The organism is Lysinibacillus sp. PWR01 (assembly GCF_043359455.1).
Classification (GTDB): domain Bacteria; phylum Bacillota; class Bacilli; order Bacillales_A; family Planococcaceae; genus Lysinibacillus; species Lysinibacillus fusiformis_F.
In genome coordinates, this window is record NZ_JBHERJ010000096.1 from 168,319 (window position 1) to 212,371 (window position 44,053).

General features: G+C 37.6%; 46 protein-coding genes, 1 pseudogene and 2 CRISPR repeat arrays (1 of these 49 cut by a window edge). Of the genes and pseudogenes, 14 read left to right on the forward strand and 33 right to left on the reverse strand.

The window, feature by feature from the left end; translation table 11 throughout:
- Positions 1 to 2,486, reverse strand: the 5' portion of a protein-coding gene (locus tag ACEVFT_RS23075) for an MMPL family transporter (protein WP_393951438.1). 595 nt of this gene lie to the left of the window's left edge; 2,486 of the gene's 3,081 nt are visible here — the first part of the coding sequence; it begins with the start codon at positions 2,484 to 2,486; its stop codon lies off the left edge, out of view.
- Between the two features lie 127 nt (positions 2,487 to 2,613).
- Between ACEVFT_RS23075 and ACEVFT_RS23080 the strand changes: the two genes are divergently transcribed.
- From ACEVFT_RS23080 to ACEVFT_RS23095, 4 genes are all read left to right on the forward strand, one after another.
- A complete protein-coding gene (locus tag ACEVFT_RS23080) occupies positions 2,614 to 3,207 on the forward strand; it encodes a TetR/AcrR family transcriptional regulator C-terminal domain-containing protein (RefSeq protein ID WP_342534525.1) in 594 nt (197 codons plus the stop codon).
- Positions 3,208 to 3,225: 18 nt separating this feature from the next.
- A complete protein-coding gene (locus ACEVFT_RS23085; protein ID WP_342534524.1) occupies positions 3,226 to 3,933 on the forward strand; it encodes a DNA alkylation repair protein in 708 nt (235 codons plus the stop codon).
- A 141-nt stretch (positions 3,934 to 4,074) separates the two neighbouring features.
- The gene (locus tag ACEVFT_RS23090) at positions 4,075 to 4,566 is read left to right on the forward strand and encodes a DUF2975 domain-containing protein (RefSeq protein ID WP_393951439.1); all 492 of its coding nucleotides are present in this window, start codon (positions 4,075 to 4,077) and stop codon (positions 4,564 to 4,566) included.
- A gap of 142 nt (positions 4,567 to 4,708) precedes the next feature.
- The gene (locus tag ACEVFT_RS23095; protein WP_393951440.1) at positions 4,709 to 5,317 is read left to right on the forward strand and encodes a copper amine oxidase N-terminal domain-containing protein; all 609 of its coding nucleotides are present in this window, start codon (positions 4,709 to 4,711) and stop codon (positions 5,315 to 5,317) included.
- A gap of 50 nt (positions 5,318 to 5,367) precedes the next feature.
- Here ACEVFT_RS23095 and ACEVFT_RS23100 read toward each other — a convergent pair whose 3' ends face one another.
- Both ACEVFT_RS23100 and ACEVFT_RS23105 read right to left on the reverse strand, forming a co-directional pair.
- Positions 5,368 to 5,646, reverse strand: coding sequence for a hypothetical protein (locus ACEVFT_RS23100; protein ID WP_393951441.1), 279 nt, complete (start codon positions 5,644 to 5,646; stop codon positions 5,368 to 5,370).
- Between the two features lie 106 nt (positions 5,647 to 5,752).
- Positions 5,753 to 6,529 (reverse strand): N-acetylmuramoyl-L-alanine amidase, encoded by a 777-nt coding sequence (locus ACEVFT_RS23105; protein ID WP_342443424.1) that lies wholly within the window; start codon positions 6,527 to 6,529, stop codon positions 5,753 to 5,755.
- Between the two features lie 372 nt (positions 6,530 to 6,901).
- Between ACEVFT_RS23105 and ACEVFT_RS23110 the strand changes: the two are divergent.
- A pseudogene (locus tag ACEVFT_RS23110) lies at positions 6,902 to 7,786 on the forward strand (aminoglycoside phosphotransferase family protein).
- Here ACEVFT_RS23110 and ACEVFT_RS23115 read toward each other — a convergent pair.
- The 4 genes from ACEVFT_RS23115 to ACEVFT_RS23130 form a co-directional block, all read right to left on the reverse strand.
- Positions 7,772 to 8,569 carry a DnaD domain protein gene (locus ACEVFT_RS23115; RefSeq protein WP_393951442.1) on the reverse strand — a complete coding sequence of 266 codons (798 nt, stop codon included), beginning with the start codon at positions 8,567 to 8,569 and terminating at the stop codon, positions 7,772 to 7,774. The pseudogene ACEVFT_RS23110 and the gene ACEVFT_RS23115 overlap by 15 nt on opposite strands.
- A gap of 185 nt (positions 8,570 to 8,754) precedes the next feature.
- Positions 8,755 to 9,174 carry a hypothetical protein gene (locus tag ACEVFT_RS23120; protein WP_342443422.1) on the reverse strand — a complete coding sequence of 140 codons (420 nt, stop codon included), beginning with the start codon at positions 9,172 to 9,174 and terminating at the stop codon, positions 8,755 to 8,757.
- A gap of 106 nt (positions 9,175 to 9,280) precedes the next feature.
- The gene (locus ACEVFT_RS23125; protein WP_342443421.1) at positions 9,281 to 9,589 is read right to left on the reverse strand and encodes a hypothetical protein; all 309 of its coding nucleotides are present in this window, start codon (positions 9,587 to 9,589) and stop codon (positions 9,281 to 9,283) included.
- A gap of 1,405 nt (positions 9,590 to 10,994) precedes the next feature.
- Positions 10,995 to 11,279, reverse strand: coding sequence for a DUF5316 domain-containing protein (locus tag ACEVFT_RS23130; RefSeq protein ID WP_393951443.1), 285 nt, complete (start codon positions 11,277 to 11,279; stop codon positions 10,995 to 10,997).
- A 120-nt stretch (positions 11,280 to 11,399) separates the two neighbouring features.
- Between ACEVFT_RS23130 and ACEVFT_RS23135 the strand changes: the two genes are divergently transcribed.
- From ACEVFT_RS23135 to csaA, 3 genes are all read left to right on the forward strand, one after another.
- Positions 11,400 to 11,885, forward strand: coding sequence for an NUDIX hydrolase (locus ACEVFT_RS23135; protein WP_393951444.1), 486 nt, complete (start codon positions 11,400 to 11,402; stop codon positions 11,883 to 11,885).
- Positions 11,886 to 12,142: 257 nt separating this feature from the next.
- On the forward strand, positions 12,143 to 12,319 hold the full coding sequence (locus ACEVFT_RS23140; RefSeq protein ID WP_004228639.1) for a hypothetical protein: 177 nt from the start codon (positions 12,143 to 12,145) through the stop codon (positions 12,317 to 12,319).
- Positions 12,320 to 12,408: 89 nt separating this feature from the next.
- A complete protein-coding gene (gene csaA / locus ACEVFT_RS23145; protein ID WP_342443418.1) occupies positions 12,409 to 12,741 on the forward strand; it encodes a chaperone CsaA in 333 nt (110 codons plus the stop codon).
- Positions 12,742 to 12,753: 12 nt separating this feature from the next.
- Here the strand turns inward: csaA and ACEVFT_RS23150 are convergent, their stop codons facing one another.
- Positions 12,754 to 13,635, reverse strand: a complete 882-nt coding sequence (locus ACEVFT_RS23150; RefSeq protein ID WP_342443417.1) for an AraC family transcriptional regulator — start codon at positions 13,633 to 13,635, stop codon at positions 12,754 to 12,756.
- Positions 13,636 to 13,932: 297 nt separating this feature from the next.
- Here ACEVFT_RS23150 and ACEVFT_RS23155 point away from each other — a divergent pair, with 297 nt between their 5' ends.
- Together ACEVFT_RS23155 and ACEVFT_RS23160 are read left to right on the forward strand one after the other, a co-directional pair.
- Positions 13,933 to 14,277 carry a hypothetical protein gene (locus tag ACEVFT_RS23155; RefSeq protein ID WP_393951445.1) on the forward strand — a complete coding sequence of 115 codons (345 nt, stop codon included), beginning with the start codon at positions 13,933 to 13,935 and terminating at the stop codon, positions 14,275 to 14,277.
- The gene (locus tag ACEVFT_RS23160; protein ID WP_393951446.1) at positions 14,278 to 14,499 is read left to right on the forward strand and encodes a hypothetical protein; all 222 of its coding nucleotides are present in this window, start codon (positions 14,278 to 14,280) and stop codon (positions 14,497 to 14,499) included. It begins immediately after the preceding gene.
- 36 nt (positions 14,500 to 14,535) lie between these two features.
- On the opposite strand, the gene ACEVFT_RS23165 is transcribed toward ACEVFT_RS23160, so the two are convergent.
- From ACEVFT_RS23165 to ACEVFT_RS23175, 3 genes are all read right to left on the reverse strand, one after another.
- Positions 14,536 to 15,093, reverse strand: coding sequence for an isochorismatase family protein (locus ACEVFT_RS23165; RefSeq protein WP_342534515.1), 558 nt, complete (start codon positions 15,091 to 15,093; stop codon positions 14,536 to 14,538).
- A 64-nt stretch (positions 15,094 to 15,157) separates the two neighbouring features.
- Positions 15,158 to 15,796: an O-methyltransferase gene (locus ACEVFT_RS23170; RefSeq protein WP_393951447.1), complete on the reverse strand. Its 639-nt coding sequence runs from the start codon at positions 15,794 to 15,796 to the stop codon at positions 15,158 to 15,160.
- Positions 15,780 to 16,118, reverse strand: a complete 339-nt coding sequence (locus tag ACEVFT_RS23175; protein WP_243456140.1) for a hypothetical protein — start codon at positions 16,116 to 16,118, stop codon at positions 15,780 to 15,782. The genes ACEVFT_RS23170 and ACEVFT_RS23175 overlap by 17 nt, the downstream gene beginning before the upstream one ends.
- Before the next feature lie 151 nt (positions 16,119 to 16,269).
- Here ACEVFT_RS23175 and ACEVFT_RS23180 point away from each other — a divergent pair, with 151 nt between their 5' ends.
- Positions 16,270 to 16,470, forward strand: coding sequence for a hypothetical protein (locus ACEVFT_RS23180; RefSeq protein WP_016993987.1), 201 nt, complete (start codon positions 16,270 to 16,272; stop codon positions 16,468 to 16,470).
- Positions 16,471 to 16,627: 157 nt separating this feature from the next.
- Here ACEVFT_RS23180 and ACEVFT_RS23185 read toward each other — a convergent pair whose 3' ends face one another.
- The 4 genes from ACEVFT_RS23185 to ACEVFT_RS23200 all read right to left on the reverse strand — a co-directional run bounded on the left by ACEVFT_RS23185 (position 16,628) and on the right by ACEVFT_RS23200 (position 18,229).
- Entirely contained in the window at positions 16,628 to 16,783 is a 156-nt protein-coding gene (locus ACEVFT_RS23185; protein WP_205443096.1) for a hypothetical protein, read from the reverse strand.
- Positions 16,784 to 16,949: 166 nt separating this feature from the next.
- Positions 16,950 to 17,129, reverse strand: a complete 180-nt coding sequence (locus ACEVFT_RS23190; RefSeq protein WP_393951448.1) for a hypothetical protein — start codon at positions 17,127 to 17,129, stop codon at positions 16,950 to 16,952.
- 12 nt (positions 17,130 to 17,141) lie between these two features.
- Entirely contained in the window at positions 17,142 to 17,762 is a 621-nt protein-coding gene (locus tag ACEVFT_RS23195) for an NAD(P)-dependent oxidoreductase (protein WP_393951449.1), read from the reverse strand.
- Positions 17,763 to 17,842: 80 nt separating this feature from the next.
- Complete coding sequence (locus ACEVFT_RS23200; protein WP_393951450.1) at positions 17,843 to 18,229, reverse strand: hypothetical protein; 387 nt, start codon at positions 18,227 to 18,229, stop codon at positions 17,843 to 17,845.
- A gap of 239 nt (positions 18,230 to 18,468) precedes the next feature.
- Here ACEVFT_RS23200 and ACEVFT_RS23205 point away from each other — a divergent pair, with 239 nt between their 5' ends.
- Positions 18,469 to 18,963, forward strand: a complete 495-nt coding sequence (locus ACEVFT_RS23205; protein WP_393951451.1) for a hypothetical protein — start codon at positions 18,469 to 18,471, stop codon at positions 18,961 to 18,963.
- 116 nt (positions 18,964 to 19,079) lie between these two features.
- Here the strand turns inward: ACEVFT_RS23205 and ACEVFT_RS23210 are convergent, their stop codons facing one another.
- Positions 19,080 to 19,379 (reverse strand): GPW/gp25 family protein, encoded by a 300-nt coding sequence (locus ACEVFT_RS23210; protein ID WP_205443089.1) that lies wholly within the window; start codon positions 19,377 to 19,379, stop codon positions 19,080 to 19,082.
- Positions 19,380 to 19,538: 159 nt separating this feature from the next.
- Entirely contained in the window at positions 19,539 to 19,739 is a 201-nt protein-coding gene (locus tag ACEVFT_RS23215) for a hypothetical protein (protein WP_205443088.1), read from the reverse strand.
- Positions 19,740 to 19,814: 75 nt separating this feature from the next.
- On the opposite strand from ACEVFT_RS23215, the gene ACEVFT_RS23220 reads away from it, so the two are divergent.
- Positions 19,815 to 20,105, forward strand: coding sequence for a transposase (locus tag ACEVFT_RS23220; RefSeq protein WP_393951452.1), 291 nt, complete (start codon positions 19,815 to 19,817; stop codon positions 20,103 to 20,105).
- Here ACEVFT_RS23220 and ACEVFT_RS23225 read toward each other — a convergent pair.
- From ACEVFT_RS23225 to ACEVFT_RS23235, 3 genes are read right to left on the reverse strand one after another with little or no spacing between them, the layout of a single operon-like run.
- Entirely contained in the window at positions 20,102 to 20,785 is a 684-nt protein-coding gene (locus ACEVFT_RS23225) for a DUF1963 domain-containing protein (protein ID WP_393951453.1), read from the reverse strand. The genes ACEVFT_RS23220 and ACEVFT_RS23225 overlap by 4 nt on opposite strands.
- A complete protein-coding gene (locus ACEVFT_RS23230) occupies positions 20,775 to 21,350 on the reverse strand; it encodes a DNA-3-methyladenine glycosylase I (RefSeq protein ID WP_393951454.1) in 576 nt (191 codons plus the stop codon). Before ACEVFT_RS23230 ends, ACEVFT_RS23225 begins: the two co-directional genes overlap by 11 nt.
- Positions 21,351 to 21,377: 27 nt before the next feature.
- The gene (locus tag ACEVFT_RS23235) at positions 21,378 to 21,974 is read right to left on the reverse strand and encodes a class I SAM-dependent methyltransferase (RefSeq protein ID WP_393951455.1); all 597 of its coding nucleotides are present in this window, start codon (positions 21,972 to 21,974) and stop codon (positions 21,378 to 21,380) included.
- Positions 21,975 to 22,084: 110 nt separating this feature from the next.
- On the opposite strand from ACEVFT_RS23235, the gene aac(6') reads away from it, so the two are divergent.
- Positions 22,085 to 22,525, forward strand: a complete 441-nt coding sequence (gene aac(6') / locus ACEVFT_RS23240; protein WP_393951456.1) for an aminoglycoside 6'-N-acetyltransferase — start codon at positions 22,085 to 22,087, stop codon at positions 22,523 to 22,525.
- Positions 22,526 to 22,582: 57 nt separating this feature from the next.
- On the opposite strand, the gene ACEVFT_RS23245 is transcribed toward aac(6'), so the two are convergent.
- The 13 genes from ACEVFT_RS23245 to ACEVFT_RS23305 all read right to left on the reverse strand — a co-directional run bounded on the left by ACEVFT_RS23245 (position 22,583) and on the right by ACEVFT_RS23305 (position 43,865).
- A complete protein-coding gene (locus ACEVFT_RS23245; protein ID WP_205443079.1) occupies positions 22,583 to 22,774 on the reverse strand; it encodes a hypothetical protein in 192 nt (63 codons plus the stop codon).
- Positions 22,775 to 23,229: 455 nt separating this feature from the next.
- Positions 23,230 to 24,789 carry a right-handed parallel beta-helix repeat-containing protein gene (locus ACEVFT_RS23250; RefSeq protein ID WP_393951457.1) on the reverse strand — a complete coding sequence of 520 codons (1,560 nt, stop codon included), beginning with the start codon at positions 24,787 to 24,789 and terminating at the stop codon, positions 23,230 to 23,232.
- A 260-nt stretch (positions 24,790 to 25,049) separates the two neighbouring features.
- Positions 25,050 to 27,736: direct repeats of the CRISPR family, unit length 29 nt; unit sequence ATTTATATTCCACTTAGTTAATGTAAAAC.
- Between the two features lie 285 nt (positions 27,737 to 28,021).
- Complete coding sequence (gene cas2, locus ACEVFT_RS23255) at positions 28,022 to 28,285, reverse strand: CRISPR-associated endonuclease Cas2 (protein ID WP_009371077.1); 264 nt, start codon at positions 28,283 to 28,285, stop codon at positions 28,022 to 28,024.
- Between the two features lies 1 nt (position 28,286).
- Positions 28,287 to 29,273, reverse strand: a complete 987-nt coding sequence (gene cas1b, locus ACEVFT_RS23260) for a type I-B CRISPR-associated endonuclease Cas1b (protein ID WP_393951458.1) — start codon at positions 29,271 to 29,273, stop codon at positions 28,287 to 28,289.
- A complete protein-coding gene (gene cas4 / locus ACEVFT_RS23265; RefSeq protein WP_393951459.1) occupies positions 29,270 to 29,782 on the reverse strand; it encodes a CRISPR-associated protein Cas4 in 513 nt (170 codons plus the stop codon). The genes cas1b and cas4 overlap by 4 nt, the downstream gene beginning before the upstream one ends.
- 33 nt (positions 29,783 to 29,815) lie before the next feature.
- Complete coding sequence (gene cas3, locus ACEVFT_RS23270) at positions 29,816 to 32,044, reverse strand: CRISPR-associated helicase Cas3' (protein WP_393951460.1); 2,229 nt, start codon at positions 32,042 to 32,044, stop codon at positions 29,816 to 29,818.
- Positions 32,045 to 32,089: 45 nt separating this feature from the next.
- Positions 32,090 to 32,824 carry a type I-B CRISPR-associated protein Cas5b gene (gene cas5b / locus ACEVFT_RS23275; RefSeq protein ID WP_205443064.1) on the reverse strand — a complete coding sequence of 245 codons (735 nt, stop codon included), beginning with the start codon at positions 32,822 to 32,824 and terminating at the stop codon, positions 32,090 to 32,092.
- A gap of 12 nt (positions 32,825 to 32,836) precedes the next feature.
- Positions 32,837 to 33,715, reverse strand: coding sequence for a type I-B CRISPR-associated protein Cas7/Cst2/DevR (gene cas7i, locus ACEVFT_RS23280; protein ID WP_393951461.1), 879 nt, complete (start codon positions 33,713 to 33,715; stop codon positions 32,837 to 32,839).
- Positions 33,708 to 35,411 (reverse strand): Cas8a1 family CRISPR/Cas system-associated protein, encoded by a 1,704-nt coding sequence (locus tag ACEVFT_RS23285; protein ID WP_393951462.1) that lies wholly within the window; start codon positions 35,409 to 35,411, stop codon positions 33,708 to 33,710. The genes cas7i and ACEVFT_RS23285 overlap by 8 nt, the downstream gene beginning before the upstream one ends.
- 12 nt (positions 35,412 to 35,423) lie before the next feature.
- On the reverse strand, positions 35,424 to 36,161 hold the full coding sequence (gene cas6, locus ACEVFT_RS23290) for a CRISPR-associated endoribonuclease Cas6 (protein WP_393951463.1): 738 nt from the start codon (positions 36,159 to 36,161) through the stop codon (positions 35,424 to 35,426).
- Between the two features lie 892 nt (positions 36,162 to 37,053).
- Positions 37,054 to 40,395: a CRISPR direct-repeat array (repeat unit 29 nt; unit sequence GTTTTTTATTAACTAAGTGGATTTTAAAT).
- Positions 40,396 to 40,617: 222 nt separating this feature from the next.
- Positions 40,618 to 41,577, reverse strand: coding sequence for a hypothetical protein (locus tag ACEVFT_RS23295; RefSeq protein WP_393951464.1), 960 nt, complete (start codon positions 41,575 to 41,577; stop codon positions 40,618 to 40,620).
- A gap of 71 nt (positions 41,578 to 41,648) precedes the next feature.
- A complete protein-coding gene (locus tag ACEVFT_RS23300) occupies positions 41,649 to 43,331 on the reverse strand; it encodes a methyl-accepting chemotaxis protein (RefSeq protein WP_393951465.1) in 1,683 nt (560 codons plus the stop codon).
- Positions 43,332 to 43,493: 162 nt separating this feature from the next.
- The gene (locus ACEVFT_RS23305; RefSeq protein ID WP_393951466.1) at positions 43,494 to 43,865 is read right to left on the reverse strand and encodes a hypothetical protein; all 372 of its coding nucleotides are present in this window, start codon (positions 43,863 to 43,865) and stop codon (positions 43,494 to 43,496) included.
- Between the last annotated feature and the right edge of the window lie 188 nt (positions 43,866 to 44,053).

Genomic DNA, 44,053 nt, shown 5'->3' on the forward strand with positions numbered 1-44,053 from the left:
AACACCGAACTTTCCACATAGCTGTCTACTCGATGCTTGATGTCACGCATCATCGTCATGGCTTCTTCCTTATAGGGATTGACCTCCAAAATAATCATGAAGGTTGCGGCATGACGATCATCTGTCATATAGGCATTTAAGCTTTCCTGGAATTCACCCTGTAACACCTCTGTTGGCACAAAAAATGTTCCCGATTCTTTGTTTGACAATTCATGTAAATAGCCATTTGCATCATCTAATCCTGCGTAGATGTCTTCTAGCCCTTCTGCTCCTTCGCCTAATCCATTGCGCAGTTCCACCATGCTATCCTGTAGGCTGTTTAAATGTTGTTGTAATTGCTGTTGCCCTGCTTTTACCTCAGCTAATCCATTGGTTAAATTGTGAGAACCAGCCGTTATTTGATTGGCTCCTTGTGCGGCTGTCCCTATTCCTTGGGATAAATCATTGACACCACTTTTTAGGGCACGAGCGCCTGCTTTTAATGTCACAATTGCTGATTGGGCATTAGCTAAGGAAGTATTGGCTTGCCCGAAAGCCTTTGTTAATTGATTATATTGGGCTGACAGCGATGCTACATCTAATGCATTTAGCGAACTTATTCCCTGCTGGGCAGTCCTTATAGTTGTTTGGATATGGTCATCATCTGCTGCTTCAGGGTTTGCTTGGACATATGCATTCATGGCCGCTAAAATACCTTCAAATGCTTGTTTAGAGGACGTGATTAGCTGCTCGATTTGAGAAAAAACTGGACGATATTGTTGAAAGCCTGTATCAATTTGTTGATAGGAGGTTTGTAATTGATTGAGTCCTTGTTGAAGCTCCCCAAGTCCCGCTTCTAAGGCTACTGCTCCGTCAATTAAATCGGTTGAGCCGTTTGCAGCATTGTCTAAGCCATTCGTTAATCCCTGTAAAGCATTCGTTAAATCACTAGCCCCATTCTCTAATTGTATGGTGCCATTAATTAAATTTTGGACACCACTGACATCTTGTTCTTCCGATAATTGATTGGTGGCATCCTGTAGTCCTTTTTGAATAGAACCGACACCCTCTTGTGCTTCTCCCAAGCCCCCCTTTAGTGTATTTGCTTGTTCATTCACATAAAGATCAGCGATACGCTCCCCTTCAGGACGTGTCGGAGAATAGACTTTTGCTACACCAGGTGTATTGGCAATAATGCCTGTTAATTCATCTAATGCACGTAAATAATCAGTGCTTGCGAGCGATTCCTTTTGTTGGATAACAAGTGTTGCAGGCGCACTCATACCAGGCTCATAATGTTTTTCAATCAAGCTAATTGCCTGCTTCGATTCATATTTGTCGTCAATTTCTACTAAATCGTTGTAATTGAGTTCCCCTGTATAATGATAAATAAATGGCAAGGTGAGGATACAGGCAAAGATAATGCCCACGAATGGTCTTGCAAAGGCATTTTTCGCAAAAAAACCCCACAGCTTATTTTCAGTATGCCCTGCTATCGCCTTACTTGGCCAAAACAGCTTAAAGCCAAGCAACCCCATAAAGAATGGATTTAATGTCATCAAAACGGCCAATAAGACACAAATACCAATCGCGATTCCACTGACACTTTGATACAAGGAGAATTTTGAAAAATACAGCACCGTAAAGCCTATTAACACAGATGAGCTGCTTAGTAATACGGTTTTCCCAGCTGTTTTATAGGTGTTTTGTATCGCCTTTAAGACATGATTCGTGTTAGCTAATTCCTCTTTAAAGCGAGTAAACAAAAGAATATTGTAGTCAGTACCAATCCCAAATAATATGACGACTAAAAATACTTGCGTAAAGTTAGAAAACGGAAAATTCCAATAATTAGCAAGTAAGGCGATGATGGATAACGATACAGTATAGGCTACCCCTACTGTTAAAAGTGAGATAAATGGAATAATCGGTGAACGGAAAATGATCACCAATATCGCAATGATAAAGACAACGGCAATGATTTCGGTCTTTTTCACACCTTCTTGAGTTGTGGAAGAGAAATCATCCATCACAATATCGGCTCCTGTTACATATGTATCCATTGATAAATCTTTTACTTCCGCCCTTAATAACGCTGCCGCTTCACTGGCTGTACCGATCTTTCTATCAATTGACAATTGTGCCATGACGGTTGTATGGTCTTTACTAACTAATTGATTTGCCGCCTGCTCACTATCTGTATGGAAGAGCGCATTTGTGATATGAAGCTTTTTTGTGTTTAAATGATGAAGTACCCCTTCGATTGCCGAATAATCAGCAGCTGTTAAACCCTTATCTTGATGAAATACATAGACAAACGAATAGGTATCCTTTCCTTCGTTTTGAATATCATTTAACAGCTCTGTGCCAATGACGCTCTCTAAATCACTAGGCAACGTGATTTGTCCTTTATCTAGTACAAGTTTTTCAAGATTAGGCATTACCATCAGCATCACGATAACTGTTATCACCCAAAAAACAGGACTCAATATCCATGACTTTTTCATGCTTTTCTTCCTTTCCAATTAGAACTGACTATACTGTATATCAAGAAAGGAAGAGCAAGATATAGACAGATGATGTGATCTGTAAAAATTCAGACAAAAATGCAAAATTGTAAAAAAGGTGATCCATATGAAAAAAAGTGAAAAAACAAAAAGGCAATTAGCCAGTGTCTTAAAAGACTTAATGGTCCTTAAGCCATTAGAAAAGATATCGATACAGGAAGTCATGGAGAAAGCACAATTGAATCGACAGACGTTTTACTATCACTTTGAGGATATTTATGATTTATTGAAGTGGACATTAGAGCGAGAGGCAATTGAGTTGCTGGATAATTATAAGGATGAAAGCCTTTGGCAAGAAGGCTATCGAGATATAGTATTATACTTAGAGAAAAATCGAGCGTTTGCGCTTAATGCTATTAATTCCATGGGTCATGAGCATTTTAATCGCTTTTTCCATCAAGAAATATATAGCATTATTGAAGACTTCGTGAAGCAAATTGCGGAAATGTGCCAAGAGATGGAGAAAAAATATATGAGTTTTGTGACCCATTTTTTCACCGTATCCATTACGGCTGTAACCATTAGCTGGCTACAGGGCGAGCTTGATTTTTCCGTTGAAGAGCTTATTCAAATGGTGGATCGGTTTTTAAGTGACCACTTAGAAGGAACGAAAACGCTGTATGGCGTAAATAATACTAACTGTCTCAAGGCAATCGATTAAAGAAAAGGAAGTGCTACTATGAATGCTGAAATGGTGCTGCAGGAGCTAGAGGCTCTGGGCAAGGAACGAACGAAAAAAATGTATATGTCAAATGGCGCTCATGAGCCGTTGTTTGGTGTGGCAACAGGTGCGATGAAGCCCATTGCGAAGAAAATTAAAATCGATCAGGCTCTAGCAGAAGCGCTTTATGCCACTGGCAACTATGATGCCATGTACTTTGCTGGTGTCATTGCAGATCCAAAAGCCATGACTGCGGAAGATTTTAATCGTTGGATCGAGGCAGCTTATTTTTACATGCTGTCGGATTATGTCGTAGCGGTCACTTTAGCGGAAGCACCGATTGCACAGGAGGTGGCAGATGCATGGATTGCCAGTGGTGAGGAACTGAAAATGTCTGCGGGCTGGAGCTGCTATTGCTGGCTATTAGGGAATCGCAAGGATAGCGAATTCTCCGAGAGCAAGCTGGCTAACATGCTGGAGGTCGTAAAAAATACCATCCACGACGTACCCGAACGTACAAAATCGGCCATGAATAATTTTCTATACACAGTGGCTATTTCCTATGTGCCGCTCCACGAACAAGCTGTAGCAACAGCACAGGCAATTGGTCCAGTGGAAATGAAACGAGACAACAAAAAAAGCACGCTGCTTCATGCTTATGAAACAATTCAAAAGGAAGTAGAACGAGGTAGAGTGGGCTTTAAACGAAAATATGTAAGATGTTAATCAGCACACTTAAAAGGCATCAATCCCACAAGGATGGATGTCTCTTTAAGATAAAAAATCAATGATTTTTAATACATTTTTATTGATAAACGATAAATTTTGTTTTAAAATCAATGTACCATAACCAGTGAGGTGCTTTGAATGAAACATAAAAAAGGGTCAACTCTTTTCCTAAAGAGTGTGATTATTCTACTTGGTATACCTGTATTAGCGTTAGGGCTGTTTTGGTTACCTGGGGTGGCCAGCAGAGATGCAGCGGCACATCCTGAATCGTCCTATTTGTCCTATCTTTTTTTAATCTATGTATATACACTATGCATTCCCTATTACGCTGCGTTGTATCAAGCTTATCGTCTCTTAACGAATATCGACCAGCATCAAGCGTTCTCCGAATCATCTATACGCGCTTTGAGAACGATCAAAAATTGTGCTTTCACCATTGTTCTCTTCCTTGTGCTAGGCATTGCAGCGATTATGTTGATGTTTACTGGCAAGGAAGATATTACAGGAATTATTACGCTGTCACTGATCAGCATCTTTGCCTCCAGTACGATTGCAACCTTTGCAGCCGTTCTGCATCGGCTGTTGCAAAAGGCCATGGATCTTCAGTGTGAAAATGAATTAACGATATAACCAAAAGGCACTAACCAGTATTGATTGTTAGTGCCTTCTTAGTGTTGAAAGTATCCGCTAAAACTAATTTCCTATAAAAACATATCAAAATTCACTTTTTAACAGTATAATAATTACATATTTTATAAATAGGAGGATTTATATGAAGAAATTGGTTTTGTTGATGGCGATGCTTACGTTATTTTTCACCACAGCCTCTATTGCAAGTGCACATCCAGGGCGTTTAGATGGCAATGGTGGTCACAACTGTTCTGACAAATCAAAGGCTAAAGGGCTTTGTTCAGGCTATCATTATCATAATGGCAATGGTGGCAATAATGCAGGGTCTTCCTCAGGCGGTCAAAGTCATGCTACGCCGACACCTAAAGCAACGGTAGCACCCGTATTAACGAAGGTTGCTGTCTATTTAAATGACGTGAAGCAAAATTATACGCCTGGCGCTTATATGAAAAATGGCACAACCTTAGTGCCGATGAAGGCGATTTTTGAATCTCTTGGGGCAACGGTTAGCTATGATAGTGCGACGAAAAAAGTGATGGCAACAAAGGACAGTAAAAAAATTGTGATCGGTGTGGGGAATAAGACGGCTTATGTTGATGCAAATGGTGCTTCATCAACGATTACACTCAGCCATCCAGCTGAAATTTATCAAGGAACAACAATGGTGCCTTTACGCTTTGTCAGTCAAGCACTCGGCGCAAATGTAACATTTGATGAGGCAGCACTCGTTGTCTATATCTCGACAAATTAATGGACAGGCTATAAGCAGTATGCTCCTATAAGGTGCTGCTTTTTTTATTGTTACTTAAAGTTAAAATCATACTTCTTGTTGACTTTGCTAGCAATTGTTGCTAAAAATAAAGCCACTGTCATATTCTCGACTTCATTTGTATACCATGCTAACTTAGCACCATAGTTCTTTTTATTATAATTCACTTCCAATGGCCAGAAATTCTTTGTTTTATACGTATAATCAAATTTTACATAGAGTTGCTTACCATCTGGACATTCCATCACCACCTGGTATAATGGATTTTTTCTTTCTTGTTCAAATTTTACTTTTCTTATTTTTGTTAACATCAAAACCCCTCCTCTCTTCTACTACATTCGACAAAAGTTTGAAAAAACCTTTATTCAAAGAAAAAGGATAAAGCTCATGATGATAGTTGAGCCTTATCCTGTACAATTAGTTGGCTATAAATTTGTCGTAATAGCGCTTCAGCATGGTCGCCATTTGCTCCCGCGTCAAGGCGCCTGCTGGATTCATGTTCTTACTTCCATCGCCTCGGATAATGCCTTCGTTAATAGCCCATTCCCAAGCCTCTTTATGGGCCGCGCCTACTTCTCTGCTTGTTTGTAAACTAGCTTTTTCAGCTAGTAAGCTTTTTAACGTCGCGATCTCTTGTTTCAGCTCATTGTATTGCGACACTGTTAATCCCTCCTCAAGCCCATTTTTAATATCTTGCTGGAACTGTGCTTCTGTAATCCCCATACTTTTTAAATAGTCAAAAGGATCTTTGTGCGTAGTGCCTCCTAGATTTTCCGCAATCCATCGATGTGACTTAATGCCATTACCGTTGCCATCTAAAACAGTAGGAACCCCTGCCTCTATGGCAAGCTTACGTAACAGCCAAATATAAGCGGCATAATCCTTCTTAAATTGTTCCTTGTCAGCAGTCCGTGCCAATTCCACCTGGGCATAGCTATACGGATTTCCCTTTGGACCACAGCCATATTGCACGCGATTCACAGGGGCTACTTGTACGATTCTTCCACCACCGCCTACCCAGTGAGAGACGAAGGCATTGGCTTTATTTCGATTCATATAGGCAATTTCGTTTTCCAATGCTTTTGGGCCTGTATTGTTGCCATTACCTGATTCATGGGCCACAACGTATTTTACTGCCGTTAGCGCCTGATTCGGTAACCCTGACATCAACTGTTTTTCAATAACATAACTCATGCTGCACCGTCCTTTCCTATTATTTTTTTAGCGACTGACGCTATGTGATGCTTTTCTGCTATTTGCGGTAGTTAGGGAAAATCAACCGTTGGTAAGAGAGTGTTTCTTACGGCATTACTACACTAGCTGTTATTGTTTCACCTCTCTTTCCTCGAAGCTATGAAGTGTGAATGTCACAATGACATCCACTTACTATTAGTAAATGCTCACACAAAAGTGATTTCTAGTTAGTTGTGCTCTTTTACTATTTTTTCAATATGATTTTATAACCTCTTTTCTTGATTCCAAGCATTGACAAAGTATTGTTTTCTGTAGTATTTTTGATCTTCTAAAATATTGAAAGTGAGGAAAGAAAATGTGCAGGCAATAGAGATGATTCGTCAATTACCAAGCTTACATGGCTTGACGGAACTAGTTAAAATTAATAAAGGCTATTCACCTGATAGTAAGTATCTCGTAACAGTTGGTGAAATGCGCTATATGGTGCGTATAGCAGACATAGTGCATCATGAAAAACGCGCAAAAGAGTTTCCCTTGCTCCAAAACTTAGCAAAACAGGATGTAAGAACGCATAAAGCCGTGGACTATACCTTGTTTCAGGAAGCCAACGTTTCCGCAATGGTCGTTAGCTTTTTAGAAGGCACGCCAGCAGATGAGGTCATTCAGGAACTCTCTGACGCAGAGCAATTTTAGGAATTGAGAAAAATACATCAAGTGAGCCCCCCACAAATAATCCATTGGGAGACAGCACAGCTCAAAAAATTCTCTGCTTATCTTAGGGCATATCAGCTAGACTCCTATCAACTTCCGCAAGAAGCTAAACTATTGCGCTTTATTGAAACGCACTTGCCACTGTTAAAGCAACGTCCCATTACCCTGCTTCATGATGATTTCCACCTTGGTCACATTATTTGTAAGGGCCTTACTTACAATGGGGTTATTGATTTTAATGGCTATGATGTAGGTGATCCTTATCATGACTTTTATCATCTTGCCTTGTTTAGTAGGAGACATAGTATCCCCTTCTGTATCGGACAAATCGATGGCTATTTTTCATCTGCACCAGACGATATGTTTTGGCGGCTGTATGCCCTCTATGCCGCGATGACTGTCTTTTCAACCATTGTTTGGACACGCCAATATGATCCACAATCCTTTGACGATGCGTTGGCAAGAATTCACATCATTTTACAGGATCATGATAACTTTTCTTCGATGAAACCTTTATGGTATACGGAGAATTTATTCGCTCCGTAAGAGGGCTAATATTTTTTGCCGTTCCGCTTCAAAATCCATCGTTGGCTGCGATGTTGGTTCCTCCTCATAACGCTGATGAAACCACTTCGGAATGATCTCCTGCCGTCTGCCCTTATAAGGTGGTGACACTTGTTGCTTGCGTGCTTGAAAACGCTGTTGCTCTATCGCAATATCTGCAAGGCTCTTTATGTTCTGATCACACCAATTTTGTAAAATCTTTTCTACATACCGCCAGCGTAGAACATTGTGCTCCACCGCTAACTTCATCGCATGTATGACCATTTCCTCCGAAAACATAGTGAGCCAATGACGTATTTTGCTAGAAATATAGGCGGTTAGTGTGCCAAAGCCCTGTTGCTCGAAAAAATGGTAGGCAGTGGTAGTAGACTGCTTATCATCTCTATCTTTTAGTAATTGCTTATTTAGTAATTCATTATTTAGTAGTGTGGGCTTTTCCGTTGATGGTGTAGCCGTTGACGGCATGGCCGCACGTTTGGGAGCTTCATACACGAAAAATTCCACCTTACCGAACTTGCCATCCTTTGCTCTCTTCTGCACTTTTTGAAGATAGCCCGCCTCTATGAGTTCAGCTATAATGCTGGCTGTCGCCTCCCGTCCACATTTACTACGTGTGGCTAAATCGGCAAGACGAAAGTGCCAATCATCTGGTAAGGACAGCATATAGGCAAGCAGTCCCTTAGCTTTCCAGCTCAATTGACCATCATTTAAAAATGCCTTATCCAGCACAACGAAATTCTGCTTTTTGACTACTCGATAAATCATCATGATCCCTCTTTCCATCTGATATCCTTTCTAACTATATAAAGAAAATTTTGAAAAAAAGGGACATAAAAAAAGGACATGCCATGACAGCATGCCCTTACAAGCAGGTGAAAAGTGAATAATGTTCGAGATTTAGATAGTGATGGGTAGTGGAAGCAGAAGCTAACGTTTGCTGCTGCCCCATTTTATTCATAAAGCTCTTTATAGACGATGACTTTTAATGCGGCAATCTCTTCATCGGATAATTTGCCTTCCACCATTTGCAGGGCTTCTTCCTGTGTCATCGAGCCGTCCTGCAATTTCACACGCATGTCGTTCAAATCCGTAATGCCCACTTTTTGAATTAATACTGTCGTTGCCTCTTCTTTCGTCGTAAACGGTAATGTACTACTATCGACCGTTTTTGCCTCTTCCATATAGGCTTTTAATTGTGGATCATTTTCAATGGTATTTTTGATTTCTTCCTTTTGTCCGCTATTTTCTAATTCGGTAGACAAGGTATCTACAATTTTTTCAGAGGCAAATTTTGTGCCGAAATGCAGCACACCATAGCCCACTACTCCAAGGAAAATAACGATCACCACTAGAAATTTAATGAATCTCAACTACGCTCACTCCTTTATACACGTTCATCATACTATATGGAGCGGGTGTTGAGAAACAATTCTCCCTAGAAATTATGTAAAAAAACCCCATCTATGGCGATGAGGCTTATTTGACGTATTTCAAATACTTCCGCACAAATTCCACAATGTACAGCACTTCCTCTTCCGTCATCGAAAGCAGCTTACAAACACGTTGTAGTCTAGCAGGTAATGCTAATTGCTGGCGCACCTGATGAATATACATATATTTGCATTTTCTTGGATTTACTTTATCTCGTATTTGCTTGTATCGCAGGTAAGCATAGCGAGCAAAGGCATTGAGCATCTCCCGCTCCTGCTCATCACGCTCCTTCTTTTTGGCCGCCTCATCAATGATGTCCGTTTCAAATGTCCGTGTACCATCTGTTAATTGCATAGTACCACCTCTCTATTGCAAATGTACTCCTCCCTATTAAATGCAACAAAAAAAGCCACACCTAGGGTAGATGTGACACTTTTTATGAATTTTATATGTAATGAATGGTGGATAGCCTGTAGAATGTGGTGGATGTGATTCTAAATGTGGTAGATAGAACGTGATTTCTAATGGATAGAATCGCTTGGAATGGATTGTTGATTCTAATTGGTGGATACCATATAAAATGTAGCGGTTAGAACGCTTATTTTGATGGATACACTGCTTATTTTGATGGATACACTCCTGATTTTGATGGATACAATTGCTTAGAATGGATTGCTCCTCTTAATTGGTGGATACAATCCTAAATGTAGCGGTTAGAACGCTTATTCTAGCGGATACACCGCTTACTTTGATGGATAGAATTGCTTGGAATGGATTGCTCCTCTTAATTGGTGGATACAATCCTAAATGTAGCGGTTAGGATGCTGATTCTGGCGGATACACTGCTTACTTTGATGGATACAATTGCTTAGAATCGATTGCTCCTCTTAATTGGCGGATACCATTCTAAATGTAGCGGTTAGCATGCTTATTCTAGCGGATACACCGCTTACTTTGATGGATAGAATTGCTTGGAATGGATTGCTCCTCTTAATTGGTGGATACCATTCTAAATGTAGCGGTTAGCATGCTGATTCTGGCGGATAGAATTACTCAGAATGGATTGCTCCTCTTAACTGGTGGATACCATTCTAAATGTAGCGGTTAGGATGCTTATTCTGACGGATACAATACTTATTTTGACGGATAGAATTACTCAGAATGGATTGCGCCTCTTAATTGCTGGATACCATCCTAAATGTAGCGGTTAGGATGCTTATTTTGACGGATACACTCCTGATTTAGATGGATACAATTGCTTAGAATGGATTGCTCCTCTTAATTGGTGGATACCATTCTAAATGTAGCGGTTAGCATGCTGATTCTGGCAGATACACTCCTGATTTTGATGGATACAATTGCTTAGAATGGATTGCTCCTCTTAATTGGTGGATACAATCCTAAATGTAGCGGTTAGGATGCTTATTTTGACGGATACACTCCTGATTTTGATGGATACAATTGCTTAGAATGGATTGCTCCTCTTAATTGGTGGATACCATTCTAAATGTAGCGGTTAGCATGCTGATTCTGGCGGATACACTGCTTACTTTGATGGATACAATTGCTCAGAATAGATTGCTCCTCTTAATTGGTGGATACAATCCTAAATTTAGCGGTTAGAACGCTGATTCTGGCGGATACACTGCTGATTTTGACGGATAGAATTACTCAGAATGGATTGCTCCTCTTAGTTGCTGGATATAATTCTAGATCTGACGGATACAACGCTGATTTTGATAAATGGTTGCTATTAGCTTCATAGATAATAAGCAAAGATGGCGACAATAATATTTGGTATTGCTAATAGTAAAGCGTTATTCATCAGGTGATTGCGTTCGTTTCTGTCTTCTTTTGTTTCTGTTGCTAAATTGGCACGCATTCTATCTCCGCTTGCTATGGCTCCTGACATTAACATGGCAGAAACGATGAAAATTCCGCCTAGTAAACCTGGAAGCAAATGCGCTTCCTCCTTCCCCCATATGAGGATGGAGCATATAACACCTAGAATGGACAAGATGGTTCCAATGCCTATATATTTCATTTTCAGCCCCCCTTATTTTATTATACGGCTAACGTCTCCTATTTGTTTCGCGAATTCCAAAAATTACATATACAGGATTATTACAGTTCAGTAAAATAGTGAGCAAAGGAGGCTGAGTAGATGGTGCATCATTATGTAAATTGGGGTGGACATCCTATTAAGTTGACGTGGCTATCACAACAAACAATGCAAGATATTAGTAAAGTGACAAGTGTCCATGGTATATGCTTTCATCAAGATCGTGTTTTACTGGTTTATGTGAAAGATCGCGGATTTAATTATCCAGGTGGCCACATGGAAAACGATGAAACCCCTGAAGAAACACTTCATCGCGAGGCTTTGGAAGAAGGCTATGTGAAAGGTACTATTCAATATATCGGTGCGATTGAAGTCAGTCACGAAGAAAATCCCCTATTTATAGAAGGGGGCAAATATCCAATAGTTGGTTATCAGCTATTTTATAAAATGGCGATACAGGAGTGTCTACCGTTTTTGCGAGAGCATGAAACAATTACTCGGATTTGGGTGGAGCCTGAGGAAGTACCTTATATCATCCATGATCATGAACTAGCACATGTAATTTTACAGGAGGCATTAACTATGTAAAGCTATACACATTGAAGATTGGTTAATCGTTTTAACAAAAAATACGTTGAATGATTTAATACATAAACGCTACCGCAAACTTCAACAAGAAAAGATATTAACGAAGTTTTTTTGCAGAAGGTTTTCAATCTGCAAGATGCTTTAAAACGGACATCGATGTTTATGAAGCTATTTGCCTAGTATAGTATGCTCGCCAAACGTTCATAGTAAGTATGGTGTGGAGCTCACGCCGAATCATACGACGGAGGGATCAATTTATGAATGGAATTCGTGAAGGTTTAATCCCCACTATACTCGGGTCAGCTGTTACGGCGGCAGGCTATGCAATGAAGCAAAAACATGGCTCTAACAAAATGGTGGCCAATACGATTTTTGGCTTTGGCTTAGCGCACATTGTGTTAGGTGCGATTGACCTGGTAGAGCATCGTCGTTAACGAGTGAAGGGCACGCTATGTGCTCTTCTTTTTTTGTATTTTTTTCTATTAAATGCTAACATTGTCATAAAAGCTGAAGGAGTACAAAAATGGCGACAATAGAAGATTTTACAGCACTTGATATACGAATTGGTACGGTATTAGAGGCAGAGGCACTACCAAAGGCTCGGGTTCCTGCGATTAAAATGAAAATTGATTTCGGTGAAGAGCTGGGCATTAAGCAGTCTTCTGCACAAATTACGAAGCGTTATACACCCGAAGTCATTATTGGAAAGCAAGTTGTAGCGATTGTTAATTTCCCACCGCGTCGGGTTGCTGGTTTTAAGTCAGAGGTGCTTGTCATTGGTGGCGTGCCTGTGGAGGGGGATGTGATCCTGTTAACGCCCGATCAGCAGCTGCCAAACGGAACGAAAATACAGTAAAAGCCTCTCGCATTACGCAAGAGGCTCTTTTTTCTGAAGAGGAATCCAGATTTCACTAGTAAAGGTTGGTGAGGAGAAATCGGTGCTTGCATGGTGCACGATTTCTGGTCCAGCAACCTGTTCATAGCCAGAAGATGGGAACCATTCGGCATAGATGCGACCCCATGTTTCCTGCAGTGTTTGCGGAAATGGCCCGACCGCTTCAAAGACCGCCCACGTACAAGCGGGTACATCCAACTGTGTGAAATGGTGAGACGTTTCTGTTGTGGCCACGCCGATATAATGATCAAGCTCGCCCTTCTCCTCCATTCTGCCCTCGGAAAAGTTGGCGGAGGCTTGGATGATGCCTTTTGGTTCTACATTAGATAGCTTTTTTAGTTGCGCAATATCCTCCATTGTTAATGAACGTGCCATTTCGGTTATCGCTTGATTTTCTCCTTGAAAAACGATGGGTACTCTTTTCATAAGACCCACGATGTGAAACGCTTCTTTTTGTTCGAGTCGGTAATTCATTTCACAACCTCCTTGTATAGTAAGTTGGAAGGTCATCCGTGGGAAAGCTTTTAAGTGTTGACCACTTTGCCTCGCCTCCGATGGGGTGATGCCATGCATTTGCTGGAAGGCTCTTGTAAATGCATCTGCAGAGCGATAGCCATAGCGAATCGCGATATCGAGAATTCTCATAGATGAATCCGACAGTTCCAGTGCAGCAAGTGTCAAGCGCCTACGACGAATATACTCTGATAGCGAGATGCCTGCTAGAAAAGAAAACATTCGTTTAAAATGATATTCCGAGCAATAAGCTAATCTCGCAGCCTCTTGCACATCAATTTCCTCCGTTAGATTTGCCTCGATATACGCAATCGCCTCATTCAACCTTGTTAAAGAATCCACTTCTATCACCTTCCTTATCACTACTTTAGCAGGAATAGCCCCCTTACATCCGACAATTGGTGCACCATTTAGTCGCCTTTCAAAAAATAATCTATCGAACAGGCAAATAACTAACTTTCGAAGCTACTTTCTCATACATATAATAGTGTAAAGCTAATTTTAGCCTTACACCTCCTGACTTGATACTTAGGGTCACTGCTCGCACAGTGGCCCTATGAAGATAAAAGATCGTTGTATCGCATCCTAATTTTCGTTACAATATTTGTAAAAATTATCGATAGAACTGGAGGCAGCAACATGGATCGCCATTTCCAGTGGTACAAGTATATAAAATACATACTCATACCTATATTCATTTCAAAATTCTTTCATTTTGGTATACCGAATATGCAACCTCTATTCATTCTTGAATACGCTCTCCTATTCGGGGTAAGCTTTTTACTCATTATTCTACAGGATTTTTTCACGATTAGTAAAAAAACAAATGTCCTACTGCGTCTCATTATGCTGATTATTTTACTGCTTTTATTCATTACCGCTATTGTCTATCAAGCGATGATATCTATTATTTTTTCAATCCTACTACTCGGCGCGTCAGGTTTTGCCCTTTATTTACATAAAAAAGATGAAGGAGAACAATAAATGGTACATGAAAATAATAGTAAGCGATTACTTTTAATCATCGGTTGGGTCAATGTTTTGCTTGCCCTTCTCCTATTCCAAGCTTTTTGTGGGCTCATGGCTATCTGTATGGGGATCGTACTTAAAAAGGATTATCAAGCACCAACCCATGGGCTGTTTTTGATAGTAGTCGGTATCGTGAGTACGGTTATAGGATGGATGCTCAATCACTTTTATATGTAAAAATGACCAAGAACCTAGATTCTTGGTCATTTTTTATTAGCGATAGCTATTATGTGTAGGTTCAAATAATGCTTCGTCGGCGTTTCGCACCAGTGAGAAATGATCCACGTTGTAATGGCCGTGCAGGATGTCATTATGATGGGCAACCGTATCTTCTGGTGATAAGTATTGGGAACCATTTGTTGAATGACCATCTCCCACCAGTGTGACATCAAAGCCATGAATAGTTGCCGCTCTTACTGCTGTATCCACGCAATGCTCCGTTTTGCAGCCCATCATCACCAAATGCTCTACCGCATTGGCCTGTAAATAATCGAGTAAGCCTGTCTTATAAAAAGCATTTGTAGCCAGTTTATCAAAATAGACAGCTGTCGGTGGTACATGAATCGCTTGATGTACCTGAAAGCCTTCCCCTTCTCCACCAGCTACATCCTGATCACGCACAAAAATAAGATGTGCGTTTGCCTCGGTAGCTTTCTGAATTACGGTATTGATTGTCTCAAGCAATTCATCCTTGCGATAGACGGCTTGTTCATCCTGATTTCCCTCGATTAATTCTTGCTGTGCATCAATGACTACTAGTGCTTGCTTCAAAAGCATCTCTCCCTTATCGTTTGCTAACAATATTTTACCATTAATAGTTAATTTGTGATATGCATTATTTTTTAACTTTTGAAATCGTCATGCCATCTCCAATCGGTAGAAGGACGGATTCAAGCTGTGGATGATTCGCCACTGTGACATTGAACTTTTTCATAATGGCTGTATAGCGCTTTGATGCTGCCTCAGGGTCTGCTACACTGCCCCCTGCAAGGACATTATCTGCCACAATGAATGCACCAGGGTTGGCCAGCTTAATGCAATAGGCTAAATAATTTTCATAGTTATCCTTATCGGCATCAATGAAGAAGAAATCAAAACGCTGTCCTTCTGCTACAAGATTTTCAAGGTTCTCAAGTGCAGGGCCTGTCCTATACGAAACTTGCTCGGCATAGCCTGCCTTGGCAAGATTTTGAGCAGCTAGCTGTGCATAGTTCTCCTGTAATTCTAGGGAGGTCAATGTGCCCTCTCCTTCGATCCCTCTTGCTAAGCAGATGCCACTATAGCCACCCAGTGCACCAATTTCTAAAATAGCCTTCGCTCCTGTAATCGACACAAGCATTGTTAACAGCTTGCCTGAGGATGGGGACACCGAAATGGCAGGCATGCCGTTTTCCACAATAGAGGATATGACATCCTCTAACATGGCATCGTGCTGATAAAATACCTCATCGATATAATTATTCATTTGTTTCATGTGCATGTTCTTCCTCTTGTAGACTGTCCGCTATGTCGTTTGTTTCATTTTCTTGAATATCAAACAACTGGCTAAATTCTTGGATAACCAGGTCGATGGCTTTTAATTCCCCTACTAAAATTTGCTGAATGGATTGAAACTCTGGCTGCTCTAATTGCTGTTTAATGGTTGCACGCTTCACATGCAGCATTTCTAGAAACGATATCGCTTTACCTCGTCGGAACGTTTTCGCTCCTCGCTGTGGTGCGCCTTCCATGCCTCTGTGACGACCTCCACGGTGATGTCCCTCTCTCATATGCTCTCTAAATCCTGATCCTCTCATCATTCAAACACTCCTTTTTGTATACGTTTGTATACGTTGATTTAAATATATTGTATACAAACGTATACACATTGTCAATTAAACATAATACTTTGTTGCTCCATCATATGTTAGACAAGAGGAAAGACATATTGAAATGGAGGTAAGTTGAGTGAAAAGGGTTATAAAATATGTTTTGGGCATCGGTACTTTATTGATACTATCAGGCATATTTTTAATTGGTGCACAATCTCACTATAATCAGAAGGAAATTAAAATAGCTAGTAAGCTATGTCTTGAAAATGGCGGACAGCCCACCATCATACGAGATTATTTGGCATTGAATTACTCCTTTTCATGTCAAAAAAACTGAGGTTGTACATAATGTATACTTTCAGGCAAATGGCTAGCTAATAAGACTACTTTTACATATAAATAGTAGTGTGAAGCAAATCTAGCCTTTCCACAGCGCTCCTGTTTTGAGGTCACTTTCTCTTGGAAGGTGGCCTTTTTTGCATGAAAAAAAGACGTCATGTCGACGTCTTTAATGTTTGATCGATATCCTCAATCAACCTATCCACTTGTTCCTTTGTTATCTTGATGACATATAGTTCTGTCGTTTCGATTCCATCATGGCTTGTTAGGTGTTTAGGATATTGATAGTTATTTGATATCTCCTTGTCCATATCATCACCTCTTCAATAGATATATTCGACATAAAGTATAGCAAACCTTCTATAAAAAGGAAAATAACAGTATATTTTTTCACTAAAATGACAATCATATGGACAGTTTAGCATAAAAATAGGTCAAATCGATAAGTTCATTTAGACTATCCTTGTGTAAAAGTGATTATTGCTTACCAAATTTCGCAATTTTTTTGAGGTAGAATGACCCGACAAAAACAATGAAACTTCCATAAACTTTCAGCATCACATTTCTAACAGGCGCCTCCTCAATGGTTGTACTGAGAAAGGCACATCCTACGACAATGATGATTATCCCGATGATGGCATGAATACATTTCACCATATCTCCCCTTTTCTAGTAGGCAATACCGACGCGCGTTCTCAAAAAATCCTCACGAAAGATTTGTTGATAGGCAAAGTCTGCTGTATCTGCTACGGAAATTTTGCTGCCTCCCTCTGGCAAAAAGTTGCGTTCAACGCGATAGTTTCCTGTCCAGGCCCCATCAGGTAAATAGGTAGGACAAACAATCGTCCAATCCATAGCAGATTGCTGTAATTGTTCAAATACACGTTGGTGCTCCTGTGCAGCAACGGTCGATTTTCGTTTCGATTCAGTCGATTGATAACGAAGAATAGTCGGTGTCACACGACTTTGTAAGATCCCTGCTGTTCCGATCGTAATGATTCTTTTCACCTGCTGCTTTGTCATCGCTTCAAGAATCAACGGTAAACTAGCCGATAATGTATCGCCACCATCTGTATTTAATGCACTGACTACCACATCGACATTGACCATTGCCTGCTCGACATCCTGCTTGTTTAAAACATCGCCTTGGATAACACGCAGCTGTTGTTGATGGTGCGGTATTTTATCGGGATTACGGACCAATAGAGTGACCTCATGCTGATCCTTTAATGCTAGCTCCACCATATGGCTGCCGACACGTCCACTGGCACCTAATATTAAGATTTTCATTCCTCTCACCTCTGTTATCATTATAACGCAATTCCCTTTATATGTAAAAAAGGCACCAATAACAGTGCCTCTCCCCTCGATTAGTCACGCGCTAGTAGCTGAACATTGACCATAAATAGATGCATATTATTCTTTTTGGATAGCTCATCGATGATTGATTGAATCTCACTTTCTGTACTTACATCAATTTCTTCCCCATCGTGTAATTGAATCGTGATGACTTGATGCGCTGGAGAATCTATTAAATAACCGACTGTACTATCAGGCGAGTAGCCTGCCGCTCGTATCGCCTGTATCACCTGTTTGGTAAAATTCGTGGCTTGTAATTTTTCGCCAAGCTCCTCTGCATAGGGAGTCGCACTTTCGGGGCTCGTGGCTATAATTGAAGGCTGTTTTTGTGTCATCCACAATGAAATCACGACCAGTAAGCACATGAATAGAAAGAAGATGTGCAGGATTCTCTTCATACATTCACTCCATTTCTCCATGAAAATTTACAGGCGGCAGTCTAGCAATCTTTTGCCCTGAAATCTGTTATTGTTCTCACAGCTATGTATCGCTATATCTCCATTTGGTTTTCGAAAAATAATTTTCCACTGTTGCAGAGGGCAAATTACCAACAAGTCATGTTTGCGGCTTCATAGATTAGAAATGTAAAGGTTAGCGCTACCATTACTAAAAAACTAACAAAAAGGGAGATTAAAAGATGCAAGATAGTAGATTTAGTCAATATATGAATTGGAATCAGAAAAAAGAAAAGTGCTGTGATCAATATGTAAAATGCTATTGTCATTTAGAAAAAAAATGTGAGCACAAACAAGAGGGATGCAAATGCAAACAGAAGCCTGGGCATTGTAAATGGGAACATAAACACGAGCGATGTAAATGCAAGCATAAGGATGACCATTGTAAATGGGAAAAGGAAGATTCCTGCTCTTGCAAAAAAGAGGAGGAAGATTATTACGAAGTTGATTATTCGAAGGATCACCACTGTAAAGGCTGTATCTGTCATCTATTAAGATGCTTATCACCTGGCGCTTTTGTAGATGTTATTTTAGCAGGTGGTGGTAGCTTTGCAGGTATTTACTTCATCAGCTTAGATCCTAAAACTTGCTGTGCAACATTTTTTGAGGTAGATGCGGCAGCTGCATCACCACTTATCATTGATTGTCAGCAAATTATTGCCATTAGAAGCGCGTAAATGTTCCACTACCCTACTTGACACCAATTCATATACCATAAATCCTACCACTACAAGCACATTTGATCTTCTGCCAGGTTCGTGAATCCATACCTGGCAGAATTCATATTTTTCAGCTATTCATTGACAATGACTTTGACAATGGGCTCTAGTTTTCCTCTATTTACATCGCCAAGATAATCAACATCCACTACGACAGCTCGTGGCTCAAAACGTTGGATACATTCAATGAGGCGTTTCGTGTTTATTTTCTTCAGACGTTGGAAGGGTTTACGAATATCAGACCTTGTCACATACTCGCGAAGCGGACAAGGAATCGTAAACGTCGATAAAATAAATGCTACATTTTGTAAAATACCTTCCACGCCTGTAGCATTACCATTAACATTACTTAAAGCCGTTACTTGATGTGTCATTCTATCAACCTTTCTTCTACGTTCATACAATTAGTACTTTGGAAAAAGAGCACTTTGTTATTTATGCTTGCTCATTAAAAATTATGAACGATTTGTTTTTATGTACCCCATGTTATTTTTATTCAAACAACATCTTAGTTGATAGGCTGACCTACAAGCTTAGCGTGTGATGGCGTAGTAAATAACATACAGCCAGCTAAAACAGCCATGGATGATTGCCCAGATGATGGAATGATGCACACTCCATGAAATCGTAATCGCTAAAACCGATCCAAAGCCAATGCCATTTTTGACCACCGTTTTATGCTCCACTTTTTTCACCTTCCTTGTTCTTTTTATCTCTCCATCTTGCCATCGCATTATGTTTCCCTCCTATCGTTTTCTATGTTTATGCATGAGCGAACAAGGGCAATCTGAAAGAAAGGATGTGATGTTATGACAATTCTCATGCTGATTGCCACGATTGGAATCCCAAGCCTTATGGTGTATCTTCAGCAAAAATGGGCAATTTTCAGCCTTCTTTTCAACATACTAGGTGTCATTGCTGCAATCCTGTTTAGCACGATTGCCGCTACAGCTATAACGAACATTATTCTTGAGGATGCGGTCTTTATGACAACGATTCACGCAGTTTTCTTAAACCCTGTATTTCTGATTACCGGAGCGTATCTCGGCTTATATCTGATTTACCGATTAATCATAATGACCATTCAGGAAAGAGACTAGTAGAAATTACAATAGACGTGCCAAGTCTGCGTTGTTGGATTGTAGAAAAAATAAAAATTGCCATGATCCACAATGTTCAAATGTGCTTTCGCATCCGAGGCAATTTGGAGGACAAATGGTGCATCATCACCAAAATCCATGCCACTTTGACAAAAGCTTGGATAGCCACCAATTTTATGGAGCGGATAAAGGTCTTCTACGATATCCTCAAAATATTCGAGCTGCTCCTCATGCTCCAACGTCAAAATCTCTTCCTCCAATTGAGCAGGAATACCGCCCCCATCCCAGGTTGGATAGTCATTCGTGATATGCTGCGGTATGAGGGGAAACGCGCGAATGTGTTCATGCTGCCATTCACGCTTTACTAAGCCTTCCAAAGTGGTGTACGTTCTAATGTCAAAATAAGACCCAAGATCATCCTCCACGAGATGATCCAATAGGCGTTCATCGACAAACAGCGTGATTAATTGAAACGGCTGTAAGGCTACCGGTACATAGGGAAGGTCTTTTAGAAAGAATGTAGCAAGCGGCTGATAGCCAGATGGTGGTTGCTCCTCTGGTAAAGACCAGCCGACATAGCCAATCCAGCTTTCCAGTAAATCATGTGTGGGGCGAATACCACCTGTTTGAAAAATCGTTGCCTGCTTAGCTAGTTGAGCCCGAATATGTTCAATGGTCATCCGCTAGCTCCTTTTGTCGACAGCAGCAATCTGTTGTATGGTCATTCACCATGCCCACTGCCTGCATAAAGGAATAACAAATCGTACTCCCGATAAATTTAAAGCCATCCTTCTTCAATTGCTTGCTCATACGATCACTAATGTCTGTCGTCACAGGCACTTCTTTGATGGAAGCCCATTCATTAATAAGTGGCTTATGATCTACAAATCCCCAAATATAATGTGAGAATGAGCCATGCTTTTCTTGTATTTGGAGATACGCTTTGGCATTTGTCACCACGCTAGCTATTTTTAATTTATTGCGTACAATCCGTGTGTCTTGCTGTAATTCCTCTAGCTTGTCCTGTGTATAAAGAATAATTTTTTCCACATCGAATTGATCAAATGCCTCACGATAGCCTTCACGCTTTTGGAGAATCGTCCACCAGCTCAGGCCAGCCTGTGCCCCCTCTAAGCAAAGCATCTCAAATAAATGCTGATCGTCATAGACCGGCACACCCCACTCCTTGTCATGGTATTCCACATACAAAGGCTCATCTAGCTTGACCCAATCACATCTTTTCATTTTTATACCCTCCATTTTATGTATTCCTTACTTAATAGCTGTAATGCAAAGCCATCCTTTACTTGATTTTTCCGTGACATAAACGGTTTGAAAACCGGTACGTTCTAATAATTGCTTCGTCGCCTCAGGTGTTTGATAGGCTTGCATATGATAATTCATCTTGTAGAGCTCTGCTATCATAATAAATTTCCCACCGTTTTTCAGTACCCGCCATACTTCCTCCACATCCTGCTCTAAGGATGGCCAAAAATAATGCGTTTGAAAGGCTGTAATGGCATCAAAAAACTGATTATCGTATGGAATGTTGGAAACGCTCGCCTCTTTCACAATGACGCTACCACTAGCAACACGTGCTTCATTCAATTTGATCGATTCCTTCACGGCCTGTGCAGAAAAATCGATCCCATAGATTATACCATTTGGATTCAATTTGGATAAAATTTGGAGCGTTTTCCCACCACCACAACCTATGTCTAACACACGATCACCATCATTGATGGCTCCTTGCCTGATGAACCATGCATTCATACCGCGATGAGCGATATTCATGATTCGTAGCATCGATGAGCCCAGCCATCCATTTGGTTTTTTCGCTTGTTCAATTAACGTTTGTAAGAGTGACATTATTGGATTCCCCCTCTTGAAGTGCGGATGTTAAAATAGAAAATAGTTCTTTACTAGTTTGTACGTGCTTCAAAACGTTTTGTTTCATTTTTTACCAAGGAGGAGATTTGATGATAAAGCAAGCAAAGCAACAAGACGCAAAAGCTGCAGCCACATTAGCCTTACTGCTCTGGCCCAATCATACACTAGAGGAATTTACAGCAGATATGACACAGCTACTAAAGGGAGAAAACGCAGCCATCTTCCTTGCCTATGATGAGGACAAAGCAATTGGATTTGCCCAATGCCAATTGCGAGCGGATTATGTAGAAGGCACCGACTCGAGTCCAGTCGGCTATTTAGAAGGCCTTTTCGTGATGGAGGAATACCGCCAGCAAGGCTATGCAAGACAGCTTGTGGAGCATTGTGAGCAATGGGCAAAGCATAGGGGCTGTCTAGAGTTTGCCAGTGACTGTGAATGGCACAATGAAGAAAGCCTACAAGTTCACCTTCAGCTCGGTTTTACAGAAGCCAATCGCATTATTTGCTTCACAAAAAAATTAGAAAAATAGCGGACAAAAAAATCACAGGTGCTTAAAATAAAACACCTGTGATTTTTCGACATTTTTTTAATTTAGATATGTATTGTTGGAAATATTTCGTTCGCGCTCATCTATGATTAAATGGATCATTAATGCGAGTTGTTGTTCGATTCGCATATTGTTTAGATGAAAGATATCAGCAATCACATTCTTTTGCTTTTCTGCTAATTCCATTCCCTCAAGCAGTAACATAATTTCTTCTTTTGTCAGCCCAAACATCCTCATATCACCCCAATACTCTCTCTATTTATTATTGTAAAATCATTACACACATTTCATAATTAACGAATATTTATCTTATTTCATGTACCATTTTTACTAATTATAGGCTAAAACATGGAAAATAATCAATGTATTATCCACAATTATTTAATATTTTTTTTACATTAAGTAAAAACTTTATTATGTTTATTATAACTTATACAAGCATTGTATAACTTTTCCTGTGGAATATTTCAAAATATTGCAGTAATTGCAACGAGACATCTATACCATTATAAAAATATTCATGCATTTTGTCGAATTATAGAGTTTTTTTGCACAAACTAAAGAAAATTAACAGCACAAACATTTTCCTTTACCCCTTTTTCACAAGAAAGAAACCTAGATATTCACATCCATAAAAAAAGTAATTTCAAAATTGAAACTACTTGTCTTATTTGTATAATCGGCTTTTATATTATTTTTTTAATATCATGTTTCACTATTTCTATTTTCTTGTCCTCCATCACCTGCATGCCCTCGATTTGAGAAATCTTGGATGTTGTATCCTTTTGCCATGTCGCGGACTGCACATGCCCTTGCACAAATAATTGGCTGTTTTCCTGTACAACCGCAGGAGCCTTTACTGCAGCTATATCTGTATGGCGCATTTCCAATAGAGATTTATTGGACAGCGCTAAAAATGGTCTAGCTGCTTCATCCACCTTGCAATTTTCAATACGTCCCATTGATTGATCTGACCAGATCATGGCATAAGAACTTTCTTGACCATCTTTAAAATAGCTATTAGCTACTTCAAAAATCGCATCAATGCAAGTAATCCCGTTTCCTTCCATTTGTTCAAACGTGCAATACTGTGTAAATAGACGAGCATTGTTGATATAGACATGATGGCTTTGCAGCTCTCGAATCGTTGTATGCTGCATCATGATTTTGGCATGCTCATTACCATAAATACCACCCGATTGTCCAAATTGAATAGTCGATTGATGCAGCTTTAGTCCACTAGCATCGACAATGACATGAAATTGCTGATGGTTTTGAATTTTACAGCGATTCATCGAAACATCTGCTTCATCCACAATGGTAAGCCCTACTGCCATGCCATTTCGGACATGACATTGATAAAGCTCCACCTTGCTATTGTCTATCAACACCTGCGCCTTGACATGACGAGAAATTTGACAATCATAGAACTTGGCGTCCGTTTTTTCTCCAAGATAAAGCCCATGACTTTGACCATCTGAAAAAATACAATCCGATATCATTAAATCACTGCGATGAACCACCATATTCGTATCGAGATGCTCTTTTATTTCACAGCCATCCATCCTGAAAGTCGTGCTATCAAATAATTGAATGCCTACCCCTTGCCCTTGATGAACTAGACAATTGGTCATCGTAATCTCACTCGACGCAGCCATCACTTGTGCCTTGTCATGCCCATGAATCTCACAATCCTCCATTGTCATCTTGACATGGCGAATCGCAAAAATACCATGCTTCTTCCCTTCCAGCAGCATACAATTCGTCAGGCTCAGCTCACAGTTTTGAGCAATAATCTGTGCCTTTACATGATGCTCAAATGTCGTGTCGACTAGAATAACACTGGAGCCATTCGCCACACGCAAACCAAAATGATTCAGCGGCGTCGCAAGCACTGCACAATTTTTCATCAGCAAACTACCATAGCTCACCATGATCTGCGTCCGAATCAATTGCTCCTCAATCACACAGTTTTCTAGCTGTAAATCGCCTTTCACATACAGCCCCTGCCCTTGCCGAAACCGTAAATTACGCATCGCGACATGTGTTTGATAGCGAATAAAAACGCCACCCTTGATCGTCACATTGCCAACCCCATACAACGTCAGCCGCTTGGCAATATCCAAGCTTTCCTCATAAATCCCATCCCGAATTTCAATCATATCCCCTGGCGCCGCCTCTTCAATCGCCTGCCCGATACTTTGATAACGATGCATAATACTCCTCTTCACCACAAGTACAGCCATTTACACACTCCTAACCAAAAAATGTTCGTACCCTATTTATATACCGAACATGCTTGTGCTTATTCAATTTTGTGTAAAATTACTGGAATATGCAGGGGTTTAATTGGAATGTTTGACGGTTTAATGAAAAGGGATGGTTTTGGGTAATAAAAAATGAACAGCGGTTGAGGGTGTGCTGTTCGTTTTTTCGGTGGTTGGTAAGATTCCACTTTATTATTGCAAAACTTAAAAGCTAGTTACAAGACATGAAATCGATGAAAATTTATATTCCACTTAGTTAATGTAAAACTGTTTCTGCGATTCCTTACTCATAAGTTGTGATAGTATTTATATTCCACTTAGTTAATATAAAACCAATCCCAAACCGCCAATTGATCCTAACCCACCTGATTTATATTCCACTTAGTTAATATAAAACAGATATGGACGCATTAACAATGTCAATATGGAACGTATTTATATTCCACTTAGTTAATATAAAACCTTCGTACGGATTAGGCTCTACTGGTACAACAACTAAATTTATATTCCACTTAGTTAATGTAAAACTCAACTGTATAATCAGCCTTAAACGTTTTCACACAATTTATATTCCACTTAGTTAATGTAAAACTAAGTGCTTCGATGACAGTGCAAATTGAATCAGCCGAATTTATATTCCACTTAGTTAATGTAAAACTTTAATGCACGAACATCACTGATCGGTGCTAATACTTCATTTATATTCCACTTAGTTAATGTAAAACAACAACGGCTGTTGGAAAATCCAGTAGATGATTTAAATTTATATTCCACTTAGTTAATGTAAAACGATAGTGAGTATGGATTATCGGAGTTATTAACAGTGATTTATATTCCACTTAGTTAATGTAAAACAGATATTTCTTCAAGAAGCTTGCCACCTATACCTCATTTATATTCCACTTAGTTAATGTAAAACAAAACTGTTTTTACTAAGTTATCTTCTAATATCATAATTTATATTCCACTTAGTTAATGTAAAACCAAAATACAAAGTTAGTATAGTCACAGTACACAAAAAATTTATATTCCACTTAGTTAATGTAAAACTCGTAAAACCTTACGTGAAAATGCTGTTACGTATGCTACATTTATATTCCACTTAGTTAATGTAAAACGCGTAGCCGCCAGCCGCACAGAAGGAATTAACAAAATTTATATTCCACTTAGTTAATGTAAAACCAGAGCATTTTTAAACATCCTCACAATCCATATCGAATTTATATTCCACTTAGTTAATGTAAAACAATGTTTTTGAACTTAAATTTACTCGTGATTTAAAATTTATATTCCACTTAGTTAATGTAAAACACTACGCCCGCGTGTGTACAGCGCTTTTAAATGATAATTTATATTCCACTTAGTTAATGTAAAACACGTTCCCGACAGGAAAAATTAATTTACCTCTTTTAACATTTATATTCCACTTAGTTAATGTAAAACAATAATGCCTGAATATATTAGTGACTTGAAAGACATATTTATATTCCACTTAGTTAATGTAAAACGCAATGTTAGTAAGAGCATTAGGACTAGAAGCAACATTTATATTCCACTTAGTTAATGTAAAACACATCTTTTCGTTTTATCACCAAATAGAAAAGTTAAATTTATATTCCACTTAGTTAATGTAAAACATTGTAGTACGTATTGCAGCAGAGCGTATCATGAAATTTATATTCCACTTAGTTAATGTAAAACCTATAGGAAATTATGGTGGGATTACAGATTTTAAATTTATATTCCACTTAGTTAATGTAAAACTATGCAGATGGACATTCAGAAATGGTTGATATAAAATTTATATTCCACTTAGTTAATGTAAAACTGGTAATGTACGAGGTGGCCCACTAGATGATTTGAATTTATATTCCACTTAGTTAATGTAAAACGTGAACGAAGTCACACGTGCAGCAAATAACCTTAATTTATATTCCACTTAGTTAATGTAAAACGTATTGCAAGGGGGTGAACAACAACAGCAGATAGTTTTATATTCCACTTAGTTAATGTAAAACAAAAAGCATCCTAATGTGATGATCGTTACTAACTATTTTATATTCCACTTAGTTAATGTAAAACTTCGCGAGTGGTTGTGCAATCTGATTAGCTTCATCATTTTATATTCCACTTAGTTAATGTAAAACTAGGCACCGATTTTAAAATGGAGCAATCAACAGATTTTATATTCCACTTAGTTAATGTAAAACGAAAAAAAGCCTAAAGTACATCGTTTTTTCGGACATTTTATATTCCACTTAGTTAATGTAAAACGGATTACTGATGCATTAGATAATTACAAATCTGATTTTTTTATATTCCACTTAGTTAATGTAAAACGTACAGCACATTATGAGATTGATAAAAATGATTAAGTTTTTATATTCCACTTAGTTAATGTAAAACATGTATGAGGCTGTAGTAGACGAGACTGTTTTTATCACTTTTATATTCCACTTAGTTAATGTAAAACAAAGTTGCCAGAGTCATTTGGGAGTTACATACAAGACTTTTATATTCCACTTAGTTAATGTAAAACGGTAACGTATGGGTTGTACCAGACTTTGAAATTATTGTTTTATATTCCACTTAGTTAATGTAAAACAAATAACTCAAAGAAACGTGTATCTGCAATTTTCATTTTATATTCCACTTAGTTAATGTAAAACATATTGATGTTAATGACTGTCGTTCTAAAGAAAAATTTTATATTCCACTTAGTTAATGTAAAACGCAAAAGAGGTAGTGGACGCTATTTGTAATGCCAGTTTTATATTCCACTTAGTTAATGTAAAACCAGACGACGAAGAAGAAGGAGAAGATGGTGAGTGGTTTTATATTCCACTTAGTTAATGTAAAACCTTTACCCACTTACAGACCGTCTTTTAATCTTTTAATTTTATATTCCACTTAGTTAATGTAAAACCCACCTTAAGCATACTCAAAAAACCCTTATTTTTCAACGCTTTGACGGGCTGTATATTACGACAAATATGATTATTTGCAGTCAATCGGTAGTCCAGAAATTTACCTTTACAATTAAAGTGCTTTAAAGCTAGATATGATAAGCTTTAAAGGGATTTAATGCTGTAAAATGATTCACTGCAATACTACAAAAAAGAGAATCTGTTGCATTCAAATTGGATGAGATAACTTGAATGCGATTGATTCCCTCTTTTCATGACCAGTCATTTGATAATATAATAGATATCTATAAGAACATGCTCTCAAAATCTTTCTCGACCCCATACACAGTTTTTTTCATGTTTTTTGGATTGGCAATTCGGTAAACATAAATCGAATCAATATTCGGATTAGCCTTTGTTGCTAATTCAGCTAGGCATTGTTTTAAAAGTCCTTCTGTAATTTCTCCTTCAAATAAGGAGTTTTGTGTCCACGTTAAATATTTTTTCAATACTTTATGGACTTTCCCTACTCGTTTTACATCCACATCATACGCAATCAGCACATACATGTTACCACCACGCTTTCAATGCTTTATAATCTTCATCACCAATCAGATGTTTAATTAATTTATAACATTCTAGACGAATTAAAAATCGGTAAGAGGTTTGTCTGTTTAATTTTCGATGTTTAATGGTTGTGCTCATTCGTTTTTCGAATTCAGCAATAAAAATTTTACGTCCTGTTTCGTTTAATAAGCAAATATGTTCTTCGATATATTCAAAATGTTCCGCACGAATCATCTTTTTGTTAATTAACATAAAAATTAAATTATCCATTAACAACGGTTTGAAGATTTCTGCAATATCCAGTGATAGGGAAAATCTTCGAGAACCTGGTTCATGTAAATAACTAATTGTTGGGTTTAATTGCGTTTTGTACATTTCAGATAATACAGCTGTATACATTAAACTATTGCCAAATGAAATAAGTGCATTAATTGGATTTGTAGGCGGGCGTTTTTCCCTCTTTGTAAATTGAAAATCAGGATTTTTAATAATTGCATTAAAGCATTGATAGTAAGTAAAGCGAATTTTCCCCTCAATGCCCATTAAGGTTTGTATATCCGTAGCATCTGCAACTTGTTTCTTTAGTTGCGTTATTTCATGGATGAATGGCTCTACCTCATCTTTGTAGCGACGAATATTGCGTAGCATATGATGAATAGCGCTATAGACAAATTGTTGTGCAATATACAACCTTTTATTCAAGTCAAGCACATGGGCTGCTTGCTGGACATCAACAAAGCCCGCCACTTTTTTTCGTCTAGGTGTGTAACTACCTGAATAGTAACCGTAGTAATTATAAAAATGTATATTCACATCTTTTTGATTCATCAGATTTAAAAAAGAGGTGTTAAAGTCCATTTCCGCAAATACATGTAGATTTTCTGTATTTTCTATTGGTAATGTTTTTTTCGTACCATCTTCGAATACTAGATAAATAGTAGAATCTTTTCTTTGAATCCTTCCGTTATTAAATAAATATACATTTTTCATTCCTCTTCACCTACCCAGCAAAATGAATAATAAGCACATTTTGTACAATATCTTAATTTTTTCTTCTTAGGAGGCTTGTCTAGCTGAATAATTTGTTGGATTTGGGCTAACCATTTAGGGATGGCCTCTCTATCCTCTTCCGTTAATTCAATTTCATCAACACGTTTTTCTTTTGGATAATGTATTTTGCCTTTTCGATATATCCCCATTTGCTCGAGTACGAATAAATAATATAGAATCTGCGCCTTATCAGCCTGTTCCATTTTACTACTAGATTTCACTTCTCCAACATAATGCTTGTCCATCATATCAATGCGAATTAAATATTCTATCAATACTTCTTTTGACTTTTGGCGTTGATAGGACGTATCATGCAATACTTTCCCTTGTTGTACTTTATCGTCCTCATCCTCAAAGCCAAGTTGATGTGAATGTAACCATAGTTTGCGCTCGCATACTTTCAAATATTGGACTTGCAAACCGGTTGCCTTTAAATCGTCCCATTGCATATGCTTTCACCCCTTTTATGGTTTTTTCCATAATTATTGAAAGAAGGCATCTACATCATTTGCAAAAATTAAGCCGAGTTCCTCTGTATATTGATAGGTCACAACTGGGTATTCTGTATAGCGATCAACTCTAATTGTTGAAGTAACCTCTCCATTTTTCCGTTTTCTTGCATTATCATACGCCCAAGTTGCGATAGGCACTGTGAATTTTTGCAATTCCATTAACAAATTAATCTTCGTCTGCCATGCTAATCTTTTAGATAATTCATGCTTTATATTCTCTATTTCTAATTCATTTTCCCTATAAACGCCATATGGTATCACCAATTGATTTTGAATATCTCTTAAGGTCGGCTTATTCTCCTCTTGATAAGGTAATAAATCCTCATACCAAGCTAATGTTTCATCAAATGTTTGAATATATTCGCACGCTGCTCCTAAAGCTTCTCTACTATACACTTGCTCCACAATCTCCATTTTAATTTTCTCATCCATTAGCTGATTGTTATATTGCAGTAACACCTCCTTAGATTTAGAGAAAATTGTAAAATCAACAACAGATTTTTTGTTGTTTGCAATACCTGATGGCAATGGATCGCCTGTAAAAACGTAAATATTCGGTATGTTTTTTACATAATCTCGCGTTCGATAAATACGCCCCATCCGTTGAAATAAACCTGATGCCTCCGAAAGCTCAGTAAATAAAATATCAAAATCAATATCAACACTTGCCTCTACTAACTGTGTTGTAATCCATATTCCCGTTTTTAGGCAATCTTTGTTTCCTAATGCTAAAATCGCATCTTCCTTTTCTTGACGGTGCTTGCTGATAAAACGGCTGTGTAAAAGAGAAGCCTTTATACCTGTTTCTTCAAATTCTTTATATAATTGCTGTGCTTTCGTCACCGTATTTACAATGATTAATACCTTTTGTTCCATTGGATACTTTAAAATTTCTTCTAGCGTTAAATCCTTTTCAACGATTTGCATAAAATGACGCTGAATTGGCTGATTAATGGTATTTAATTTAAAAAATGGGTCTTCTCGTTTTTCAAACGGAACTCCCAATCGTTTTAATGCTTCTATGAAAAGTGGTGGCAATGTGGCAGTCATAATTAAAAACTTACCGCCTATATCCGTAATATACTTCAACCCTAATACAATAAAGGCAGCTAATCTTGCGCTGTACATTTGAATTTCATCAATAATAATTTTACTATAGGCTAATGTGGCAAGTTTCATTTCAAAGCCTGGATATAACCCCACAAAATCAATAATTTGATCAATCGTTGTCACTGTAAGCGGCATAGATAGATTTTTCGCATGTGTGATCGTTATTAAATCAAGGTCTTGCTCATCCGCACGTTTGACATATTCAGCATGCATACCACTATGCAGTAATCCTGTATTCTTTTTGCTGCAGCCAATTTCATTAATCAAACGGTCATAAATCGCATTGATGGACACTTTTAATGGCAGCGTGAAAATGCCCTTGTCATTACCAAGCCACAAAAGTCCAGCTTCTGTTTTCCCAATACCTGTTGACGCAATGACTACATGATTATCTTGTTGTCGAGCATATAGGTAGTCTTGTAACTTATTTCGAGTGCGATTTTTATCACTAAAATATATTTCCATCTTTTGTGACAAACCATCAGAAGGAATTTCAACTTCATAATTTCCACTTGCCGCATAATCCAACTTATTTAATAAACCCTTTATGCGAACGAAACGATACAGATGCTCACGGTTTCTAAGAAATTTTCGATCCGTAAATTTTCGATAATCAAATTTAGGTTCCTCACGAATATTAAAATCACCATTTAATAGTGGCACGTATTTTTGTAAATCCTTTTTAATCTCATCACCACTCTCGTACATATTTTGCTCTGCCCGTTCGTGGTGATAATAAACAGCTAAAATTAATATCGTAGCATCCTCTTTACCATACCGAGTGATTAGATTTTTAATCGGCATAAATGCACAACTTAAGTAATTGTGAGGAATTTCATTTAATTCAGGGAATACATCCTTTATACGCTCTCCTATTGCTCGTACTTTATTCTGAAATTTGGTATTTGCCTTCCCTATATCGTGATACTTCACCGCTTGTAGTAAAATATCCCAATCTTTCTTTGACAATGCATTTGGATAAATTTTACGAAATGTTTCCCATCTATTAATTAAATGGTTCGTATGCTCAATAATCGTTTGTGCAGCGGATGTTTTTGTTGCAGATTTTGCTAGTAGCTTTTCAAACATCAACTAACCTCCTTATAAAAAAAGAATGGAGAACTTTCCCCACTCTTATACTAAAAATACGGTATAGCCATCTTTATCGAAAAGCACTTTTTCATATGCAACAAGATAGTTAGTTGAAGAAGCCGGTACATGGGAAACAATCACTTTTTCCCACTGACGAATGTGCTTTCCTTTAGCGATTTCTAATAATTTATATGTTTTATTTAAACGATAGGATGTACCGACTTTTCCATAAATATCACTCTTGGTCATCGATTGCGGAATAAAAATATCAAAATCAACTTCCTTGTCTTCTTCCATTTCTTGAAACTCTATTTCTACTTCCTTCACCACATTAATTTGCAATAAATCCTCACGTCTACCAAGTGATAAATATTCAGCAGGTGATTTTAGTGCGTCGATAATGATTGGAATGTATTGCTTGTCCTCTGGTACAATATGCAATACTAGTTCGACATCTACTAATAGCTCTGTTGTGGAAACACCGCGTGTAATCCCATGTGCTTTTCCATCTGATAACTCCACTTTCAACTGATGGCGACCTTGCTCGTATGAACTACCAGCAAACTCATAGCGCGTCCATAAATCATTGACCTTTGCATGATATTTTCCCTGAATACTCACCTGCATTGGCACATAACTTGTAAAGCCACATGCCGCATGCACCATGCCAATAACAGTTGAGTACGGGGGCAGTGGATATGATTCCTTTAATTGAAAACTCGTAGGCTTTTTGTAGTTCACTAGGTTCTGATAAGCCTCAATCCGAATCCCCTTCATATGTTCACCTGCTTACTTATAATAGTCTGATACAGCCTGCTCTAGCAGCGCGAAGAAGTCTGCCATTGGTTTGGCTTGTAAACTTTGCTCAATTTCCTCGTCGTTTGCTAATAATCCTTTGACTAAGCCAACATGTGTATGTTGTTGAATATGTGAATCCAATGCTAAAACTCCCTCAACCGTTGCAACGGCAAGTTTATTATTTTGAAGCTTTAACCGATTTTCGAAAAATGGATTTTTTAAATCATAAACACCACCGATCGCAAAAATTGGCGCTAAATTCTCTCGACGCCCTTTTATATCGCGATATAAAAATTTTAATGTACGTAATAAAGAAATAACACGTTCAGCACGTTCCTCTAATGGAATTTCGATTTGATCATTTGTATCAATCCCAATCTTATCTAAATCCACCGTCAGTGTGTAAGCATAAAAGGATTTATGAATTTCACTTTGTGCAATATTTCCACCTCTTAATTCCTCATTAGCTGTTGCACTTTTATGGCGGTCAAACAACCCTTTATTCGTTAAAAATTCTAAATCTGTATTATAACTTTCCAATGCGACAGCATTGGATAAGCGTACCACGGCAGCACGAGTTTTCGTTGGCTTTACCGTTTTCATATAGCCGAACAAATCAATTTCAGGATAATCTGCGATTGTTGCCTCTGGGTGAAATTGAATAACGGAGCCATCCATACCTAATGGCGTGTGATTAATATCCATTTGATCGACAATGTTATAACGCAATGCTTGACGTGAAATATACGTGTACACTTCATGATCTCCGCGGGAAATTTTTTTCAAAGAAGCAACGTTCCCAACACCCTCACCATAGTTGGCACTTTCTGCTTCAACTATCATACTGACTGTTAATCCTTTTTTATTCATTTACTTGCTCCTCCTTTGCCATATCCTCTTTTTCGAAATCTTTTCCATTTAATCCTATTAAAAATGCGTAGCCAATTGTTTGGAATTTTTCAATATCACTTAGTGTTGTTGTGAAAAATATGGGGATACCTACTTTTTCATGGCGTTTGTAGCTATACGCCTGTACAATTGTTTCCATAAATTTATTAGGATTTTTTACTTTTAAAGCATTTAACAAACGGTGCGAAATAGCATTTAATTTTGTTTCTTGACCTCGATATACTTTTCTTAATTCGTAGCCGCTAATCCGAATACTTCTTAACTCTTTATCTGTCATATAATGTGAACCTCCCTTTAACCCATAATTCGAAATTTTCAGAATTTTGTAGATAGAAAAAGTATCAGCATATTTTCCATCGATAACTAAACGTATTAAACGATAGAGTAAATCACTAAAGCGCTGTCCATTATAAAAACGTCGAATAACTTCTTGATAGAGGCTTACATAGTCTCCATTTTCCTTAACAAATTTCCCCGTCAAGTAATGGAAGTCATTCCGGCTATCATACAGTTGCTGTGCTTTGTCACGGGATAACATATTGAATGTATAAGGTCTGGATTCATTATTTTTGTCATATTTAACAATCTGGATATTATCAATTTCTACATTCTTCTTGTTTTCTGCGTGTTGATACATTTCATTGATAATTTTTGAATAGGCCATTTCCTCCAGCTTATCGCGTGTATATTCTTCTCCTCTATCATTGCGCAACTGGATTTTATTGTAAGATAGTAACTCTACAATGGATTGATTGCTATTGATAAAGAGACCTATCCCATTTTTCAATGTGAAACCTAATGGCAGACAACTATACACAATATTACAGATTGGACAAATAAATAAATTGCGCTGATGGTTCCAATAATGCGAGGACTTTCTTGCACCATCAACCCCTAAATTTTGTATCCAAGTAAGATCAAATGCCTCTGAGATAGACTTCATTTTGTTGTCACAGCACGCACATGTTAATTTATTTTTTTCATACTTTTTTTCATCTTTCTTTGACGTTAGAAAATCTTCAGCAGGTTTGATGAAGTAATTAAAATATTCATCATAGAGATCCTTTTTACTCGCATTGCTATTTAGAAAGGAAACATTGGACCAAAAACTTTGAATAACTTGATATGTAAGGACACGTGGGATGATAAATCGCTTTGCATCCTTATGCTTTAAATGCTCGACAATTTGTAGTAATGCGTCCACAGCGTCTACAATTTGCGGCTGTATTTGTTCCAAGGTTTCTTTTTTCCTCTGTGTTACCTTTTTTAAACTTTTTGCAGCCTCTAAAAAATCAAATGGAATCGCAGACAGAAATGGATAGACATTCTTATAACTATTCGATGACAGCCAGTACTTCACTTTTTCAATATGGACATTGAGCCGTTCTAAGTTTTTTTCATCTCCTATGTCAGTTTTCGCTCTTAATAAAAACTCTACAATATTAGAATTAGTCATTTTATGGTAATTTGTTTCATGTCCATATTGAGCAGATAAATAGGCAAAATAATGTTCTTCAAAGTTCGCTAAATTGCTTTCTGGAAAACTAATAGTCTGATGATCGTTCTTACTATACTCTAGTTTTGCATAGTCAAATACACGGCATAGTCCCAAAATACTTGCATTGTAAATTGTTTCATCTAACTGTAGTTCAATCATTCACTTCACCTCCTATTCATTCACCATTTCAATGCAGCCTAGCATTTGTGATCTTCTAAAACCAATACCCGTCTGCGTTAATAAAGCTAAATCTTCTGGATGTCCTCCTAGTACAAAGCTTCCCTCAAAACCATTCAAATAAAGAATTCCTTTTTCATTTAAATTTTTAAACTTGTCATGCTTTAACTGCACAACTTTTTTATGCATCATGACTGGTGTAAAAACAAGTGGCTGATGTAATGTTCGCCCAACAACAGATTTTAGGCATTCATTCGCCGCATAATTCAATTCCTTCTCATAATTAGGATCATCAATATTTAAATATTGATTGTTTTTATCTTTAATAATGATGGTGCTGTTTGTTTTAAATAGAGCTTGAGATTTTGTAGGTAATTTTTCAGATAAAAACTTAACATGCTTAATGTGTAGGGTATATGACTTATATTGCATTTGCTGATGCTCAAGTAAGCCATTATACAGAGTTATCATAAAATTTATATCAGATGAAGAAATGGTCATGCGAATGTCTTGATGGATGATAAATTCATCACCTTCTAGCGTATAACCATTTAAATAAATCGCTCCTGTAAAAGGACGCATCGCCTTGTTAGCTTGATGTTCCTCAAAGCTATACAAACTTTCCTTTAATTCTTGATTGAACGAAGATAGTCCAGCTTTAACTATACTCCCAGCTAAAAAGTGATAGTGCTTAGGTATTTTCTCCGCTTCCATAGTAATCTGCAACCTCATTTGGCTTCACCTCCTTTTTTTCGCAGCCTACTCACGAATATAATTAAAATAAATTTAGGGAGGATTCGTGAGTAGGCTTACATTTATATTAAATTGTTTTTCATAAAAAGTCAATATTATCTGAAATTTAAAACTTATATTGAAATTATATAGGATTAAAATATATTTTGGGATTTTATTCTTATTTAATTCCTTCTCTATTCTTGATAAGATAGAAAAGTCTTGTTTAACTAAGTGGAATTTAAATATATATTTTCAAATAAGATTTAGTTTTTCAGAGAATTATCTCATTTTATATTAACTATGTGGAAATTTACTTACTCCAACTTCTTACTTTCTTTAAAAAAGACAGCAAAAGAGCCTACTTGAGACTAATTCGAGTAGGTTTTTTACCTAGCTGATTACGTTTAGTAATGCTAACTAAACTTCATTTAATTTCCTTTACCCTCTTCAACTACATCTAATCAAAAAACTGACAGTAACTAGTAGCAACCAAGAGCCTATATTCCTCCCCAAATATGAACTTCACATTGAAGTTGTTAAAGCACTAAGTATATGCCGATTGCTCATGATGAGGATGTAACACGAGTAAGGCAAATTTATAAAGTATGAAAATATTTAACGTAGATAGAAAACCCCATATGAGCATGTGCTCGCCATGAACTATTACTTGAATGGAACGGATTGATTCTCCCCTCTTTATATAAAATTGCAGTGAATCATTTTACAGCATTAAATCCCTTCAAAGCTTACCATGCCTAGCATTGAGACACTTGAATGACAAAGGGAAATTTCTGGACTACCGATTGACTGCAAAAAAATGATATTGGTCGCCACGTACAACCCGATAAAGCGTTGAAAAATAAGGTTTTTTTGAGTATGATTAAGGTGGGTTTTTTATTAACTAAGTGGATTTTAAATGCACCTCGTTCTTTCTTACTCATAAATGTAGACCTGTTTTTTATTAACTAAGTGGATTTTAAATATATTTACAATCATCTAACGCCTCACTCAAACTATGTTTTTTATTAACTAAGTGGATTTTAAATGGATTTTCATTGTTTTTTATCAAAATTACCAAACAAGTTTTTTATTAACTAAGTGGATTTTAAATAAATAAGCTGCTATCGACTCGTCTGCAAACTCTGCCGTTTTTTATTAACTAAGTGGATTTTAAATTTTAAAAAGTTCAATGTTATCTAAAAAAAGCAAAATGTTTTTTATTAACTAAGTGGATTTTAAATATGATACTGCTCTACGTATTAATCCTGATTATCCTGCGTTTTTTATTAACTAAGTGGATTTTAAATTCGGTATCCACCGACACTGTAACCAACGCCTCCCAGTTTTTTATTAACTAAGTGGATTTTAAATTTCTTAAACGTAATTGATTGTACACGCTTATCTAGGTTTTTTATTAACTAAGTGGATTTTAAATAAAAGTACCAACACCAGTGAAGGTTTCTGAAGTAAAAGTTTTTTATTAACTAAGTGGATTTTAAATAAAAGTATTGACTTTTCTTTTATCTTGTAGTATAAGTTTTTTTATTAACTAAGTGGATTTTAAATGTAGAAAAGAAAACACGTCGCGGATTTAAAACATTGTTTTTTATTAACTAAGTGGATTTTAAATAAATTAAAATTGAGCATATCCAGACCTGATATATCGTTTTTTATTAACTAAGTGGATTTTAAATCTTTCTGTAACGTTAATATCAATACCGAAATTATCTGGTTTTTTATTAACTAAGTGGATTTTAAATTAATGCGTTCTGTTGTTCCTTCATCAAAAAGATTAAGTTTTTTATTAACTAAGTGGATTTTAAATCTGCATTCTCTACTGCACCCATAACCGTTTCAGTTCTGTTTTTTATTAACTAAGTGGATTTTAAATTAGTCATAACAGTTAAGAACTGTGTACCATCTTCAGTTTTTTATTAACTAAGTGGATTTTAAATCCTGTAGCCCCCTTGTCAGCAAACAAAGCCCATGTACGTTTTTTATTAACTAAGTGGATTTTAAATTAAAATCATCAATACCACGCTCATTATAGCGAGTCTGTTTTTTATTAACTAAGTGGATTTTAAATTTCTTCAAAACGCTACTGGAGTGAAGCTAGGTGGTCAGTTTTTTATTAACTAAGTGGATTTTAAATATTGGATAAACGTCTTATTACTTTATTATCTGCATGTTTTTTATTAACTAAGTGGATTTTAAATTAAAACCGAACAAGCACATCTTGAATTAGAGTAAAGTTTTTTATTAACTAAGTGGATTTTAAATGCGATTAATATTGCAGTAAATTGTTCTGCATTATAGCGTTTTTTATTAACTAAGTGGATTTTAAATGTGTGTTTTGGGTAATCTGATATATCTGCAACCTTGTTTTTTATTAACTAAGTGGATTTTAAATAACTTAGCGAGCTGCATCATTACAGAGGTGATTCAGTTTTTTATTAACTAAGTGGATTTTAAATGTTGGACTTGTACCGGTTGTGGCTGTTCTGGTGGAGTTTTTTATTAACTAAGTGGATTTTAAATATACTTTGCAATAAAGCTATTAAAAATTGAAATAGGTTTTTTATTAACTAAGTGGATTTTAAATTTTGGTGAACAAGAATTATTAGCAGCTAAAATTACGTTTTTTATTAACTAAGTGGATTTTAAATTTAGTTCAAACATTGCCGGCTCACATACTGCACGAAGTTTTTTATTAACTAAGTGGATTTTAAATGTGATGGAGATACTTTCATAAGTTCAGCAACAATGGTTTTTTATTAACTAAGTGGATTTTAAATTATTCTCTATCAGCAATATTGGTGATAAATACCTGGTTTTTTATTAACTAAGTGGATTTTAAATTCAATTGTAAAAGCCTTTCAACGTACGACCATTAAGTTTTTTATTAACTAAGTGGATTTTAAATTTTTACCAAGGGTGGTAAGGATACAAAGAAAACAAAGTTTTTCATTAACTAAGTGGAATTTAAATAAAGCTTTGATTGAGACTAATCATGGATACATTCAGTTTTTCATTAACAAAGTGGATTTTAAATTATGCTACAAAACTATATGCTCGTATGAATGGTACAACGTTTTCATTAGCTAAGTGGATTTTAAATCTTGATAATATTAGATTTAGTCTAGCAGAGGCATTAAGTTTTTCATTAACTAAGTGGAATTTAAATGGAACTGGTAAAACAACAACGACAATTACTAAAATTGTTTTTCATTAACTTAGTGGATTTTAAATAGGGCTTTGATAATCACGAATTATGGCTACGTACATGTTTTTCATTAACTAAGTGGAATTTAAATCTTTAATAGCCACACCATGCCGATCTTGAGCCGTAAGTTTTTCATTAACTAAGTGGAATTTAAATTAAGGTAAATCACTTGTCTCAAATTCAATGACTCGGTTTTTCATTAACTAAGTGGATTTTAAATATCTATAAAATATTCTTCGATTTGTTTTTGTGCTAGTTTTTCATTAACTAAGTGGATTTTAAATGTTAAAGCTGGATTATCTTCTGTCAATCCAGAATTAAGTTTTTCATTAACTAAGTTGAATTTAAATTCAGTTACGATGTCGCAAAATGGCTCGAAACATATGTTTTTTCATTAACTAAGTGGAATTTAAATGGAGCAAATCGAAGAAATTGTTGATGGTGAATAACTCGTTTTTCATTAACTAAGTGGATTTTAAAATACCTCGTTGCGCCACCAAGAACTAAGTGAGGTATGTTTTTCATTAACTAAGTGGATTTTAAATTTTTTACCAATCACATGACTGAAATAATATTTGCGATAGTTTTTCATTAACTAAGTGGATTTTAAATTACTTCGCCCTTGACGCTTGTAGCATAAGCTTTAACGTTTTTCATTAACTAAGTGGAATTTAAATAATAAAAAAAGTGAGCAACGAGTCGTTACTTTCGCATAGGTTTTTCATTAACTAAGTGGATTTTAAATTGTTAAAGGAGGCTTTTGATGGAAATTAATGCTATTGTTTTTCATTAACTAGGTGGAATTCAAATTGAATAATCCACTATATACAAGCAATTGACGCTTTCGTTTTTCATTAACTAAGTGGATTTTAAATTCAAAATGGGATGTAAAAACGCTTATTGCTGGCATTTGTTTTACATTAACTAAGTGTAATTTAAATGAGGGTGTAGGTGTAATCACCTCTCCAATGGATATTGAGTTTTACATTAACTAAGTGGAATTTAAATGGAACTGGTAAAACAACAACGACAATTACTAAAATTGTTTTTTCATTAACTAAGTGGGTTTTAAATCAGAATAGGATAAGAAGATATTGTCCAACTGACGACATTTTTTATTAGCTAAGCAGAATTTAAATCCTTAAAATTTATTGTATAAATAAAATTTCCTGTTAAAAAAACCAACAATAACCGAATTTCCTCGGTCATTGCTGGTTTTTTTAATTTACATTATTTCTTGCGTTTCACAAAAACAATAACAAAAATAGCTGCTAGTACAGCAAGGATGGCGATCATCCATACTGTGTTTGAGTTGGATGTTGTGTCATCAGATGCGGCTGCTTGTTGTTCTTCTCTTGGTGTGGCGTTCGAAGACTCCATTTCTTTGGTATCTTCTTTCACCACTTGTGTAGTGCTAATTTGCACATATTGTAGAGTTGCTTCATCTGTGGCGGATGCTTCGTGTTCGTGGCTGTCGCTGTGTCCTTCTGCATGGTCGCCGTGGCTTTCTTCTTGCCCACCGTCATGACCATGGTGGTGATCTGCTGCTGTTGTGAAAATAGAGCGTTCTAGCTGTTGCCCTACCCAGCTTTTGGCATCTGTTGAATCGGCAAAGATGCGAGGGTGTCCTGACAGCATGTATGTTTTACCGTCAATGATGATCCCTGTTTGGTCACCTGTTACCACGTCTTCAATCGTACCCGTTGGTCCTTCTGCAAAGCCGCCCATTTGCATAAGCGTATGTCCGCCCATATCAAATGTAAGGTGCTCTGTTAAGAATGCAATGTACTCTTGTTTCGTCATGGTTGCGTCAGGATTGGCTAGCTCTAGTTTATGATGAAAAAGTGCTGTATTTATTTCCTTGTACGTAATATCTCCCTCTAGCGAAGACACGTAATCTTCTTTTTGTGCTGCTTGTGCTAGCTCATCCACTGTCGCTCCTTCAAGACCAAAGAAGCCACCTACCCAGCCTGCAAAGTCCTTGCGGGAGAGGTTGTCTGTTGGGTTTAAGGCCATATCTTTGCCATTGTACCCAAGAAGCCCAATACTGTGTAATACCATAATGTCCTGAATATTGGCGTCTGTTTCAGGGACATCTGTGAATAGTGTGCTTTTATCCATCGTATGGGCGTAGGCAACAGGTGCCATGAATAAAGTACTCATCAATAATAAAAGTAAATATTTTCTCAAAATGATTCCACCTTCCAATGCCTTAGTATACAGATGAAATGTGATGGAAGTTTGAAATCTACAGGTAATTTCTAGAGCTTAAATTGACGAATCAGGGCGTTTAGTTGTTCAGCCATTTCTGCTAAATGCTCGGCACTATGTTTAATTTCCGCCATGGAGCTTGCGGTCTGCTCAATGGTAGCCGATGTTTCTTGAATGCCTGCTGCTGATTGTTCGGAGACAGCAGCTATTTCATCAACTGCTTTATGAATCGTGACAGTATTGTGAACAACCTCTGCTAGCTCCACTGACATACCGTCAATGCCTGTGGCAATGGCCTCAATAGCATCCGCAATTCGGTAGAATGTCGTATTGGTTGCTGCCATTTGTGAGGTGCCCTTTTCTACTTCCCCATAGCCTTGCTCTAGCGAGGAGGTCACTGCATGGGAATCATCCTGAATTTTTCTCACAATCGCTGTAATATCATCAACGGAGAAGGCGACCTGCTCGGCTAAAGCCCGAACCTCGTCCGCCACCACAGCAAAGCCTTTCCCCTGTTCGCCAGCTCTGGCCGCTTCAATCGCTGCGTTCAATGCGAGTAAGTTCGTTTGGGCTGCGATCGTTTGAATAACCGCGACAAGCTTAGAAATTTCCTGTGTTTGCTTACTTAGGCCATTTACCTGTTCCACAGCGTCCTTCACCGTATGCTGGATTGCTTCCATTTGTTTTGTGGAAGTGGTCATTAAGTTCCTACCTTCTTGCGTTAAAGCTTTCACATCCTGCGAATACTGTTGAACATCTTTACTGCCGTGATGAACCGTAGTGACTTTGCCAGCAAAATCATTCATGGAGGAAGCGACATCTGATGCATGATCTGCCTGTAGTTCTGTACCACTCGCCATTTCTGTGACGGTATGAACAATTTGCTCTGTTCCTGTTTTGACCTCTGAAGTCGACTGAAGAAGCTCCTCACTATGTGCTGCCACATCGTTGGACACTGTTTGAATGTGCTTTAATAGACGATTTAAAATATCTGACATCGTATTGGTCGCTTCCATCAGTTGCCCCACTTCGTCCTTCGATTGAATCTTCAATGGCGGCTCACTTAAATCGCCATTGGTCATTTGCTGCATACGCTTGGTTAACGTCACAATCGGTCTTGAAATACCACGAGCACTTAATAGCTCAATGATCACTGCTAGAAGAACAATCCCAACACCTACGATAATGGCAATTCGCTGTTTCTGCTCCCCAGCGGCAATGATGTCCGTCCCTACCTCATTAATGGCCAGCTTTCGTTGCGCCGCTAAGCCTTCGTAGCCTTCACGAATGGTCGTCGCTGTGTCATCCATTTTCGTAAGGTTTTGGGTAGCCAGCTCGGTGTTTCCTTCGTCATATACCGCAAATACCTCCTGCTCAATATAACGGTTCCATTCCTTGGACATCTCCGCAAATTTTCCGAATTCGCCCGAGGAAGATAATGCTGATCGTTTTTCTTCGTTGCTTACTTCCTTTGTAACATTATCCTGAAATATCTCTTTATACTTTTCTCTCCCAGACAACACATAGCCTCTAGCTGCCGCTATCCTTAAATCAATAGACTGTGCCTGCTCGTAATCGATGATTAATAGTTGTAATTCTTGCTGTACAATTTGTTCTGTCGCATCATTGCTTTGCTTGATAGCAAAATAATTGTAAACAAAGTACCCCATCACAATTGCGATCACAATGCTAAAGGAAAAAACAATGCGTCTACTGATTGTTTTGAACTTCATCTGCAAAAACCCCTTATTTTCCTAATCTATTCCATCATTAAAAATCTACCATTTAATAAGGACGATTAGCGGTTTTAGGAATTTTTGCTATATTTCCAGAAATAACTTGGTCAATATAATTTTTTTTATAGCATCTTTCATCTTGCGTCTTTGGTACTATCCTTAATCCCATGCATTGAACATCACGTCGCCAATGGTTTGGCTATTAAAATAAGAGACGTATTTCCATTCTGTTGCAGATAGGCTATGCAATGCTTGATCCTTTGCTAGTGATGTGGCAAGTGTCTCCGCTTCCAAGCATTTACGCATGGGAAAATATTTGTGCAGCAGCGGCTTGGTTAAAAAGGTAAAGCTACTCCCCTCCTGCTTGGCAAAGGCGATGTACGGCATCAAACGATGATGAAGAATCGTCAGAGTCTCTCCATCAATTTCGACCACTGCCTGCATATAGATAAAGGGCGCTGCATCGATAAATTGCCTTACTTTCGCTCGTTGTTCGCTTGTCACTAAATGGTACACCATCGACTGAAACATGCGCATGTCCTGCTCAATTAAATGCGCTGCATCGAAACCAGAAATTCCTTTTGTTAAACGCAAGCCATCACTCCTTGTTATTTGTCTCTATATAGGACCTTCTCGTTCGGATGAGGGATTTCCTGCCAATCTACACATTTCTTTCAATATGATAATCAATTTGTAAAAAAGGAATACCCCATACCGTC

Bases quoted from the DNA above. Each gene is read 5' to 3' on its own strand.
- ACEVFT_RS23300 (WP_393951465.1), bottom strand. From the start codon at position 43,331: ATGAAGTTCAAAACAATCAGTAGACGCATTGTTTTTTCCTTTAGCATT.
- ACEVFT_RS23170 (WP_393951447.1), bottom strand. From the start codon at position 15,796: ATGAAACAAATGAATAATTATATCGATGAGGTATTTTATCAGCACGAT.
- cas4 (WP_393951459.1), bottom strand. From the start codon at position 29,782: ATGCAATGGGACGATTTAAAGGCAACCGGTTTGCAAGTCCAATATTTG.
- ACEVFT_RS23285 (WP_393951462.1), bottom strand. From the start codon at position 35,411: ATGATTGAACTACAGTTAGATGAAACAATTTACAATGCAAGTATTTTG.
- csaA (WP_342443418.1), top strand. From the start codon at position 12,409: ATGGCGACAATAGAAGATTTTACAGCACTTGATATACGAATTGGTACG.
- ACEVFT_RS23230 (WP_393951454.1), bottom strand. From the start codon at position 21,350: ATGAAAAGATGTGATTGGGTCAAGCTAGATGAGCCTTTGTATGTGGAA.
- ACEVFT_RS23090 (WP_393951439.1), top strand. From the start codon at position 4,075: ATGAAACATAAAAAAGGGTCAACTCTTTTCCTAAAGAGTGTGATTATT.
- ACEVFT_RS23125 (WP_342443421.1), bottom strand. From the start codon at position 9,589: ATGCAATTAACAGATGGTACACGGACATTTGAAACGGACATCATTGAT.
- ACEVFT_RS23080 (WP_342534525.1), top strand. From the start codon at position 2,614: ATGAAAAAAAGTGAAAAAACAAAAAGGCAATTAGCCAGTGTCTTAAAA.
- ACEVFT_RS23205 (WP_393951451.1), top strand. From the start codon at position 18,469: ATGCAAGATAGTAGATTTAGTCAATATATGAATTGGAATCAGAAAAAA.
- ACEVFT_RS23215 (WP_205443088.1), bottom strand. From the start codon at position 19,739: ATGCGATGGCAAGATGGAGAGATAAAAAGAACAAGGAAGGTGAAAAAA.
- ACEVFT_RS23130 (WP_393951443.1), bottom strand. From the start codon at position 11,279: ATGAAATATATAGGCATTGGAACCATCTTGTCCATTCTAGGTGTTATA.
- ACEVFT_RS23225 (WP_393951453.1), bottom strand. From the start codon at position 20,785: ATGACCATTGAACATATTCGGGCTCAACTAGCTAAGCAGGCAACGATT.
- cas5b (WP_205443064.1), bottom strand. From the start codon at position 32,824: ATGAAGGGGATTCGGATTGAGGCTTATCAGAACCTAGTGAACTACAAA.
- ACEVFT_RS23105 (WP_342443424.1), bottom strand. From the start codon at position 6,529: ATGAGTTATGTTATTGAAAAACAGTTGATGTCAGGGTTACCGAATCAG.
- ACEVFT_RS23200 (WP_393951450.1), bottom strand. From the start codon at position 18,229: ATGAAGAGAATCCTGCACATCTTCTTTCTATTCATGTGCTTACTGGTC.
- ACEVFT_RS23195 (WP_393951449.1), bottom strand. From the start codon at position 17,762: ATGAAAATCTTAATATTAGGTGCCAGTGGACGTGTCGGCAGCCATATG.
- ACEVFT_RS23135 (WP_393951444.1), top strand. From the start codon at position 11,400: ATGGTGCATCATTATGTAAATTGGGGTGGACATCCTATTAAGTTGACG.
- ACEVFT_RS23155 (WP_393951445.1), top strand. From the start codon at position 13,933: ATGGATCGCCATTTCCAGTGGTACAAGTATATAAAATACATACTCATA.
- ACEVFT_RS23245 (WP_205443079.1), bottom strand. From the start codon at position 22,774: ATGTTTGGGCTGACAAAAGAAGAAATTATGTTACTGCTTGAGGGAATG.
- ACEVFT_RS23140 (WP_004228639.1), top strand. From the start codon at position 12,143: ATGAATGGAATTCGTGAAGGTTTAATCCCCACTATACTCGGGTCAGCT.
- cas1b (WP_393951458.1), bottom strand. From the start codon at position 29,273: ATGAAAAATGTATATTTATTTAATAACGGAAGGATTCAAAGAAAAGAT.
- ACEVFT_RS23100 (WP_393951441.1), bottom strand. From the start codon at position 5,646: ATGTTAACAAAAATAAGAAAAGTAAAATTTGAACAAGAAAGAAAAAAT.
- ACEVFT_RS23185 (WP_205443096.1), bottom strand. From the start codon at position 16,783: ATGGACAAGGAGATATCAAATAACTATCAATATCCTAAACACCTAACA.
- ACEVFT_RS23235 (WP_393951455.1), bottom strand. From the start codon at position 21,974: ATGTCACTCTTACAAACGTTAATTGAACAAGCGAAAAAACCAAATGGA.
- ACEVFT_RS23115 (WP_393951442.1), bottom strand. From the start codon at position 8,569: ATGATTTATCGAGTAGTCAAAAAGCAGAATTTCGTTGTGCTGGATAAG.
- ACEVFT_RS23175 (WP_243456140.1), bottom strand. From the start codon at position 16,118: ATGAGAGGATCAGGATTTAGAGAGCATATGAGAGAGGGACATCACCGT.
- ACEVFT_RS23210 (WP_205443089.1), bottom strand. From the start codon at position 19,379: ATGACACATCAAGTAACGGCTTTAAGTAATGTTAATGGTAATGCTACA.
- ACEVFT_RS23095 (WP_393951440.1), top strand. From the start codon at position 4,709: ATGAAGAAATTGGTTTTGTTGATGGCGATGCTTACGTTATTTTTCACC.
- ACEVFT_RS23085 (WP_342534524.1), top strand. From the start codon at position 3,226: ATGAATGCTGAAATGGTGCTGCAGGAGCTAGAGGCTCTGGGCAAGGAA.
- cas6 (WP_393951463.1), bottom strand. From the start codon at position 36,161: ATGAGGTTGCAGATTACTATGGAAGCGGAGAAAATACCTAAGCACTAT.
- ACEVFT_RS23250 (WP_393951457.1), bottom strand. From the start codon at position 24,789: ATGGCTGTACTTGTGGTGAAGAGGAGTATTATGCATCGTTATCAAAGT.
- ACEVFT_RS23220 (WP_393951452.1), top strand. From the start codon at position 19,815: ATGACAATTCTCATGCTGATTGCCACGATTGGAATCCCAAGCCTTATG.
- cas3 (WP_393951460.1), bottom strand. From the start codon at position 32,044: ATGTTTGAAAAGCTACTAGCAAAATCTGCAACAAAAACATCCGCTGCA.
- ACEVFT_RS23190 (WP_393951448.1), bottom strand. From the start codon at position 17,129: ATGGTGAAATGTATTCATGCCATCATCGGGATAATCATCATTGTCGTA.
- cas7i (WP_393951461.1), bottom strand. From the start codon at position 33,715: ATGAATAAAAAAGGATTAACAGTCAGTATGATAGTTGAAGCAGAAAGT.
- ACEVFT_RS23305 (WP_393951466.1), bottom strand. From the start codon at position 43,865: ATGTTTCAGTCGATGGTGTACCATTTAGTGACAAGCGAACAACGAGCG.
- ACEVFT_RS23160 (WP_393951446.1), top strand. From the start codon at position 14,278: ATGGTACATGAAAATAATAGTAAGCGATTACTTTTAATCATCGGTTGG.
- cas2 (WP_009371077.1), bottom strand. From the start codon at position 28,285: ATGTATGTGCTGATTGCGTATGATGTGGATGTAAAACGAGTAGGGAAA.